The organism is Brevibacterium yomogidense, assembly GCF_016107685.1.
Lineage (GTDB): Bacteria > Actinomycetota > Actinomycetes > Actinomycetales > Brevibacteriaceae > Brevibacterium > Brevibacterium yomogidense.
Window position 1 is genome coordinate 343955 of record NZ_JABASY010000002.1, and the last position, 57379, is coordinate 401333.

Sequence of the window (57379 nt, forward strand, 5' to 3'; positions counted from 1 at the left end):
GACGATCTCATTCACGCGCTTCTCACACACCTCGGGGACCGGGACAAGGAGCTGTTCCGGCAGGCGGAGGAGGTCAGGGTCTCTGCTCCTCACCAGGTCGCTGCCCTGCTGACCCGTGGTGTGCAGCGGATGGTGGCTGCGGACAACGCGGCGCTCACACGTGTCCGTCTTGCGATGATGCCGGCGAATCCGTCGGAGGCGGGGGAGTTCTATCGTGGGTTCCTGCGGAACCTCGAGCGCACACTCACGAGGGCGGGGGCAGACGATGTCGAAGCGCGCTCCCGCGCTGTCATGGACTACTTGGACGGTGTCGTCTTCCATGCGCTCACCATCGACCCGCGCCCGATCGACACGGACATGACCGAACGGGTATTCCTGCTCCTCATCACCGAGTAGGCGCCCACGGAACGATCGATGATATCGACGGGCCTACGGCTCCGAACGATCGACGACACTCAGCAACCGATGCCGAAAGGACGTGTTCCATGGATGCCAACGGCTCCTATCCGCCCGCGCAGACAGTCGACGACTTCGTCGCCAACCTCGCCGCGGTGAGGGCGCGCATCGATGCGGCGGCGGCACGTGCGGGACGCAACGGCTCCGACGTGCGGCTTCTGCCGGTGAGCAAGACCGTGCCGCAGGAGCGGCTCCGTCTGGCGGTGGAGGCCGGCTGCTCCCAGCTGGGGGAGAACAAGGTGCAGGAAGCGGTGCGGAAGCACGGCGAGATGTCCGATGTCGCGGTCGACTGGGTGATCATCGGCCATCTGCAGCGGAACAAGGCCCGTGACGTCGCCGCGTTCGCCACCGAGTTCCAGGCCCTCGACTCGCTGCGCATCGCAGAGGCGTTGGAGCGGCGTCTACAGTCCGCAGGCCGCGGCATAGACGTGTACGTGCAGGTCAACACGTCCGCGGAGGAGCAGAAGTACGGGCTCGACCCGGAAGGCGTCCCGGGCGTGCTGGCGGAACTCGCCCACTTCGACTCCCTGCGTGTCCGAGGACTCATGACCCTCGCTCTCTTCACGGACGACACCGCGCGAGTGCGGGAGTGCTTCCGCGTCCTGCGCGGTGTGCGCGACCGGGCTCGCGAGACCGACCCCGATCTCATCGGCCCCGGGGAGCTGTCGATGGGGATGTCCGGGGACTTCGAGGCCGCAGTCGAAGAAGGCGCAGACGTCGTGCGGGTCGGCCAGGCGATCTTCGGAGCCCGCGCGACTCCGGACTCCGACTACTGGCCCGGGCTCGCCTGAGCGTCCCGCTGCACGTGGGCGACGAACGATACAGGTGGTGACCGTCGCGGACGCGTCAGCTGTCCGCAGGTTCCTCCGGAGACGTTCGGTTTTCCTCCGGTGACGTTCCGACCTGCTGGTCCATCGCACTCTGGAGGAACTCGCCCAGGTCCAGGCCCGTCGTGGATTTCAGCAGATCGATCGTCTCGCGCATCCCGATCGAGACGTTCTTGCTGAGCTTCGCCTCTCCGTCGGAGGACACGACGCTCAGCGAATCGATGTTGGAGTAGGGCGCGGACACCTCGTGCGCGATCTTCGGCAGGGCCTCGAGGATCTGCGACAGGACCGCTGCCTCGTTGAACTGCTTGTATGCCTCTGCGGATGCGAGGACCGCCTCCGCCTCGGCCTTGCCCTTCTCCGAGATGGCGCTGGCCTCCGCGCCGCCCTGCGCCTTCACGGCCTCTGCCTCTGCTCGACCGCGCTCTGCGACGGCGAGTGCCTGCGCCCGCGCGTCGATCTCGAAGGCGCGTGCCTTGTTCTCCGACTCCGCGAGGGCGGCCTGTGCGGCCTGTTCGCGCTTGTAGCGCTCTGCATCCGCTCGGCGCTCCGTCTCGTAGCGCTGCGCATCCGCGGGCTTCCGGACCTCACCGATGAGTTCGCGTTCGCGCAGCTCGTTCTTCTGGTCCGCGATCTTCTGCGTCTCCTCGAGGATCCGCTGCTCCTGCTCGCGCTGGGCCAGCTCCTCGGCCGCTGTCGCAGCCGCACGCTGCACGGCGGTCTCCCGCTGGATCTCCGCGTTGCGCAGGTCGAGGGCCTTCTGCGATTCCGCGACCTGCTGGCGGTCGCGGTTCTCCGCCTCCGTCGATTCGCGCATCGACTCCGATTCCGCGATGCGCGCCCTCTTCGCGACGAGCGCAGCCTCCGGGCGCCCCAGGTCGCGGAGGTAGTCGCTGTCGTCCTCGACGGAGATGATCTGGAACGTGTCGATGACGAGACCCTGGTTGTTCATCGACCCGGCAGCGTCGTCCTGCACCTGCGAGGCGAAGCTCGCCCGATCGCGCAGGACCTGTTCGACGGAGAGCGTGCCGACGACCGCGCGGAGGGTACCGGAGAGGATCTCCTGGCAGTAGGACTCGATGCTGTCCTGCTGGTCGAGGAAGCGCTGCGCGGCCTTGCGGATGTCTCCCATCTCCTCGCCCACCTTGATCTGGGCGACACCTTTGAGGCGGAGGAAGATTCCGTTGAGGGAGTAGCCTTCGACCTCCACCTGGATCTGGCGGGAGCTGAGGGACAGGACGTGTGCGCGGTCGAAGAGGGGCCGGACGATCGCCCTGCCTCCCACGACGATGCGAGCGCCGGCCTCCAGGTCGATGTCGCCCTTCTTCGCGGGTGCACGACCGGTGATGACGAGGGCCTCGTTGGGGGCGGCGACCCGATAGGCGCGGATGAACGTGATGAACGCGATGAGTCCTACGACGAGCAGGACTGCGATGATCGCGCCGATGGTGGCGACGGTTTGCACGGTGGTCCCTTCGGGGGATGGATGGTTTCTCGAGCCTATAGGCCGGGAGCGTGCGGTTCTGACCGCTGGCGGTGCAGAATCGTCACATGGTCCCTTCGTCCGTCAGCTCCGGCCTCCCGGTGGAGTGGGCGGCACCCTGTGCTGTGTGCATCGCGGTGAATCCGCTCCAGTGGGGCGTGCCGTTCTGGGGCGTGTAGGCGTCACGTGTACCGAAGGTCGATGATCGCGGGGACGTCGGAGTCCGGCAGCAGGTCGGTGGCGTCGTCCGCGGTGAGGAAGTCGACTCGCGCACGCTCCTCGTCCGCGAGTGCGTAGGGCTGCGAGGAGACCGTGAGTCCCGTCGTCTGCCGGAGGCGTCGGATCTCACCGCGGACGGTCGTCGCCGCATCAGGATCGTCGTAGAGCGCTTCCGCCAGTGCGCGACCGGTCCACGCCTCGCGCGACGCGAGGAGGGCGAGCAGCTCCGCGCGTCGCGCGGTGAGGGGCACCCGTGATCCGTCCGCCTTCACGACGTGCGGATCGAACCCCTGCAGGCGGATCGCTCGCACGACGCTGTGCTGCCCGGCCGTCGACCCATCACCCGACCCGGGACCCGAGCCAGCAACGGACCCAGCAGTGAGCAGCGCCTCCGCCAGCCGCACTCCGCACCGGACGAGCGCAGCACCCTCCGCTGTCGCGAACCGGACGGGCAGCGACACGTCGAGCACGCCCAGCACAGTGCCGTCCACGCCCCGGATGGGAGCCGCGGTGCATGTCCACCCGTGATGGGCGCGGACGAAGTGCTCGCCTGCCGTCACGTGCGTGAGCCGACCCGTGTCGAGTGCGCGGCTGATCCCGTTCGTCCCGATCCCGGCCTCCGACCAGTCCGCCCCCTCCGCGAACGCGATCGTGTCCGCGCCGCGCATCGCCTGGTGGCTGCCCGCTCGCCACAGGACGACGCCGTCCGCGTCGGTGAGCACGACCAGATGCCGTCCCGCCGCCGAGGTGTCTGCCACCGCCCGCACCACCTCACCGGCGATGTGGTCCAGTGGGGTCCGCGACCGGGCGTCCCACAGGTCGGTCTCCGCGAGGAACCGGGACGGCTCCCTCTGGTCGGGGCTGACTCCCGCAGCACCGCTGCGGCGCCATGCCTCGAGCACCTGAGCGTCGAGAACGGCCGGACCCCGCGGGGGAGGCCCACCGGAGGGGGCGCCTCCGGCCAGCACCACGTCGTGCGCGGCGACGGTGCTGCGGGCGAAGGCGACGGGATCATCGAAGCGAAGTCCCGGATGCAACGACATTGCCACTCCTTCGTGACGACACTGTGGACGACGCCAGCACTGTGACGCACGTCATGAGGCGAAGGCTACAGGATGGACAACCGACCATGGCACGAAGGAGTGGGCATGACGACGCAGACGGATGCGGTGACGAACGCGAGCACAGCGGCTGAGGGCGCTTCCCGGACGGTGACGGCATGGCTTGCCTCATTCGACGAGGCACTCCGGGCGCACGACGCGGATGCGGTCGCGGACCTCTTCGAGGAGGACGGGTTCTGGCGGGACTTCGTCACCTTCACCTGGAACCTGAGGACCCTGGAAGGACGCGCGCAGATCCGGGACATGGTGGCGGCGATGGTGGCCGACATCGCTCCGTCCGCCTGGGCACTCGCCGAACCGGCGACGGAGGCCGACGGCGTCCACGAGGCATGGATCACCTTCGAGACCGGCGCGGCCCGCGGGTGGGGCCACCTGCGGCTGCGGGACGGGAAGGCGTGGACGCTGCTGACGACCATGCAGGAACTCAAGGGCTACGAGGAGCTGAGGGGACCTCGGCGGGAGGCGGGTGTCGAGCACACGATCACGAAGGGCCGGAAGACGTGGTTGGAGACGCGTGAAGAGCACCGTGCGCGGTTCGGGTACGAGGAGCAGCCGTACGTCGTCATCGTGGGCGGAGGGCAGGGCGGCATCGGGCTGGCGGCGCGGCTCAAGCGGCAGGGGGTGCCGACGATCGTCGTGGAGAAGAACGAGCGCGCCGGTGATTCGTGGCGCAACCGCTACAAGTCGCTCCACCTCCACGATCCCGTCTGGTACGACCACATGCCCTACATCCCGTTCCCCGACGACTGGCCCGTCTTCGCGGCGAAGGACCAGATCGGGGACTGGCTGGAGCACTACACCGCGCTCATGGACCTCGACTACTGGTCCGGCACGGAGTGCCTGGGTGCGGAGTTCGACGAGGCGGACGGAACCTGGCGCGTGCGGGTGAAGCGGTGGGGTGAGGACGTGGAGCTGCGGCCCACGCATCTCGTGTTCGCGCTGGGGGTGTCGGGGTACCCGCACATCCCCGAGTTCGAGGGTGCGGACACCTTCGCGGGCGAGCAGTGGCATTCCTCCGCGTTCTCCGGGGAGGGCGACTTCGCGGGGAAGAACGCGGTCGTCATCGGGTCGAACAACTCCGCGCACGACATCGCTGCCGCGCTGTGGGAGCAGGACGCGAACGTCACCATGGTGCAGCGGTCATCGACGCACATCTCCCGCAGTGCCTCGCTCATGGACCTGGCGCTGGGTGACCTCTACTCCGAGCGCGCACTGGAGAACGGGGTGACGACGGAGAAGGCGGACATGCTCTTCGCATCCTGGCCCTACCGCATCCTCCCCGAGGTCCAGATCCCGGTGTACGAGGCGATGGCGGAGCAGGACCGCGAGTTCTACCAGGCGCTCACCGACGCGGGCTTCGACCTGGACTTCGGGGAGGACGGCTCCGGCCTCTTCCTCAAGTATCTGCGCCGAGGCTCCGGCTACTACATCGACGTGGGCGCCTCGCAGCTCCTCATCGACGGCCGGGTGGCGCTCGCCCGGGGGCAGGTGGCACGCATCGAGGAGGACGCCGTCGTCCTCGAGGACGGGACACGCCTGCCGGCCGACCTCATCGTGTACGCGACCGGCTACGGGTCGATGAACGCGTGGCTGGAGGACCTCGTGTCGCCGGAGGTCGCGGACCGGGTGGGCAAGGTGTGGGGCTTCGGTTCGGACACCACGCGCGATCCCGGCCCCTGGGAGGGGGAGCTGCGGAACATGTGGAAGCCCACGAACGTCGACCAGCTGTGGATCCACGGCGGGAACCTCCACCAGTCCCGCCACTACTCCCGGTACCTGGCGCTGCAGCTCAAGGCGCGGATGGAGGGCATCGACACCCCGGTGTACGGACTGCAGGAGACTCACCACACCCGGTGAGTGCAGCGGGGCGCTCCCTGGCCGGCGTGGGGTCCGCCGCGCGGCCCGCGTCAGCCGAGGAGCGCCCCCGCCCACAGTCCCAGCCCCGCCGCGGCGGTGCCTGCGAGGAGGACCCCACCCGCCGAGGCGGCAGCCGCCGCCCAGCGTCCCGCCCGTGCCAGCTGGACCGCGTCGACGGACGCGGTGGAGAACGTCGTGTAGCCGCCCAGGAAGCCCGTGCCCGCGACGAGTGACCAGGCGGCGGGGAGAACGTGGAGGGAGACTCCGACGACCAGCCCCAGGAGGAATGATCCGCTGATGTTGATCGCGATCGTGGGCCACGGGAACGTCGGAGAGGTCGACGTCTCGACGGCGGACGTCGTCCGGGTGAGCTCTGTGCGTCTCGCGCGGGTCTGGAGGAGCCCGTCGAGTACGAACCGGCAGACCGCCCCCAGACCGCCTGCGATCCCGATCGTGAGGAGCAGAAGCGGAGTCATGGTGCAGACCCGTCGGTGCCCGGGGTGACGGAGCCGGCTGCCATCCCTGCAGCCGCCATCCCCGTAGCCGCCGCGACGAGTCCGAGGACGACGGTTCCGACCCCGTAGAGGGCCGCCGTGCCGACTCGTCCTGCGCCGAGCAGTTCGACGGTGTCCGCCGACAGCGCACTGTAGGTCGTGAACCCGCCCAGGAATCCGGTCCCCAGCAGCAGACGGAGGCGGGTGCGGCGAGCCCACGCGACGACTAGCCATCCCAGCAGGAACGAGCCCACCACGTTGATGGCGAGCGTCGTGAGTGGCACACCCTGCAGGAGCACTGCTGTGGCGGTGGGAACCGTCTCCTGCAGCCACGCGCGCAGGACGGTGCCTGCGAATCCACCCGCGAAGACGAGCGCGATCGCCCCGACCTGCAGGTGCGGGGGACGGGCCCGCGGCTCTCCTGTCACCGGATCCGGAGACCGCGGAAGCGGTTGAGGGCTGCCGCGATCTCCTGCGGCCTGGGCCGGGCCAGGTGACCGGGATGCCCGCGGTGCGGGGAGAGACCTTCCAGCCCGTCGGAGTCGAGCCGGGCGTCGAGTGCGGCGACGGCCTCGGCGATGGTGGACGTCGTGCCGTCTCCGAAGGCGTCGGCCAGACGTTCCAGCGCGTGTGCGATCGCCTGTGTCTGCGCAGGGTCGACCAGCTGCAGGACGGCCGACAGGTCGATGTCGTCCCGGCCGTGCTGGATCTGGTCACGACCGCGCGCTCGGGCGAACTTCCGCTTGTCCGCGGGCCGCAGGGCACCGGCGGCGGGCACACGGGGCGCTGCGGCAGCGAAGAACCTCGGTTCTCCGGACTGGTCAGCGGCTGCTCCTCCACCGGCTGCTGGCATGGCGCGCGCGATGTCACGGGCGAGTGCTGTGACGTCCTCGGGGACGTAGGCGTCCAGGGCGATGACGTGGTCCGCGACGTCGAAGAACGCCCCGGACCCTCCGGCGACGAGCACCGTCGACACCCCGCGCTCGCCATGGAGCGCACGGACCCGGTCGACGAACGGGGTGATGGGTTCCCGGTGCGCAGGAATGAGCCTTCGCATCCGGCTGTCGCGGATCATGAAGTTCGTCGCGGACGTGTCCTCGTCGATGAGGAGCGAGGACGCTCCGGCCTCCAACGCTTCGACGAGGTTCGCCGCCTGGGAGGTGGAGCCACTCGCGTTTGCCGTCGTGAATTCGCGGGTGTCCGTTCCCGACGGCAGGTTGCCGATGAACGGGGAGATGTCGACCGACGCGGTGGATCGGCCGTCCTCAGCGCGGATGGCGACGGCATCGGGCCGGGTGAGGACCCACTCGCGGCCGTCTCCGCTGATGTGGGGGTAGACGCCGCGCTCCATCGCCCGCAGCAGCGTCGACTTGCCGTGGTAGCCGCCGCCGATGATGACGGTGATGCCTTCGCGCACACCCATGCCCTCGACGTGCCGCCCGCTGGGCAGATCGAATGCGACCCGCAGGGAGGCGGGCGACCTGAACAGCACGGCTCCCTGGTCGAGTGGGTGGTCCGAGTCGCCCGAGCGGCGAGGGAGGATCGCGCCGTCGCCCACGAAGGCGACGAGGCCGCGGGATGCGAGCTGTTCCTGGAGCGCCAGCTGGTCCCGGTACTGCACGACCTGGGACCGCAGCCGCGCGAGAGGACCGTGGGAACCCGCGCTGCCGTCGTCACCTAGAGCCTCGTCATCTAGAACCGCGTCACGGAGGCCGTCGTCATCTAGGGGCTTGCCATGCAGGGGCTCGTTCACTGGACCGCCCAGATCGAGGAGAGCCTCCTCGACGATCCTCGGCAGGGTGACCGTGAGGATCTCGGCGGCCTGGTGACCACGGATCCGCCGCCCCGACGCCGGGAGGTCCACCGTGATGCGGGCCTCCACCCGGTCGCCGGGGAAGACGACGCTCGTGCGCTCGAGGATCTCCTGGCCGGGTGTTCCGATCGCCACCGGCGGCGGCTGGTCCCGGTCGGCACGCCGCGGGCTCTTGCGGCCGCCGCCCGCGTGAGCACGGGCCGCGGCGGCGAACGCGCGTGCCAGCCAGTCGCCTGCGGCGATGCGTCCGGCACGGTCGGCGACGAGGTCGTCGGGGATCCCGGTGCGCGCCCGGTCGACACTCACCCGCAGCAGTGACGGCGGTGCGAAGGGATCGACCTGCACCCGGTCGACCGTCAGCCGGCACACTCCCAGGTCGTGCGTCCCGACGATCCGCTTGTAGTCGCCGTAGCCGCGTCCGTCGAGCGAGGTCAGCGTGTGTGCGAGATCCATGGCCGCGACGTTACCGCGTCGGCAGCTCCACGTGCACAAGGAACCCGCCGTCCGCACGCGGCCCCGCCTCCACGCTGCCCGCCAGCGCTGCGACCCTCTCCCGGATCCCTGCGAGCCCCAGCCCGGCACCCGGGGCGGAGGGCACACGGGAACCGGAGGCGGCCTCGGCGGCGGGACTCTCCGTCACTCCGGGGTCTTCCGTGGCTGCGGGTCCGGTCGTTGCGGCTGGTCCGTTCGTCACGTGGAGGACGATGCGGTGGTCGGTGACGTCCACGCGGACGTCGATCGCAGCTCCGGGGGAGTGGCGCACCGCGTTGCTGAGCGCTTCCTGCACCACCCGGTAGGCGGTGAGGCCCGTCGCAGCGGGGATTGCTGCCGTGGCGGCCGATGCTGCTGCGCTATCACTGTCGAGGCGCTCCGGGGTGGAGGCAAAGGAGATGTGCGTGCCCGACCGCCGGGTCGCCTCCACGAGTGTCGGGACGTCAGCGAGGGTGGGCTGGGGGACGAGCGGCGCCTTGCCGGAGCCGCGCAGGATCGTGAGCAGCCCGCGCATCTCGTTCAGTGCGCGGCGTGAGGAATCGGCGATGGAGGTGAACTCACGGGCTGTGGCGGCGTCGACGTCGGAAAGGCGGTACTCCGCGGTGGTTGCCTGGACGCTGATGACCGACATGCTGTGGGCGACGACGTCGTGCAGCTCCTGCGCGATGCGGTTGCGCTCCTGCAGCTGGTGGCGCTTGGCGCTCAGCTCCGCGCTCGTGCGGCGCTCCGTCTGCAGCGCCGCACGACTGCGGACCAACTGGCGGACGACGATGCCGAGGGCGGCGACGCCGGCGGAGACCGGTCCGGCGATGATCATGCTGTCGACCGCCCCCGCGAGGCCGTCCGTGCGCAGCAGCAGGATAGCCACGAGCGGGACCGCGCTGCCTGTCGCCCAGGCGACGACGGGGACGGGCCACGGATGGCGCAGCGCCAGCAGGAGCACGACGAAGCAGTGGAGGAGCAGCGTCGTGACGGGCCACGGCCACGGCGGTCCCAAGACCGATCCGCTGAGCAGCGCCGTCCCGAGGACCGCCGCGGCATTGCCGACGATCCCTAGCGCGGACCATCGCACCGCGACGACGAGCGAGGCCGCGTGGACGAGGACGACGACCATCGCGAGGACGACGTGCACCCCGTAGAGGACGCTGAGCACCGGCCATCCGACCGCGACGAGCACCGCGGCGGCGAAGCCCGTGGTGAGCCAGGCCCACCCGTCGGCCGTCGCGGTGGGGCGGGGGCTCGGAGTGGCCTCGGTGACGGGACGAGGGCTCGGGGCGGCCTCGGTGGCGGGGTAGGGATGAGAGGGGGCCGCGGTGGAGAGGCGGACCGGTGTCCCCAGCGCCGCGGTCGTGACGAGAGCATCGAGGTGGGCGAGACCGCGCATGACCCACGGCAGGGTCAGCAGCAGGACGAGACCCGTGACGACGCGGAACGCCGCCTCGACGAGGAACCCCGCCCCCGGTGCGAGCGAGAGCGACCCGTCGGACACCGCGTCCAGGATGAGTTCCAGCAGTCCCACCTCGTCGGAGGGGAGGAAGACTCCCCAGAGCGGGTAGGTGATGCCTCCCAGCGCACCCGCCGACCACGCGACGGCGACGACGAACGTGAGGATGCGGACTGGGAACGCGAGGACGGTCTCGAACGCGAGGTCGAGCCACACGCGCGGGTCGGCGATCGTATTCACCCACCCGAGCATCCCCGGCTGCGCCGACCGGTAGACCGGAGTGGGGACCTGCGCGCCCCAGTGCCGCAGACGGGCGCGCGACAGCTGGGCGAAGGCACGGGCGATGAGGAGGGTGAGCGGCAGCAGCAGCGCACCCACCCAGACGACGAGCGTGCCCACGGACAGCGCGAACAGCGGGACGAGCGCGACGAACGCGAACAGCGAGAGGAAGAACCCCGGAAGGACGTACGCATAGTCGCGACCGAGCTGTGCCGGGATCCGTCTCCCTGCAGGCACCCGACTCGAGGTGTCATGCGGGGTCGGTTGCTGCGGGGCAGGCAACTGTGGGGGCCGTTGCTGCGGGCCTGGTTGCTGTGCGCCTGGCTGCTGCGGGCCTGGCTGCTGTGGGCCTGGGGTGGAGGTCATCGTGATCAGCTTCTCCTATTCGTGAGGGTTGCACCATGGGGTGCGGGTACGGGTGGGGATGCGGGGCGGTGAGGGGGCCTCGGCGGGGGTGTGGGCGGGGGCGTGGGTGAGGGTGGGACGCTGCTCGCGCTCGCCCGTGATCCGCGGGCCACCGCGGGGTGGGCTCGCACCAGGAGGAGGATGCCCACCACGGCGCTCGAGGCCGCGATGACGAGCCCGCCGACGACCGGTGCGGGCATGCGGGAGTACTCCCCGAGCAGCACGGTGCCGATCCCCACGGCGACGAGCGGATCGATGACGGTGAGACCGGCGAGCACGGTCTCAGGCGGGCCGCTGCGATACGCGGTCTGGACGACCCACATCCCAGCGACCGAGCCTGCAAGGATCCCGCCGAGGAGCAGCCACTGCACGCCGCCCACGGCTCGTGCCATGTCGCCGAGGCGGAGGAGACTTTCGAGGCCGGGACCGTTTCCGATGCCGCGACCGTTTCCGATGCCAAGGGCGGCCCGTAGGTCGTGGACGAGGACGTGGGCTCCCGCAGCGACCGCACCGAACACGGCGCCCGCGGCCACGACGCGCACGACGTGACCGACCGTGCTCAGCGCTATCGCGCAGCAGAGTCCGGACAGCGCGAGGAGCAGGAAGGCGAGGTGGAGCAGCCGGGTGGGTGGGGCCTCGGGCGGGGTGCTCCAGGAGGAGGAGAGGCCGACGAACAGCGCGACGGACACGATCGTGAGGGCTATCCCGGCGACGACGCCCGGGGTGAGGTGGTGTGCGCGCCCCTCCCGCAGCCCGAGGACGACGACCGCGACCAGTGACAGGGTGCCGAGCGGTTGGATGAGCGCGACCGGCGCGAGCCCCAGGGCGACGACGTTGAGCACCGTCTCGAGGAGGATGAGCCCCAATCCCACAAGCCACAGCGGGTTGTGGGCCAGGCGGTGGATCCTCGTCGCTCCGCTCGCGACGGCCCGGTGCTGGACGTGGGTGCCGACGGCCAGACAGAGGGCTGCGATGAGCGCGAGGGTGAGGGCTGTGGTGTGCATGGGAGTGAGCGTGCGGTCCGGGTCTACGGGCGCACATCACCCGCAGGAGTGATTCGAGGGGATACTCGCGGGTGAATCCCGGGCGCGGGACGTCGTCCGCACGGCAGCCTGGGCTACGCTCGACGCGTGTCCCCGCATGAGACTCCGCCTGCGCCCCGCGACGAATCCCTGGCTCGTGACGAGTTTTTAGCTCGTGACGAGTCCCTGACCCGCGATGGTGCCACCAGCCGCGATGGTGCCCCGGCTTCGGGTGGTTCCTCGGCCTCGGCGGGATCTCCGACCCGTGTCGCCATCGTCGACGATCAGGCGATGGTGCGGCAGGGGTTCGGTGCCCTGCTGGATGCACAGGGGGACATGCGTGTCGTCGGCAGCGCGGCAGACGGCAGCGAGGTCGTGGACCTGGTCCGCCGCACACATCCGGACGTCATCCTCATGGACATCCGCATGCCGCGCGTCAACGGGCTCGACGCGACGCGCGCCGTGAAGGCCATGCCGGGCCTCGGGCAGCCACGGATCATCATGCTCACGACCTTCGACGCGGACGAGTACGTCTTCTCCGCGCTGCGTGCCGGTGCCAGCGGGTTCCTTCTCAAGGACGCCACCGCCGAGGACCTGGTCGCCGCTGTGCGGATCGTCGCCGCAGGCGAGTCCCTCCTGGCTCCGTCGATCACGAGCAAGCTCATCGCGGACTACGCATCACGTTCGGCGGCACCGCCCGACGCGACTGTGCTGTCCCCGCTCACCGACCGCGAGCTCGACGTCATGAAGCTCGTGGCGACCGCCCGGTCGAACGCCGAGATCGCCGCTGAGCTGTTCCTCTCCGAACAGACGGTCAAGACGCACGTGTCCCGCATCCTCGGGAAGCTGGGCCTGCGCGACCGCACGCAGATCGTCGTCGCCGCGTACGAATCGGGGCTCGTCAACCCGTCCCGGTGAGTGAACCTCGCCGATGAGTGAACCTGCCAGGAGAGTGAGCCCCCTCGTGGAGCGAACCTCGCGTGCTGGTGGCTCATGTTGCCGCTCGTATGGCCGCTGGTGGCTCATGTTGCCGCTCGTATGGCCGCTGGTGGTTCACGTGACCGCTCGCATGCCCTTCACGTAGGGGTGTGAAACCACCCGCCGGGGTGACGCGCCACCGACGACCCGAGACCTAGTTTCCTCGTACCCGAGACGAGGAGACACGATGTCTGCACTGCTGCCCTCCGCACACGCCGCACCACTGGAGGGCTCTGATCGGCTCCCCAGATCGGCACTTCCTGCGGCGTCTGATCAGAGTGCGAAGAGTCTGCCAAGTGAAGGGCCGGCATGTGAAGGGCCGGCATGTGAAGGGCCGGCTCGGCGACTGCCTCCCGGACGGGACGCGACCATCGATATCGTGCGGGCAGTGTGCCTGCTGGTCGTCGTCGCACTCCACAGCATGATGGTGGGCGTCGATGTCGGACTGGACGGCAACCTGCTCACCGGTGTCGCGATCGCCGGGACCACAGGGTTCGTCCCCGTCAGCTGGATCATCCAGGTGATGCCGCTCTTCTTCATCGCGGGCGGTTTCGCCGCGCTCAGCCAGTGGCGCAGAATGCGCAGCCGCGGATCGCACTGGACGGAGTACGTCCGGGGCCGCACCCGGCGCCTCGTGGTTCCGACAGCGGTGATGTTCAGCGTCGTCGGCGTGGTGCTGTGTGCTGCGGAGGGCCTCGGCGCGGATCCGGTGCTCATCGCGGAGGCCCGGTTGCGTATCGGTCAGCCGCTCTGGTTCCTCGCCGCCTATCTGGGGGTGACAGCGCTCGTGCCGGCCATGGCCCGTCTGCATGAACGAAGGCCGGCCGTCACCCTCGCCGTGCTCGGTATGGGAGTGCTGGCGGTCGATGCCGTGAGACTGACGTCTGGTGTGTTCTTCGTCGGGTTCCTCAATCTGGGCCCGGTGTGGCTGCTCATGCAGCAGCTCGGGTTCTTCTACCACGACGGTGCGGGGCAGGCCTGGCCTCGCAGGCGTTTGGCTGTGGCCATGACCGCCGCACTGTCCGTCCTGCTCCTGCTGGTGACGTTGGGACCGTATTCGGCGGACATGCTGGTGAGCCTCAACCCGCCCACAGCGGCGATCGTGCTTCTCGGCACAGCACAGTTCTTCGCTCTGCGGCTGGTGAAGCCCGCGCTCGACTGGATGACCGGCGGAGTGTCTGGTGCGAATTCCGCGCAGGTCGCTCAACAGGTTCGGGGCACGAGATCCGCATGGCGGCTCGGAACGGTCGTCAGCGCACACGCGATGACGGTCTATCTCTGGCACATGCCGGTGGTCCTGACGCTGGTCATGATCCTGTGGGTGTGCGGGTTCCCTCTCCCGGAGCCGCATTCCCCGTCGTGGTGGGCTACACGGTTGCCATGGCTCCTGGCGGTCGGCGTCGCAACCCGCGTGACCGTGGTGGTGATCGGTGCAGTGGCGCGGGGCGTGGCTGACGCGGTCAGATGGATGACGGCGGTGTCGCAGCGATTGGTGTCGCGGGGCTCGGTTCGCTCCTGTGCACCGGGATCATTTCGCGCCCTCCGAGCATCGAGTGCCGTGGTGTGGGGGATCGCCGGGGTCACGCTCATGCTCCTGCAGGTGCTCCCGCTTGTACCCACCACGCTGCTGTCCCTGATGTTCCTGGGCGGAAGTTTCTTGATGGGACGGCAAGACGCCGCGGCGCAAGGTGCCTGAGGAGGCGTTGTCGCAGGTGGGATGCGGCGCCGGGGTTGTGTCCGTGCCTCCTCGTAGAGTGTTTTGTACGAGGTTGGAAGGACGCGTGCCAGGTTGGAAGTATGTGCAGCGCAGCTGCCGAAGGCGTGGGAGGAGTGAACGATGACGACGACACCCGGAAGGATGAGCGGGCCGGGCACGATCGTGTTCAGCACCTCCGATGAGGTGCGGGCTGCGGTCTCGTCCACTCGCGTCCCCAGTGTCGAGGAACTGCTCGAAGCGCTTCCCCTCGACAGCGGAGTTGGAACCGGGCAGATGGTCGATGTGGATATCGATGCGGATCTGCCACTGCCGGCGGATTGCCTGGCCGAATGGACACAGGTGCATGCCCTGGCCGACAGGATGCGCTCTCTCCACATGGTGTGCCACGCACGTGTCGTACTGGCCCGTGTGCTGCGCAGTGAGGACGGGGCAGACAGGATCGACGACGTCCTGCGCCTCGGGACGTCCGAGACTGCCGACGACCAGGGAGAACAGGGTGGGTCAGGGGCGTTCGGCCCTGCAGCCCTTGCAGTGGTCGTCGACGACGACCGCACGATGGAGATGCTCGAGCGGCTGCCTGAGCCGGAAGATCAGCTGACGTACAACGTGACGCTGAAGACTCGGCTGAGCGCCGCGCGCAGGGAGACGGGCCGTGCACTGGCAGCCTTCCTCGGCGCGCCGCGCATTCTCGCTTCCGCGGTCGAAGGCGACGTGCCCTTCAACAAGCTGGACCGCCTGATGCATCGGGTCGTGTCAGCACAGCTCACGGTGAGCCAGATGAATGAGGTCGACGAGTTCGCCTCTGAGCTGAAGGCGAACATCTCGTTGGACCAGTTCGACAAGCGCATCCGCCAATACATCCTGACTTATCTGTCGAGGCCGGCCCCCAGCCCTGAGTCGATCTACGAGCGTCGGGGCGTCGACTTCCAGAAATTCCCCGACGGTTCAGGGGAGTACCGGGCGTACGGGCCGGCTGTGGAACTCGAAGCCTTCTACCAGCGCCACCATGGGACGAGCCGGGCGATCTCGCGCAGTGAACTGGCCGCGTTGGACGTCACTCCTGACGTCGCGGACGCGCTCCGTTTCGGATCGGACGGGCAGGTCCTGTCGGATGTGGCCGGTGCGGATCTGGAGAGTGTGGACGAACGGCGGATCAATCAGCTCATGTTCGACACCCTCGTCTCGTCGGTCCCGCAGACTCGCGTGCGCGTCATCCGGAAGAGTTCCGCGGATGCGCGTGGCACGGACGCGAACGGCACGGAAGCGCGTGATACGAATGCAAGCGACGCAGATGCCAGTGGCGCGGACCCGGGTGAAGTGGGCGCTTCCGGTTCTGCAAGCTGCGGCGAAGACGGATCCGAGGCGACACGCGAAACGTCGGGCTCCGATGATGGGGGAGCCTCCGATGAGGACAGCTTCCTCGTGACGGTGGCCTGCCCGACGACAGGTTCGTGGCTCCGCAAGCAAGCGGCGGTCACGATCACGATGTCGCTTGCCACCTTGGCGGGTTTGGGAGACGATCCCGCGACCCTGGGACTTTCGACTCCGCTTCCTGCGGCACAAGCGCGCCAGGTCGCATCCACGTCCACGGTGTGGAGGAGGATCCTCTACGACCCGGCTGACGGGACGATCACGGATGAAGCGACTCGAACCTATACACCCACTGCGTCGATGCGTCGTGCCGTCGAACAGAAATGGCGGACCTGTATGGCGCCCGGATGTTCTCGAAACGCGGCCAGATGCGAAATCGATCACTGCGAACCGTTCTGCCATGATGACCCGGGCAGGGGTGGGCCCACCCACCCGAACAACCTCATTCCACTGTGCGTCCTTCACCACCAGTTGAAGACGAACGGGGTGATCCGTCTGAGGCGGGTGGGTCCGGACGACGTCGAATGGGTACTGCCTCTGGGAGTCATCACTCGGACGAGTGCGCCCAGCGCCGCGACTGACGGCAGGAAGCACAGCGTGTCCGAAGAGGTGATGGGGCTCCATCTGCGGTCTCCTGCGTTCGAAGGGCCAGCGGTCGGCGAAGTGCTCTACGGACGGCAGAAGTGCACTGATCTCTTCGACGTGAATCGCACGGGCTGTCGTACGAGAGCAGCCGAGCCGGGCATCGCAGTCGGCTGGACCATCCGCCGTCGTCCTCCTGGTCTCGGACAGGCCATGGGACAGGGCATCCGAGAGGGACGGGGTAGCCCAGAGGGACTGGGCATCCGAGAGGGACGGGGCATCCGTGAGGGGCAGGGATCCCGTGAGCGGACGGGAATCGATGAGGGAGCTGGACCCCGTGCGCAGAGGGAGCAGAAACCAGATGACGAATCCCCACCGTTCTGATCAGAGGGCTTCGCACGAGGACCACGTCAGGAGCGGCGCATGCAGGCGAACGTCTGCAACACCCGCACGGAAGGCGAGCATCGGCGGCACGCGCACGACACTCGAATGTCCGCGGCATGTGCCGAAGCACCGGTCATCCGTTCACAGGTGGGACACTACGTGCGGCCGCGGTTGGAAGCGGACCTAGGGTGGAGCTTATGGAGGAACACATCAACACAGAGCAGCGCTTCGACGCACCACGGTCGTTCGGTGGGCCAGCGTATGAGGATCCTCCACGAAACGAGCCGCCTGCTCCATTCGAGCCACCGCACGAACCGCCATACGATCCGCCGCACGAACTGCCGCGCGACGAACCGCCGCACGAACTGCCGTACGACGAACCGCCTCACGACGGCGGGGCCTACTCGGACACGACCTACCCGGACGACCCGTACCACGATGTGCCTTTCGACGACGGTTACGGCGACGAACGCTACGGCGGTGCAACCCATCAACACGGTTCCTCCGCATCGACGGCGCAGGCGGCAACGACGCAGCTGTCCGATCCCACGCCCTTGGGCGTCCTCTCCGAGATCTTCGGCTACGACGAGTTCCGTGGCGAGCAGGCGGAGATCATCGATCAGATCGTGGGCGGGGGAGACGCAGTCGTCCTCATGCCGACCGGTGGCGGCAAATCCCTGTGCTATCAGATCCCCTCCATCCTCCGGGAGGGCACGGGAATCGTCGTGTCCCCGCTCATCGCCCTCATGTCCGACCAGGTGGCGGCACTGGAAGCCGTGGGGATCCGTGCGGCGTACCTGAACTCGACGCTCGAGCCACACGAAGCTCAAGCCGTCGAGCAGAGTCTGCTCGCCGGGGACATCGACCTGCTCTACATGGCGCCGGAACGACTGGTCCTCCCGCGGACACTCGACCTGCTCCGACGGGCCAGGATCGCCCTCATCGCCATCGACGAAGCGCACTGCGTGTCCCAGTGGGGCCACGACTTCCGACCTGACTACATGGGGCTGGCGGTCCTCGCAGACGCTTTCCCTGACGTCCCGCGGATCGCACTCACGGCGACGGCGACACGGGCGACCCATCGCGAGATCACTGAACGTCTACGGATGGACGACGCCAAGCACTTCGTCGCGAGCTTCGATCGTCCGAACATCCAGTACCGCATCGATCCGAAGGTCCGGCCGCGAGACCAGCTTCTGCGTCTCATCACCGCAGAGCACAGCGGTGATGCCGGAATCGTCTACTGCCTGTCCCGTAAGAGCGTGGAGACGACCGCCCAGTGGCTGAGTGATCGCGGCATCACAGCCCTGCCGTACCACGCGGGGCTCGATGCGTCAGTGCGGCATGCGCATCAGGAGCGGTTCCTCCGCGACGAAGGCATCGTCATCGTCGCGACGATCGCGTTCGGGATGGGAATCGACAAGCCAGACGTCCGATTCGTCGCCCACCTCGATCTGCCGAAGAGCATCGAGGGATACTACCAGGAGACGGGGCGGGCGGGCCGCGACGGTCTGCCGTCGACGGCATGGATGGCGTACGGGTTGGGCGACCTCGTGAACCTGCGCCGGTTCATCGACAACGGCGAAGGCAACGAGCAGTTCAAACGGAATGCGCGGTCGCACCTGGACGCGATGCTGGCACTGTGCGAAACGGTCACGTGTCGCAGAGTCCAGCTGCTGAGGTACTTCGGCCAGGAGTCCGAACCGTGCGGCAACTGCGACACCTGTATCACCCCGCCGGTCACCTGGGACGCGACAGTGCCTGCGCAGAAACTGCTGTCCGCCCTCATCCGACTGGATCGGGAACGGGGTCAGAAGTTCGGCTCCGGCCAGGTCTTCGACGTTCTGCTGGGGCGCGAGAACGACCGATCGACCCAGTCGCAGCATGACGAGCTGAGCGTGTGGGGCATCGGCAAGGAGCTCACGGAACGGCAGTGGCGGACTGTGCTGAGGCAGCTGCTTGCCCGTGGGATCGTCGAGGCCGTCGGCGACTACGGGGTGCTCGTACCGGGCTCCGAATCCGGCCCGGTGCTCCGCAGCGAGGTGACCGTCGAACTGGCAGAGGACCGGTCGCCGAGGTCGCAGTCACCCGGCCGTGGACGGCCCGGTGGTGGGGCCTCGGGCTCGGGTGGCTCCGGCGGTTCGCGGTCGCGGGCAGCGGACAGTCTGGAGACTGCGGATCGCGAGGTGTTCGACGCGCTGCGTGCGTGGCGGACTTCGGTGGCGAAGGAGAAGCAGATCCCGCCTTACATGGTGTTCTCGGACGCGACGCTGGTGGGAATCGTGGAATCGAAGCCCACGTCGATCGGGGCGCTGGGCACCGTGAGCGGCGTGGGCGCGAAGAAGCTCGCCGAATACGGGGATGCGGTGCTGGCGACGCTGGCCGACAACCAGTGAGCCGTGTGGCCATCGCCGGCTGAAAAGGCGAGCCGGTGTCGCAGTGATGTCCACGCGAGATGACGAAGCGCGGCACGACCGCCCGGGAAAGAGTCTCAGCTTTCCCAGCGGCGCTGCTCCTCCGCGTGTGTCGGCAGGTAGGCGCCGGGGGTGTACAGCGCGTCGTAGAAGTCGGTGTCGAGGTGCTGGGCCTGCAGGTAGTTCATGATCCAGACCGACGGGACCGTGCCGGGGAACTTCCCGAACGTGTCGTCGATGTAGTCGGCCTGCAGCGTCAGTAGATCGATCATCTCTTCGTCGAAGGGTGCTGCGGCACCGCGTACACCGGAGGAATCCTTCCACGGTCCGTCCGTGTCAGGGTTGAATGGCCCGCCTGCTCCGAACTTGCGTTCTGCAAGAGCTTCGACGACCGCGCGCATCGACCCGAAATGAGGGCGCGTGAAGGATTCGAAGACCCCCGCACGTCCTGTGGGGTTGGGCAGCGACCAGCGTTCGTCCTCGTCGAACCGGAACCCCAGTCCGGGCACGGCAGGATCTCCCGACGCCCCGAGCATGGACAGACGGTCGATCCCGTCGAAGCTCCACCCGCCGAGGCCGATCGCACCGAGCCCCAGATGTCCGGCATATGTAGACGACATGAGCTCGGCGCTTGCTTCGGCGAGTGAGTACTGCTCGACGAAGCTCAGCGGCTGCGGGTCGTCGTGGTGAGCCAGACGCTGAGAGTACCGCTCGAGCCCGGGGATCGGACGATCGTTGACATCGTCGTAGATCCCATACCCGTTCTGAGCGAAGAACGCGATGTTGAGGAGCGTCTGCTGAGCGAGGTCTGCCACGGGGATGACCAGCAACGAGCCGGGGTGATTGCCGATCCACGTGTTGTGTCCCTCGAAGTACGGCTGCTCGCGGGGAAGATGGATGCGGTCCCCACTGATCCGGACTGCGCGGGCGAGCAGGGCGTTGAGCGCGTCCGCGAGTCCGTCGCTGCTCGCAAACGAATCAGCGCTGAGCTGAACGTCCAATTGGTCGTCGCGGGTCGGCAGGTAGTACGTGCCGGAATCGTCCGTGAAGAAGAACTGCGTCGTGTGGAATCCGGCGGCGGAGGGGAACGTCCGGCCGATCGCTGAACCGCTGTAATTCGGGAATTGCGGCGCATACCCGGGGTGGTGGGAGATCGCGTCGTGCCATCCCGTCTGTCCGGTCACGGTGGCGAGCACGAGTGCACGCTGCAGGTCCGTCAGCGGCCGTGCTTCGCGGCGGCTCGTGAACGCGAGCGGACCACTGGGGATCGACCCGCCGACGGGGAATCGCCGTGATCGTCTGCCCGCGATCGCGGAGTACAGGGGGAACTCCGCGAGGTCACGGAGTGCGGTGCGTTCCGCGTCAGTCGGTTCGATTGCGGTGAGGCCATTCGCGAACACAGTCATGGACCAGAGCTATCACGCGGCTGGCGGGGTGGCGGTGGGCCTGTCACATATCGTCAGGCCGATACCTCACCTCACACCACCCCGCCAGCCGCTTCACGTGATGGCAAGGCCAGCCCCTCATCTCGCAGGGACTCGGCACCTCACAGGAACTCGACCCCCTGCGCCAAGGGCAGCTCGCCGGAGAAGTTGACCGTGTTGGTGGCCTGCCGCATGTAGGCCTGCCAGGAGTCCGTGCCGGATTCGCGGCCGCCGCCGGTCTCCTTGTTCCCGCCGAAGGCGCCACCGATCTCCGCGCCGGAGGTCCCGATGTTCACGTTCGCGATGCCGGTGTCGGACCCGGCGAGGAACCGCTCCGCCTCGTTCAGGTCGGAGGTGAAGACGGCGGATGACAGTCCCTGCGGCACCGCGTTGTTCAGTCTGATCGCCTCGTCGAAGTCGTCGTAGTCCACGACGTACAGGATCGGGGCGAAGGTCTCCTCGTGGACGATCTCCGTCTGCCCGGGCATGCGCACGACCGCGGGTTCCACGTAGTAGGCGTCCGGCGCCTCGGCCTCGAGGACGCGGCCACCACCGCACAGGACCTCGCCGCCCTGAGCGACCGCGGCCTCGAGTGCCGACTGCATCGCGTCGTACGCACCCCGGCCGATCAGCGGGCCCACCAGCACGCCGTCACCGGACGGGTCACCGATCGTGAGCGTCCGGTAGGCCGCGACCACCCGCTCCACGAAGCCGTCGGCGATCGAGGAGTGGACGAACAGCCGCCTCAGCGTGGTGCACCGCTGGCCCGCGGTGCCCGCGGCAGCGAAGACCACACCGCGCAGGGCGAGGTCCTCGTCCGCGCTCGGCGCGACGATCGCCGCGTTGTTCCCGCCCAGCTCCAGGAGGGTCCGCCCGAACCGTGCCGCGACACGCGGCCCCACTTCGCGGCCCATCCGCACCGAACCGGTCGCGGACACGAGGTCCACGCGCGGGTCGTCGAGGAGCACCTCGCCCACCTCACGACCGCCGACCAGCACATGGTTCACATCCGTCGACTGCCCACACTCCTCGAACGCGCGCGTGAGCAGCGCGTCGGCTCCCAGCGCGGACAGCAGTGCCAGCTCGGACGGCTTCCAGACGACCGGGTCGCCGCAGACGATCGCAAGAGCCGTGTTCCACGCGTACGGGGCGACGGGGAAGTTGAAGGCGGAGATGATGCCGACGACACCCAGTGGGTGCCAGGTCTCCATGAGCCGGTGATCGGGCCGTTCGCTGGGCAGCGTCTTGCCGAACAGCTGCCGCGACTGACCGACGGCCAGTTCGCAGATGTCGATCATCTCCTGCACCTCACCGGCGGCCTCGGACGGGGTCTTCCCCGCCTCGACCGTCACGAGCGCGGCAAGATCGGTCTTGTGCTCCTCGAGCAGCTGCCCCCACCGCTGGACGACCCTCCCGCGCACCGGTGCCGGGACGGCCCGCCACTCCTGGAACGCGGCCTGCGCCCGCCCGATCTTGTCCTGCGCGGTCTCAGCCGTGTCCGCCGTCGCCCAGCCCAGCTCCTGCCCCGTGATCGGGCTGCGCAGGTGGACCCCCGTCGCCGAGGTCCCGGCCGCGATCGCGTCGAGGTCCAGTCCGCAGCCGGCCAGGCCGGACCGGGTGAGTTCACGGATCTCGTCGTGTGTGGGAAGCGTCTGCGTGGATTGCGTCATTGTGTCTCCTTCTCGTGTGTGAGGCTTCTTGTCTGTGTTACCCGGATGACCCGTGTGCATTCGCGGTCTAGACGATCGTGAGCTCCTTGCGGAGGTCGCCGGCAGCGAACCGATCGAGACTCAGACCGCTCACGTCGACGAACGGGGTGCGGCCAAGGACCAGGTCCCGCATCACCTCGCCCACGGCCGGCCCCTGGAGGAAGCCGTGACCGGAGAACCCGCACGCGTAGTGGAAGCCCTCCACCTCCTGCGAACTGCCGATCAGCGCGTTGTGATCCGGTGTCACCTCGTAGAGGCCCGCCCACCCGGCACGGACCTCGACGTCCGACAGCTGCGGAGCGCGCGTCTCGATGAGATCGCACAGGTGCTCCAGCCAGGCAGGGTCCCTGTGCACGTCGAACTCCCACGTGTCCTCCTTCTCCGGAGCACCCATGAGGAGCCCGTCGCCCTCCGAATGGAAGTAGAAGGACGATGAGAAGTCGATCGTGAACGGAATGGCGCGCGCATCGAAGTCGACCGGCTCCGTGACAGCCACGTGCCGCTTGAGAGGACGGATGGGCAGGTCGACGCCCACCATCCTGCCGACTGACGCAGACCACACACCCGCGGCGCAGATGACATGGCTCGTCTCGACACGCGTCGTCGTACCCCTCACCACCGTCACTGCGGTGACCCGGCCGTCCACGACCTCGATGTCCGTCGCCTCGGCCTTCGTCGCGATGACGGCACCCGCCCGCCGAGCCTCACAGGCGAACGCGGCGACCGCCGCCTCGGGCGTGCAATGCGCATCGTCGGGATTGAAGACCGCGGCGACCAGGCCGTCGGGGGAGACGACTGGCGACAGCTCGCACGCCTCGGCGACGGTGAGCATCCGCGTGCGCAGGCCCAGCGAGTTCTGCAGGGCGACGTCGCGCTCGAAGCGCGTGACGTCCTCCTCCTCGCTCAGAAGGAACAGGTAGCCGGTGCGCAGCAGGTCGAGTGCGTGACCGCGCTCCTCCTGCAGCCACGCGAAGGTCTCGAGGCTGCGCGCTCCCAGACGGATGTTCGCCTCGTCGGAGAACTGGCTGCGCAGTCCGCCGGCGGCCTTCGACGTCGACCCCGATCCCAGGTCGGATCGTTCGACCACGAGGACGCTCTTGCCCTCCTTCGCCAGTTCGTAGGCACTGGCGAGGCCCATGATCCCGCCGCCGATGACGACGGCGTCCGCAGTCCGTGGAATATCCACACGTACCCCCTCACTCGTCAGCCCCATTGCGGAGTGTGAAGTGGATCTCCTGTCCCTCTCAGTCTCGCCGCGCCGCACCCTTCACACAAGCGACAGAACGTGACAGCATCCATTAGTGAAGCTGAACGGCAAAGGAGCCTCATGCAGTGGACTCTCGCGCAGCTGCGCACTTTCTCCGCGGTCGCGGAACTCGGGACGATGACCGCTGCTGCACGCGTGCTGGGCTATACGCCGGGAGCGGTGAGCCAGCACATGACCGCGCTCCAGCGCACCGTCGGCGTGCGACTGCTGGCCCCCACGGGGCGCCGAGTCGCACTCACCGAGGCCGGCATCGCCCTCCTGCCCCGCATCCGCACGCTGCTCGCGGCGGAGGCCCAGGCCGCCGAGGTCGTCGCCGGGGGCCAGCCGACCGGGCGCCTGCCGGTGACGGTCGGGGTGTTCGGCTCGGCATCCGTCGTCGCGATCGCACCCGCGAAGAGGCTGCTCGCCCACTCCGACGTCGAACTGCGTGCGCGCGAGGTCGACGTCGAGCACATGCAGGATGCGGTGGTCTCCGGGCGGATCGACGTGGGGATCGGCATCGACTACCCGTCCTCACCACTGGCACCCCAGCGCGGTGTGCGGATGCGTGTGCTGCGGGAGGAGGCGTTCCACATCGTGCGGGCCTGCGGTGAGGGTGATGCGCCTGGCGCTGGTCAGGTGGCCGACGTCGAGCGGCTGGGGGAAGCATCGTGGATCCTGCCGCCGGGGGAGTCCCGGTTCGGGCGGGCGGTGCGGTTCGCCCTCGCGGAGCGGGGCATCGCTGCGCGGGAGACGCACATCGTCGTCGACAGCGCGGTGACGCTCGCACTCGTCGCCGCGGAGGTCGGGCTCAGCCTCGCGACCGACACGATGCTGGCACTTGCACCGGTACCGGTGGAACGCGTCCCGGCCAGTGCGTGCGGTGCGCGGAGGATCGTCGCGCTCACCCGGTCGGAGCTCGACGAGCAGCCGGGCGTCGTCGCCACGGTCGACGCGCTGGCACGGGTGTTCCAGCGCGACTGAGGGGCAGCGGGAATCCCGCTGCCCCTCAGTGCTCTGGATCTTCGGACTGTGTGTCTCAGGTCTGTGCCGTCTCCGGCAGAGACCGGTCCGTTCTACGCCGCTGCGACGGTCTTCCTACGTCGCCGTGATGGACGGGAACCATGTGGCGATCTCCGGCACGAACACCATGAGGACGACCAGGCCGAACTCGATCGCGAGGTACGGCAGGGCACCTCGGATGATCGAGCCGATGTCCACCTGCGGGACCACCGACTTCATCGCGTACAGGTTCAGCCCGACCGGCGGGGTGATGACCGCGGTCTCCAGCGTCACGACGAGGATGACACCCACCCACAGCGGGTCGTACCCCAGAGCCGTGAGGATCGGCAGGAGGATCGGCGTGATGACCAGCATGAGCGAGGCTGCGTCGATGAGGCAGCCCAGTGCCATGACGATGACCAGCAGGATGATGACGATGACCGACGGCGGGATCGTCAGCTCGCTCACGAAGGAGGTGAGCGCCTCGGCGGCACGCACGACCACCAGCATCTGGGTGAACACGAAAGCGGAGCCCACGATGATGAGCAGCGAACCGGAGATCTGCGTCGTGTGCACGAGGATCTTCTTGATGTTCGCCCAGCTGAGCGCCCGATCGAAGATGCCGACGACCAGGAAGGCGCCGATCGCGCCGATCGCGGCGGCCTCCGTCGCGGTCGCGATGCCGGTGTAGATCGAGCCCAGCACGATGATGATGAGGATGAGCGCGGGCGCCACCTTCACCAGCGCATCGGTGCGGTCCTTCCACGTGATGCCCTCGTCCGCCCGGGGAGCGAGCTCCGGCTTGAGGGATGCCATCGTGATGACGAACAGCGCCATGAGCGTCGCCAGCAGGAGGCCGGGGACGATGCCGCCTGCGAACAGCGCACCGATGCTCACACCGGAGACCGACGAGTACAGGATGAACATGAGGCTGGGCGGGATGAGCATCGCCAGCGCGCCGGACGCCACGACGGCACCGGTCGCGAAGCTCGGACGGTAGCCGCGATCGAGCATCTCCGGCACGGACATGCGGCCCACGACGGTGACGGCGGAGAGGCTCACACCGGACAGCGCCCCGAAGACGGTCGAGGAGCCCACTGCCGTGACACCCAGGCCGCCCGGCAGTCGACCCAGCCATGTGTGTGCGAAGCGGAAGATCGCACGCCCCAGCCCGCCCACTGCGAGGATCTCACCCATGAGGATGTACATGGGGGCTGCGACGAGCGCGTAGCTCTCCAGCTGGCTCACGAACGCGATGGGGATCTGCTCGATGCCGCGCGGGCCCTCGAGCAGGAGGAGCCCCAGCAGTCCGGACGATCCGAGCGCGATGAAGATCGGCGTGCGGAGGTAGACGAGGACCAGCAGCAGCACGATGGCCGTGCTCACGGCGAGGACGTCAAGCATCGTCGCCTCCCTGCCGCTTGAGGATGAAGCGCAGGAGCGTCATGACCGCCGCCAGGAGCAGTCCCAGGGCCACGAGCGCGTACCCGATCCAGATGGGCATGTTGAAGGTCCCCGCTGTCCGCATCCCCGCCGTGAGGAAGTGGACGGAGGTGAGGGCCGCTGCGGTGCCGGACACGCCGCAGAATACGAACGTCGCGACGAGCGTGATGACGTCGGCGATGGCGGTCTGCCGGGGGCCGAATCCGCGGTAGAAGAGGTCCATGCCGATGTGGCCGTCCTCCGCCTCGAGGTCCGGCACGGTGAGCATGACGATCGCGACGAGCCCCACCATGGAGATCGTGATCGACCATTCGAGCGGCTGCGCGAAGACGTATCGCATGAGGACGTCGTAGCCGGTGATGAGCATGACGGCCAGGACGACGAACGCCGATGCCATGCGCAGTGCCTGAGTCACCCTGCGCAGAGTGGTGAAGGTGCTGAGCATCATGCCTCCTTCACGTACTGCAGTGCGCGTTCGGCGAGTTCGGTGTCGCCGACCTTGTCGATCCACCAGTCGACGACCTCGCTGGTGGCCTCACGGAACGCGTCGACCTCGTGGTCGTCGAGGTCGACGATCTCCATGGGGGAGTCCTCGACCAGCGGGAGGTAGTCGTCCTCGTACACCTGGAACTGGATGTCGGTGCCCTCCTGGGCGTAGATGGCGCCGGCGTCGTGGAGCGCCCCCTGGACGGCGGGCGAGGTGTCGTCGAACCACGCCGTGTTCGCGTAGGCGTCGACGCTGTAGGCGCCGAAGTGGGCGCGGGTCCCATACTTCACGACGGTCTCCAGACCGCGGGAGACGATCGTGCCGAGGTAGGACACCATCCCGTCGATGGTGCCGCGCTCCAGCGCCTCGTACAGCTCTGCGGACGACATGGAGACGGGGGCACCGCCCAGGGCCTTCACCATCTCGCCCTCGACGTGGCCGGCCGTGCGGATGCGGAGTCCCCGCAGATCGCCGGGTTCGGTCACCGGGCGGTCGACGGTGAAGAGCCACTGCTCGGTGCACGGCATCGCACCGATGCTCGTCATCCCCTGGGGGCGCAGCCCCTTGTCGATGAGCTCCATGAGTGGGGAGTCGGGCGCGAGTGCGCGGCGCATCTGCTCGAAGCCGTCGTTGACGAACGGAAGCTCCGCGGCGCCCAGGATCGGGAAGCTCGCAGAGACGTAGCTGGACGTCTGGAAGCCCACGTCCGTGACGCCGCGCAGCATGCCGGGGACCAGCTGCTCCGCGTTCAGGAGGGCGCCGGAATCGAAGAAGTCGACGATGTCGTCGCCCAGTTCGGTGTTCAGCACGTCGTTGAATCTCTGGATGCCGGGGTAGAGGTCGGTGTAGCCGGGGGTGATGTAGGTGGCGACGCGCAGGGCTCCGTCGGGGCGGAGCCCGTTCTCGGATGCGCCGGGGGCGCAGCCGCCCGTCGCCAGCAGGGGTGCTGCCGCCGCCAGGGTCAGCAGCGACCGGCGGCTGAGCGGCCCGCGCGCGGGTGCTCCGCCGATGCGGGCCGCTCCCGGCGGGAACGTGATCGGTGTCATGGGACCGGATTCCTCATGGAAGGGGAGTGGTGCGATGTCAGGCTGCGAGGCGTCGAAGCCTCGACGTTCTCCGCGCTCGGAGGGATGGCCCGAGCGAGGGTGCCGTGCGCACGGATGGACCCGGGGATGGGGGCCCACCCGTGCGTGCTGGTGCGAGCACGCCGGTGTCGGAGCACCGGCGCGGGGTGTCGGAGTCCGGTGTCAGAACGACCGGGGCATGCCCAGGACGTGCTGGCCGACGAACGACAGGATGAGGTTCGTGGAGATCGGCGCGATCTGGTAGAGGCGCGTCTCACGGAACTTCCGCTCGATATTGTATTCCTGCGTCATCCCGAAGCCGCCGTGGGTCTGCAGACACGTGTCGGCAGCCTGCCAGGAGGCCTCGGACGCGAGCATCTTCGCCATGTTGGCCTCGGCCCCGCACGGCTTGCCCGCGTCGAAGAGGTCGGCGGCCTTCCAGCGCATGAGGTCGGCCGCCTCGAGCTGGACGTGGGCGCGGGCGATGGGGAACTGGATCCCCTGGTTCGCGCCGATCGGCCGGTTGAAGACGACGCGCTCCTTCGAGTACTCGACCGCGCGGTCGGTGAACCAGTTGCCGTCGCCGATGCATTCGCTCGCGATGAGGATGCGTTCCGCGTTCATGCCGGTGAGTATGTACTTGAAGCCCTTCCCCTCCTCACCGATCAGCGAGGACGCGGGGATGCGCATGTCGTCGAAGAACAGCTCCGTCGTGGAGTGGTTGATCATCGTCTTGATGGGGCGCACCGTGAGGCCGGGCAGGTCGCGGATGTCGATGAGGAACATCGACAGGCCTTCAGACTTCTTCTTCACCTGGTCGAGCGGCGTGGTGCGGGCCAGGAGCAGCATGAGGTCGGACTGCTGGACGCGGGAGATGAAGACCTTCTGGCCGTTGACGACGTACTCGTCGCCGTCGCGGACCGCGGTGGTCGTGAGGCTCGTCGTGTCCGTTCCCGCACCCGGTTCGGTCACGCCGAACGCCTGGAGGCGCAGCTCGCCGGAGGCGATCTTCGGCAGGTACTGCTTCTTCTGCTCGTCGCTGCCGTGGTGCAGGACAGCATTCATCGTGTAGAGCTGCGCGTGGACGGCTCCGGAGTTCGCGCCGTTGTAGTTGATCTGCTCGAGGATCGCCGACCCGTCACCCAGGCCCAGGCCCAGACCGCCGTACTCCTCGGGGATGAGGGCACCCAGTGCGCCGGTGCCGGTGAGCGCCTGGACGAAGGCCTCCGGGTAGGCGTCCTCCGCGTCGACCTGCTGCCAGTAGGTGTCCGGGAAGTCCTTGCAGATCTGGTCGACGAGCCCGCGCAGGTCCTTGCGGGTCTCGGTCTCCTCGTACGTGTTGATGCTCATGGGGGCGGCTCCTTCGCTGTGCGGGATCGGGGTAGGGGTCGGGACGAGAGGGGGCAGTGTGGGGCGAGGTTCGGGATCAGGGTCGGGTCGGGGCGGTGTGACGGCGGAGTGAGGTCCGCGAGTGGTCAGGGGTCGGGGGCGGACTCGTCGAACCACCTGAGGTATCGTCCAGCCAGCTGAGGACCGAGGTGGTGTGCTCGCCCAGCGCGGGCACCGCTCCGAAGTCGTCTCCGGTGCCGGGGACCGTCCACGGGGGTCGGAGGGTCTCTGCGGTGCCGCCCGGGTGAGGGGTGTCGATCCAGCGGTCGCGGGCGCGCAGCTGTTCGTGGTCCCTCAGTGCGCTGATGCTGTTGAGGCGGGCGACTGCGATATCCGCCTGCTCGAGCAGCTCCCGGGCCTCCTCGGTGGTGAAGGCGGACAGGCGGTCCTCGATGAGGGCCTCGAGTGCGTTCGCGTGGGCGACCCGGCTGGGCTGGTCGACGTAGAGCGGGTCGTCCGCGAGTGCGGGATCGCCCAGCACGGTGTCGCACAGCCTGCGCCATTCCCGGTCGTTCTGCACCGCGAAGAGGATCCGCCCGCCGTCTCCGGTCGCGAACGCGCCGTAGGGGGCGATGGTCGCGTGGGAGGTGCCGCGTCGCAGGGGCGCGGCTCCCGAGTGGACGGCGTAGTGGAAGGGGTAGCTCACCCATTCGGCCAGCGCTTCGAGCATCGAGATCTTCACCGGCAGCGCTTCGCAGAACCGCAGGCGGTGGTGCAGGGCGGCGAGGATCGACGAGTACGCGTAGGTACCGGCGGCGATGTCCGCGATGGAGGTGCCGACCTTTGCCTGCACGTCGCCGTCGCCGGTGAGGTCGATGAGGCCGGACTCTCCCTGCACCAGCAGGTCGTAGGCCTTCGCGGTCGCCATCGGCCCGTCCTCGCCGTAGCCGGAGATCCCGCATGCGATGAGGTGGGGGTGCCTCTCCTGCACCGCGTCGGGGTCCAGTCCGGCCCGGCGTGCGGCGGCCGGGGACAGGTTCTGGAGGAAGACGTCCGCCCGCTGCAGCAGCTGCTCCAGCCGGGCTCGCCCTTCGTCGTCCTTGAGGTCGAGCACCACGGACTCCTTGCCGCGCCCCAGCCACAGGAATGCTGACGAGGTGCCGTCGACGTGCTCGTCGTACGCGCGGGCGAAATCGCCGCCACCGGGACGCTCCACCTTGATGACGCGCGCCCCCAGGTCCGCGAGCTGGCGCGACGCGAACGGGGCCGCGACCGCCTGCTCGAGGGCCACGACGACGATGCCGTCGAGGGGACGGCGCAACCCCTCCGCCGCCGAGGTGGTGGTCGGCTGGGGCGACCCCGCTGCGGGGCCGGTGGTCGCCGCTGAGGTCGTGGAGCTCATCGGGTCGCTCCCTCTGGTGTGCCGGTGTTCGGGGTGGCTGTGGCCGGTGTGCGTGTGGCGAGGACGTCGGCGATGAGTGTCGCGACGTCGGTGATCGAGCCCTGATCGGCGATCGACACGAGAGCGTGGAACAGAGCGTCCGACTCACCGGCCGACGGGATCCCCGCTTCGGCCAGGCAGTCGTCGAACTTCGTCCGCAGAGTCGCTTCGTCGACCGGGTGCGTCGCGTGTCCGCGCGGTCGATCGACGCGGCGGTTCACGGTGCGACCGTCGTCGGTGGTCGCGACGACAACGGCGTACCCCGCGTTCCAGGTGGGGGATCCCAGGGGCGGGACCTCGGCCTCGGTCGCGGTGACCCGCGTGAGGAGGTGACGGAGGTCGGGACGGGCGACGGCCTCGGCGGTGAACGCTGACAGGGTGACCTCTCCGTCAGTGAGCATCGCGGCGAGGACGAACTCCATGCTGAACTTCGCCTGCGTGCCGTCGACCGGTCGGGGGTGGATGAGCGGCGCCAGCCCTCCCGGCTGGACCGTGACGTGGACGGATGCGAGCGCGCCGGACGAGAGCGCCGCGGGGTCGACGCCGGCGGTGAGCAGGTCCTCCCGGACCTCGCGGGCGGCGTCCGCGGCGGCGTGCGTGTAGTAGCAGCACGGGTAGAGCTTCACGTTGAGGAACGGCACTGCGAGACCCGCGTCGCCCGCGTCCGGCGGGCCGCCCGCGCCCGTGCTCGGCTGTGAAGCAGCGGGCCCGCGGTGGAGCGCGAGGAAGCCGAGGGGGCCGTCGAGCAGGTCATCGTCCGCTGTGAAGCCCTGCTCCGCGAGGGTCGCCGCGAGCACCGCGCTGTGCGCGGCCTGGCCCGCGTGCAGCGGCTTCGTCATCGATCCGAAGTTCTGGCGGCTGCCCTGCGCCAGGGAGCCCGCGATGCCCAGCGCGGCGCGCATCTGCGGGGCGTCTGCGCCCAGGAGCGATCCGACAGCGGCCGTCGCCGCCACGGTGCCGAGAGTGCTGGTGGTGTGCCAACCGGCCTCGTAATGCGGACGGACACCCAGCTCCGCACCCAGGGTGCGGCCGACCGCGAGCCCACGGTGGAAGGCGGTGACGACCTCGGCGCCGGACGCGCCGCGTGCAGCACCGACCGCCAACAGGGCGGGGACCATCACGGCGGACGGGTGGCTGATCGTCGCGTCGTCGACGTCGTCGTAGTCGAGGGCGTGGGCCGCGAGCCCGGTGGCGCGCGCGGCATCGGCAGGGGGAGAAGAGGTGTCGAAGGGGGCATGGCCAGTCGCACGACTGTACGCGGTCACGGCGGGATCGGGGGTGCCTGCGAGAGCGCAGCCGACGGTGTCGGCGAACGCGATGCCTGCGGCGCGGGCAGCATCGGCCGGTGCGGGAGGGGCCCACCCCGTCGCGATGTCGACGAGTCGTTCGGTCACGGCGGCGCCCGCGGGGAGGGGCTCGTGCGATATCACGTGAGCGACGCTCCTTCGAACGGTGAGGCTCTCGATATGCGAGCGGAACCACTCGTGCGGTCCGCAGAGTGGACCGGCGGTCCATTCCTTAGGTAATCTAGGTCTCGTCGCCGTCCACGTCAAACCGATCGGAGCCCGCCCCTCATGTCCCAGCCGATCCAGAGCGTCCTCAACGCCTTCTCCGTGCTGGAGGCCGTCGCCGGGAACCAGCCCGTCGGACTGTCGGAGACCGCCCGGCTCACCGGGCTGGCGAAGACGACGGTCCTGCGTTGCCTCCTCACGCTGCAGGAGGTCGGATGGCTCCTGCCCAGCTCCGACGGCCGCTCCGAATGGTCGCTCACGAACAAATCGCTGCTCATGGGGATGCGTTCAGCACCCGCCGGTGACCTCGCGACGCTCGTCCAGGGTGAGCTCAACACGATCCGGGAGACGGTGGGGGAGACCGTCCACCTGCTCGTGCGCGACGCGGACGCCCAGGTGGTCGTGTCCCGTGCGGACGGCGTGAACGCGATCCGCACCTATCTGGCGCTCGGCACCCGGGTGCCGTTCCACAGCACCGCCTCCGGACGCGCCATGCTCGCAGCCATGCCGGCCGATCAGCGGGCACGCATCCTCGATGCGGAAGCGGGCCAGTCGGACTTCGACCGGGAGGAGGTGGAGAGGCACGTGACCGCCGCGATCACGCGCGGGTACGCGATCAACTACGGCGAATGGCGCGACGAGGTGGGCGGCGTGGGCATCGTCGTGTTCGGGGGGACGGGCGAACTGCGGGCGGCGATCTCCGTGTCCCTGCCTGCAGCGCGACTCGAGGAGATCGGTGCCGAGTCCGTCGCGGACATCCTGCTCGCCTCCCAGCGGAGACTGTCCCAGATCCTGCGGTGAAGGCCGCCCGGGGTCCTCCGGTGCGGGGTGACAGACTGGTCCCATGAGCGATGACGCACTCCCGCGCCGGGCGGGCACCTACCGCACGTTCTACGCCGAACCGATCCGCGTGGCCTCAGCGCACGGCTGCACGATCACGGACGTCCACGGCGTCGACCACCTGGACGCGTACAACAACGTTCCCGTGCTCGGCCACTCGCACCCCGGCATCGCGGCCGCTGTCCATGCGGAGCTGCTGCGGGTGAACACCCACACCCGCTACGTCGACGAGCACGTCGACGACTACGCCGCGGACCTGCTCGCGCTCCTGCCGCAGCACATCGAGGACGTCGTGTTCACGTGCTCCGGTTCGGAGGCGAACGACCTGGCCCTCCAAGTGGCCGCGTACACGTCGATGGCGACGGGCGTGATCGTGGCGCGGCGGGCCTACCACGGCACGACGAGCGCCACCGCCGCCATCTCGCCCAGCCTCAGCCCCGCACCGCGCGACCACGTCGTCCCCGTCGACATCCCGTCCGCGTCCGCCCCGGACTTCGAAGCGCAGCTGGCAGCCCGTGTCCGTGCCGCGGCGGCGGAACTGGATCGCCGAGGCCACGGGACCGCGGCCCTCGTCCTCGACACGACGATGACGTCCGAGGGGATCGTCGCCGGCGAGCACGTCCGACTCCCCGCCGTCATCGACGCCGTCCACGACGCGGGCGGCCTCTTCATCGCGGACGAGGTCCAGGCCGGCTTCTACCGCACCGGCGCCTGGTGGGGCTTCGAAGCGCTGGGCGTCGCACCCGACCTCGTGACCTTCGGCAAGCCCATGGGTGGCGGGATGCCCGTCGCCGCGGTCGCCGGCCCCCGCGTCGTCTTCAGCGACTTCGGTGCCTCCCAGCGGTACTTCAACACCTTCGCCGGCACCCCCGCACCCCTGGCTGCGGCGCACACCGTGCTGCGGACGCTGCGGGACGGAGGGTTCGGTGAGAGGGTGCCGGAAGCCGGCAGGCGCCTCGGCGGCGGTCTCACCGAGGTCCTCGCCGCCGAGGGCATCGAGGCGGAGGTGCGGCGTGCCGGACTCATGGTGGGCATCGACCTGCGGCCCGCGGTCGGTGGCGACGAGAGGCGGGCAGGGGAGCTGGCGGCCGCGCTCGTCGAGGCGATGCGCGCGCGGCGGGTCCTCGTGAGCCGCACAGGCCCCGGCGACGCGGTCCTCAAGATCCGGCCGCCGCTGGTCATCACGGACGCAGAGATCGACCGACTCGTCGACGCGCTCCGCGGGTCGCTGGGGGACGTAGGCGCCGGTGGATGACACCTCGATGGCCTGCGAGCACGCGCTGCAGGCGACGATCCTCGAGGCCGTCTCACGCGAGTACGGACTGCAGCCCCTCGACGTGCGGATCTTCAAGGGCGAGTACGACCGGAACATCCGCATCACCGACCCCGTGCGCGGGACCTGGCTCATCAAGGTGAGCGACGCGCGCACACCTGCTGTCGCGCTCGACTGGCAGGAGACGGTCCTGGCGGCCGCCGCAGGGTCGGGGGTCGCAGGCGGGCCGGCTGCCGCGGCCGTGCCGGGCGTCGCGACACCGCACCTCCTCCTCACGACGTCGAGTGACCTTCGGATCGAGGTCGTGCACGGCGGCGAGACCTACCGCGTGCGGCTCGTCAGCTGGATCGCGGGCGACCTGCTCTCCGCGCGGACCGACGTGCCGCGGGGCGTCTACGTGGCGCTGGGCGGGGTGTCCGCGCAGCTCACCGCCGCGTTCGCCCCTCTGGAACCGCCGGAGGACCTGCCGGAGCACGCGTGGCTCGCACAGCGCGGCACCCGGGAGATCCGTTCCGCCCTCGCCCGGCTGCCGACGGACGGGCGCACCCGCGCCGTCGCCGAGGTCGCCGCCCACTTCGAGCACCAGCACGCCTCCCGTATGGCTAGGGTCCCCTGGGGCGTCGTCCACCACGACCTCCACGACGACAACGTCGTGGTCGCAGGGAATGACTCGATGGCACTGGTGGGAGTCATCGACTTCAACGATGCGCACTCGGCACCGCTCGTGGCGGATCCTGCGATCGCAGCGGCCTACGCGACGCTTCGGGCGGAGGACCCCCTCGACCGCATCGCTGCGGTCGTCGAAGGATACGAGCAGCACCGGGCGCTGACCGACGACGAGCACGCGCTCATCCGACCACTCGCCCTGCTGCGGCTGTGCACCAACTGGTCCGTATGGTCTGCGCGCGCCGCAACCGCAGCGGACCCCGCGTATGCGCTGCACCGGTCCCGCCACACATGGACCGCGGTGGACGCACTGCTCGGTGAAGGTCGTATTCTCGGACCATGAAGCGCATCCTTCCCGGCCTCGCCATCTGCGCGGCACTGGCCGCCGTCGTCGGCTGCCAGCAGGGCACCGAACTCGACAGCGATCCGACCCCACTGGAGATCGAGGCGCCGGAGATGGATCCGGATGCAGCGGCCTCGGCGTCCGCAACCGCCTCGGCACAGGCAGAGGCCGCAGACCAGAAGGCCGCGGAGAACGCGGTGGGTGTGAGCGGGACGCTCCGCCTGTCCGACACGGAGAGTGCCGTGATCTCGGCAGTGACGAACATGTTCGACGCCCAACCGGCCGACGGCGGGATCACGGTGACCGCACGTTCGACTGTGACGCTGGAGAACCGTTCGCTCACCGGTGACCTGCCCTCCGGTGCGTTCCCGGAGCCGGCGGCGGCCGTCGTCCCCCTCTGGCGGGCGGATTCCCCCGTCTGCGGGATCGCGGGCGGTGACGAGGATCAGCGGGTCGTCGAGGAGATCGGCGACGGCAGCGACGGCGGGGCGGATGCGATCGGCTGTCACGGCGTGGTCCCTGTCCTCGGCGTCACGCAGGACATCGAGAACGAGGAGAGGGGGACCATGGGCGCGGTCGAGAGTGTCCCCGCCGTGACGGGGGAGGAGGCGATCCCGGTCGACGAGGACGTGGACGCGCTCGTCGACGCGATGGCACGGCCCGACGGGTGGGCGCTCGTGACGACCGTCGACGTGGAGAACGCCGTGGGGAGCCACGTGTACCTGAACGCGTCGTGCGACCTCGTGGGATCCGCGCTGGGGGCCAGCGGGAGCGCCACCGTCCTGTCGACGGAGGAGCTGCCCGGCTGCGGGTGAGTCGTCCGACCCGGAGTGCCGACCTCAGTCGATCTTGTCCTCAGTCGATCTTGCCGACCGGCTCCCGCTTCTCCGACTGGAAGCGGTCCTCGTTGCGCCCGTACGCCCAGTAGCCGGAGATGGAGATCTGGTCGCGCGGGACCTCACGCTCCTTGAGCAGGGCCCTCACGCGCTTGATCGACTCGCGCTCACCATGCGCGAAGACGTGCACGCGCCCGTCCGGCCACGTGCGTGACTGCATCGTCGTCGCGAGCAGGTCCGTCGCCGCGCCGCCCTCCGACCCGACGGCCCAGACGATCTCCACGCCCGCCGGTGCCGTGAGGTCGATCCGATCACCGTCCTCGTCGACGACGAGGAACGCGTATCCGCGAGCGTCTGCGGGCAGGGCCTCGAGCGCGGCGCCTACCGCGGGCAGGGCCGAGAGGTCGCCGGCGAGCAGGTGCCAGTCCGCAGTGGGGTCCGGGCTGTACGTTCCGCCCGGGCCCATGAAGACGATCGGGTCGCCGGGCTGGGCGTCGCGCGCCCAGGGCGCGGCGAGCCCCTCGTCCCCGTGGACCACGAAATCGAGGGTGAGTGTCCCGGCGGTCTCATCGACCTCGCGCACGGTGTACGTGCGGGTGACGGGGATGTCCTCGCGGGGAAGGGTCTCGCGCAGGTGCGCGAGGTCGTACGGGGGCTCCAGCCCCAGCTCCGGCTTCGCGAACACGATCTTCACGTACGCATCGATGCTCGGGGGCGTGGGGAACGTCGAGAATCCGGGACCGCCGACCACGAGCCGCACGAGCGAGGGCGAGAGCTGGCTGCGCTCGACGACCTCCATCACGTGCTGGGGGCGAGGGGGACGCGGACGGTCCGTCATAGATGTGTGTCCTTTCAGAACGATAGCGGGTGGGCATCTCCTCCGACCCTATCCCACTGAAGTTAGTGTGCCCTAACCTGGGTGCGCTTCCGTTCCTCCAGAGACGGCCCGGTCCACAGACTGGGCAGTCAGTTGCCGGAGCCCTGGGCATGGGTGAGGATGACGGCATGGCTGATATCGCATTCCGTGGAACCCCCGTCCAGACCAGCGGCGACCTTCCCGCCGTCGGTGACACCGCACCCTCCTTCACGCTCGTAGGGCACGACCTCTCCGACCTCACGTCCGCCGGGCTGTCCGGCCAGCGCGTCGTGCTCAACATCTTCCCGAGCGTCGACACCGGTGTGTGCGCCGCGAGTGTGCGAGCGTTCAACGAGCGCGCGGCGGGCCTGGAGAACACCACGGTGGTCTGCGTGTCGAAGGACCTCCCGTTCGCACAGGCACGCTTCTGCGGTGCCGAAGGCATCGACAAGGTGACGATGGGCTCCGCGTTCCGTTCGGACTTCGGCGCCGACTACGGCCTCCTGCAGACGAACGGGCCGCTTGAAGGACTGCTGGCGCGTGCTGTCGTCGTCCTCGACGCACAGGGTTCGGTCGTGTACACCCAGCTCGTCCCCGAGATCGGCGAGGAGCCGGACTACGACGCAGCGGTCGCAGCTCTGGGATGAAGACCGACGGCTGACGGATCCGAGGGCTGATGCCCATGGGGTGGGGTGTGCATCTCCTATAGGCTGGGAGTGAACGCGCACCCCACTCCACGAGGAGCATTGGTCATGGAAGCAGCACTCGGGTTGGGCGTTGGGGCCATCGTCCTCATCGTCGCCCTCATCATCGTCGCGGCACTTCTCTTCGGCGGTCTTCGCACGTCGATCTTCTTCACCGTGCGGACACAGGAGAACGTGATCGTCGAACGGTTCGGCAAATTCAAGAAGGTGGCGCGGCCGGGCCTCAACACCAAGGCGCCCTTCATCGAGACGACCACCAAGCCGATCTCTCTGCGTGTCCAGCAGCTGGGTGTCGACATCGAATCGAAGACGAAGGACAACGTCTTCGTCAACGTCCCCGTCGCCGTCCAGTACGTGGTGGGCGAGGACAGTGTCGTCGAGGCGTACTACCGTCTGGCGAACCCGGAGGAGCAGATCCGGTCGTACGTGTTCGACACCGTGCGCTCCGCACTGTCGTCGCTCACACTCGACTCCGCCTTCGAATCGAAGGACGACATCGCGTACAACGTCGAGCAGCGTCTGTCCCAGTCGATGGCCGCCTACGGCTTCCGCATCGTCAACACGCTCGTGACGGACATCTCGCCGGACTCCCGTGTCCGCGACTCGATGAACTCGATCAACGCCGCCCAGCGCGACCGCGTCGCGGCGCAGTCGCTCGCAGAGGCAGACAAGATCAAGCGTGTCACCCAGGCGGAAGCGGACGCGGAAGCGATGCGTCTGCACGGTGAAGGTGTCGCCGCACAGCGGAAGGCGATCGCGGACGGCATCGCCGTGCAGTACGAGCGTCTCAGCGAAGTGGGCATCAGCGATTCCGCTGAGCAGCTGCTCATGATGACGCAGTACTTCGATGCGATGCAGGAGGTGTCCCGCAGCGGACGCTCGAACGTCCTCTTCATGCCGTCGAACCCCGGCGGGATGGGCGAGATGATGGGCGAGATCCGCAACACCCTGTTCTCCGCCCAGGCCAACGATCGTGGAATCGAAGGCGCGGAGGAGGATGCTCGCCGCAGCGCGGACGCGGAGACGCGACGCGCACGACAGGCGGCGCAGCAGGAGCAGCGCGCCCAGGAGCGGGTGGCACAGCACGCCTCGCGCAGGCAGGGCACCGCAGAGAACACCGGTGGAGCGATGTCCCAGGCGGACAACCTCGCGAACCGCGCGCAGCAGTGGGTGCAGAATCAGCGCGGCGTCCCACCGCAGCCACCTCACCAGCCGTGATTCACACAGCGTGATGCGCTCGGACCGGTGACGGGTGGGCCGGGTCCTCGTCCGCTCCGGGCCGCCCGCCTGCATCCCGGAGCCGCGCGACGTGCGCGCGGCGATGGAGGGGCGCGGCGATGGAGGGGCGCGCCTCGCCCGAGGCGGTGTGGGAGGCGGTCGAGACGATCGAGGGGTCGTCGGGGTGATCAGCCTCCGGGGGCGACCGGACCGGACGCATCCGCAGCGGCTGTCTCGCCGGGGTCGTCGTCGATCGAGATGCTGTCGATCATGCGACTGAGGAACTGGGCGACGACCGACCGGTCGTCGGCACTCATCGATGTGGCCACCTCGTACATGCGATCGTGCATGTGCCTGAGCGTCTGCTTCACCTCACGGTCGCCGTCCTCCGTGGCTTCGACGGCGACCGACCGCCGGTCCTCCGGGTGCGAGGTCCGCCGCGCGTAGCCTTCTCGCACCAGGCGATCTACCAGGTTGCTCACCGACGCGTTCGTGATGTCGAGGGCGAGGGCGATGTCCTTCTGCCGGACGACGACCCCCTTGGCGCGCGCCTCGAGCAGATACCTCAGGGTGAGGATCTCCTTCTCGGACATGCCCATCTCGTCGCGCACGCGCGACCGCATGGCGCCTTCAGCCTCCCGATAGCGGCGCAGGAGGTTCAGCACGTCCACGGCGGAGGTGTCGACGTCGTCGCCGGCGAACCAGTACTCGGACGTTTCGTTGTCGTCGGCTGCGGTGCTCACGCAGAAGGCCTCTCTCTCGCAGGGAAGGTTGCCCCTGGAGCCCTTAACTGTTAGTTTACGTAACTGTTATACCACTGAAACAGACGAGCACCACGGCCCTCACGCGACTACCTCTCAAGGCGATCATGCTGCGCTCCTCTCTCCACACACGCACCTGCCAGACCGCCGCCGCCCGTGTGATCGAGGAGTACTCCACCAGCTTCTCGCTGGCGACCAGGCTGCTCCCGCCGGAGATCCGCACCCATGTCGCGAGCATCTACTCACTGGTGCGCGTCGCCGACGAAGTGGTGGACGGGGCCTTCCCCGCATCGGAACCGGAAGACCGGGTCCGCGAACTCGACGACCTCGAGGCACGTGTCCGTGACGCCCATAGTCGTGGCTTCTCCACCGATGCCTACGTGCATGCATTCGCTTGGTCCGCGCGCAGCACCGGCATCGGGCCCGCGCAGTGGGAGCCGTTCTTCGATTCGATGCGCGCCGACGCCCACCCGTGCGTCCACGACGAGGTGAGCCTCCGCACATACGTCCACGGCTCAGCGGAAGTGGTCGGTGAGATGTGTGTGCTCGCCTTCCTCGACGGCGCACCGGTCGGTCCCGCACGCCGCGAGGCGCTGTTCCGCGGCGCCCGCGCCCTCGGTTCTGCGTTCCAGAAGGTGAACTTCCTCCGTGATCTCGCGGAAGACCGCGACGACCTCGACCGCGCCTACCTGCCCGGTATCGGCCGTTCCGCCCCCACCGACACGCAGAAGGCCGCGATCGTCGCAGACATTCGTGACGAACTCGACACCGCGTGCGGCTCGATCGGCCTGCTGCCGAAGCAGGTGCGGCCCGCCGTCCGGCTGGCCCACGACCTCTTCGAGGAACTGGCCCGCGCCCTCGACGCGGCGCCCGCCCACCGCCTCACCCACACCCGGATCCGGGTGCCGACCCGACGCAAGGCCGTCCTCGCCGTCTCAGCGCTCGTGGGTCGACGGCGTGCACCCGGCGGGGGCACGACGATCGGCCGGGGGAGAGCATGACGACCGACTGGGAGAACGCATGACGGTGAGAACGGAACCCGTCGTGGTCGCACGCATCGAGGCGGCGCTCGACCGGTTCTTCGCGGAACGGGCGTCGGCGGTCGCGTCCCTGAACGCCGGTTTCGCCGATCTGTGGGACCTCGCGGCCACGCATGCGCGGGGAGGGAAGCTCGTGCGTCCCCGCCTCTTCATCGACGCCGTCGAAGCCTTCTGCACCGCCGAGGAGTCGGGTGACACTCGGGGGTCAGAGGGCGTCCGGAAGTCGGGTCGCATCGGGGAGGAGTCGGTGGACCGCCTCGCCGCCGTGCTCGAGGTCCTCCACTACGCGTTCCTCCTCCACGACGACGTGATCGACGGCGACCTCGTCCGCCGTCACGGGCCGAACCTCATCGGCACGGTCCGGGGCCAGCACCCGGATGCGCCGGACGGAGACTCGCTGCACTGGGGAACCAGTGCGGCGATCCTCATGGGCGACGTACTCCTGTCCGCCGCCGTCCTGGACTGCGCGCGGCTGCCCCTTCCCTCCGGCCCGCGTGCCCGCGTCCTCGACCTCGTCGACGAGGCGATCACGGAAACCGTCGCGGGGGAGTACCTCGACGTGGGACTCAGCGACGGCGTCGTCGCGGCGGAGCTCGACACCGTCATGACGATGACGGCGCTCAAGACGGCGTCGTATTCGTTCTCTCTTCCTCTGCGACTGGCTGCCGCGCTGTCCGACGCCGCGCCCGAGGTCGATGAGACGCTCGTGCGGGTCGGGAACCACCTGGGGGTCGCCTTCCAAGTGCAGGACGACCTCCTCACGATGTTCGGTCGCCATGTCGCCCATGGGAAGGACGCCCTCTCCGATCTGCGGGAGGGGAAGCAGACCGTCCTCGTCGCGCACCTCCGCAGCTCGGTTCGCTGGCACGAGATCGCCGGAGTCCTGGGAGAGCCCGACGTGGACGAGTCCGGTGCCGCGCGGATCCGCAGAGCATTCGACGAATCAGGGTCACGGACGTTCGCGGTGGGCCTCGTGACACATCACTTGGCTGAGGCCGCCCGCGTCATCGGGAGCTCCACCGTCCCGCTGGAGGTGCGTCGCGTGGTCGAGGACTGTGTCGAGAGTCTGAAGAGCAGGTCGATCTAGCAGGTCCACCCGGTAGGCCCGCCTGAGCCCCGCGTTCCCTGCACCTCACCTGCCGGTGGTGCCGGCTTCGCGCGCTTCCCGGGCGGAGGCGACGTCGTCGACGACGCGGGCGATGTGCCTCATGCTCGTGATGAGCGAGCCGTAGAGCGGCCACGTGTGCTGGGGCAGGTCCCGGTCCTCGGACAGGTCGGTCGAGAGCTGCACCAGGCGGTCGTCGATGGGTTCGACGGTGCTGTCCGGATTCGCGATCGCGTGCCCTGCGTCCCGGACGATGCCCACCCACCTCTCCCGGAACCAGGTGTCCCACTCGCCCTCCGCATACGTGGCGTCTCGGAGCGTGCGGACCAGATGGCGGAGGTGGGAGATCCCCTCGTCCACTCGGCCGAGGATCTCACCGTAGTCCACCTCCCGAGCGCTGTCCCTCGACCGTGCACGCCTGTTGCCCGTCACATGCAGCCGAGGGTTCGCCCGCCGGCTCTCACGCGCGGTGCGGACTGACTGCCACGCGGTGCCGAGGTCGTCCTTCATCGACTGGATCTCGGTCGCCCACGTATCCGCGTCGTCGGTGTTCCACGACTCCTGGAGTTCGTCGGCCATGTCGACGAGGACCCTGCCCATGCGCAGATTGATGTGGTCGACGTAGCGGGCGGCCTGCCTGTCGCGCAGCGGTGGGATGAGGAGGAGGTTGATGAGGAGGCCGACCGCGGCGCCCACCGCCACCTCGACGATCCGGTCGAGCAGCATGGGCTGCTGCTCGGAGAAGCCGTCGCCCAGGACGAAGACCCCCGTCGTGGCGATCGCGACGCCCTCGTCACGGATCCACGGGATCCGGGAGGCGGCCATGCCGACGAAGATGGCCAGGGCGAAGGTCCACAGCCCGACCCCCAGGAAATGTCCGATCACGAAGGAGACGCCCACCCCCGCCCACGAGGCGACCGTCGTCTGGGCGCCGCGCCGCAGGGACTGGTAGACCGTCGGGTACACGGTCAGCAGGGCGACCCACGGCGCGAGGAACGGCATCTCCGAATCGAGGACGTTCACCGCGAGCCACCAGGCCAGTGTGGCGGCGGCCACCGTCTTGAGGATCTGCAGCACGTCGGTCGTGACCTCCGGGCTCCTCACGACCTCCCCGAAGCGACCGCGCAGATGGTCGACGGTGTTGTTCCGCGGCGTGTCATTCGCTCCTGCGTTCACGTATTTCCTCACGTCGTCCATGGTGAGAGCCAGGATCTCACGACCCAGAGCCGGATGTGAATGACAGGATGGCCTGACGGAATCTTTCTTCTGGGAGCAGGACGGCGGGGGTGCGGGGATGATCTATCTCAGTGTGCTGATCGGGCTGCTGCTGTGCATGGTCGCACTGGACGCGCGCTTCCGGCTGTTCGTCTTCCACCGGCCGCTCCCCGCACTCCTCGTCCTGCTGCTGGGGACTGGATTCTTCCTCACGTGGGACCTCGCCGCGATCGGACAGGGCATCTTCCTGCACATCGACTCGCCGCTCATGACCGGTGTGATGATCGCTCCGCACCTGCCTCTCGAGGAGATCCTCTTCCTGCTCTTCCTCTGCTACCAGACCATGGTCCTCGCCACGGGGTTCGCTGCGTGGCGGGCGAGGAGGCGCAGCGCATGAGCTATCTCACGCTGAACGTGCCGTTCGTCGCCACCGCACTCGTGGTCCTGATCGCGGCCGTCGCCCTCCGCAGGATTCCCGTGGGACGTGCATGCTGCGAAGTCGTCTTCACCGCCGTCGTCCTGTGCACGCTCACTGCGGTGTTCGACAGCCTCATGATCCATGCCGGTCTGTTCGAGTACGCGGAGCACACGCTCATCGGCATGAGGGTAGGGCTGGCACCCCTCGAGGACTTCGCGTACCCCCTGGTCGCCGCACTGCTGCTGCCGGGGCTGCGGTGGCTGCTCGTGCCGGCCCCTGCGGAGCAGTAGCGGCCGACCGAGCAGTCAACGTGGGCAGGTGGAGCGTCAGTCCAGCTTCTGCCTCTTCGACGAGATCACGCCGGTGTTGAACCCGGCCAGATTCAGCCCGCCGTGGAAGCGGGCGTGCTCGATCTTGATGCAGCGGTCCATGACGACGTTCAGCCCGGCGTCCTCGGCGATCTTCGCGGCGTCCTCGTTCCACAGCCCCAGCTGGATCCAGAGGGTCTTCGCCCCGATCGCCACGGCCTCGCGGGCCACATCGGGAAGGTCCTCGTTGCGGCGGAACACGTCGACGATGTCGGGCACCTCCGGCAGATCCTCGAGTGAGGCGTACACCGGGTGGCCCAGGATCTCCTTCTCTCGCGGGTTGATGAAGTACACGCGGAGGGAGGAGGACGACAGGAGGTACGTGCCGACGAAGTTCGATGCGCGCGCGGGCTTCGCAGACGCCCCGACGATCGCGATCGACCGCGCGTCGCTCAGCATCTGCAGGCGTTGGCCCGCAGACGGGCCCTCCCAGGTGCGCCGTCCGGCGGCAGGGGCTTGTGTGTTCTTCTCAGCCATGGTCACTCCACTCCTTCCGCGGCGGCGGCCAGCGCCTGATCGAGGTCCCACAGGATGTCGTCGAGGTCTTCGAGCCCCACGGAGATCCGGATGAGGTCGGGCTTCACGCCGCCCGCCTCCAGCTGTGCCTCGGTGAGCTGCTGGTGGGTCGTCGACGCGGGGTGCAGCACCAGGGTGCGCGCGTCGCCGATGTTCGCCAGGTGCGAGGCGAGCTGCAGCTTCTCGATGAAGGCGGCACCGACCTCACGGCCGTCCTTGTCGCCGCTTCCTGCGACACCGAACGAGAACACCGACCCCGCAGAGGTGAGGTACCTCTTCGCCCGTTCGTGGTGTGGGTGGGACGGCAGCCCGGAGTACTGGACGTAGCTGATGCGGGGGTCCGCCTCCAGCCATTCCGCGACGCGCTGGGCGTTCTCGACGTGGTTGTCCATCCGCTGGGCGAGCGTCTCGACGCCCTGCAGCAGCTGCCACGCGGACTGCGGGGACAGGGCGGGGCCGATGTCGCGCAGCTGCTCCGAGCGCAGGCGGGTGAGGAACCCGAACTCGCCGAAGTTGTCCCACCAGGACAGCCCGTTGTAGGTGGGCACGGGCTCCGTCATGAGGGGGAAGTTCCCGTTGCCCCAGTCGAACGTCCCGGACTCCACGATGACGCCGCCCAGTGTCGTGCCGTGCCCGCCCAGGAACTTCGTCGCGGAGTGGATGACGATGTCCGCGCCGTGCTCGATCGGCCGGCACAGGTAGGGGGTGTTGAGCGTCGCGTCGACGACGAGGGGTATGCCCGCCCCGTGGGCCACGTCCGCCAGACCGGCGAGGTCTGCGATCTCCGACGACGGGTTCGCGATGAGCTCCGTGTAGACCGCCTTCGTCTCCGGCCGGAGCGCCGCCTGGAAATCTGCCGGGTCCGTGCCGTCGACGAAGGTCGTGTCGATGCCGAAGCGGCGCAGGGTCACGTCGAGCTGGGTGATGGTGCCGCCGTACAGCTGCGAGGAGGCGACGATGTGGTCGCCGGACTGGGCGAGCGCCGCGAACACGAGGAACTCCGCGGACATGCCCGACGCGGTGGCGACCGCCCCGATGCCGCCCTCCAGGCTGGCGACGCGCTCTTCGAACGCCGAGACGGTCGGGTTGCCGATCCGCGAGTAGATGTTCCCGTACTTCTGCAGTGCGAAGAGGTTCGCGGCGTCGTCCGCGTCCTTGAACACGAACGACGTGGTCTGGTGGATCGGCACGGCGCGCGATCCGTGGACCGCGTCGGGCACCCCGCCGGCGTGCAGCGCACGCGTGCGGAAGCCGAACTGGTGATCGGACAAAGGGGGTCCTCGCTCTCTGGGACAGGCGATTGGGTCAGGCGACTGGTTCAGAAGGTGGTCTGCGGCGCGTCCACGGCAGCCGGGTGGCCGACGATCCGGGCGATGTCGTCCACGGCGTGCGCGTTGGTGAGCGACGTCGTGTCTCCGAGCGTAGTGTGCTCGAACAGCTGGGTGAGCAGGCGTCTCATGATCTTGCCGGACCGGGTCTTGGGGACCTCGGGCACGGCGATGACGTGGGCGGGTTTCGCGATGGGGCCGATCCGGCGGCTCACGTGGTCGCGCAGCGTGTCCCGCAGCCTGTCTGCGGAGACGTCCGCGGCGTCGTGTGCGAGGACGACGAACGACAGCACGGCGTGCCCGGAGAGGGGGTCGACGATGGGTGCTGCACCTGCCTCGACGACCCACGGGTGGGACACGAGCGCGGATTCGATCTCGATGGTCGACAGCCGGTGACCGGACACGTTGATGACGTCGTCGACCCGCCCCAGCACGGTGATGTCACCGTCGTCGTCGATGCGGGCACCGTCGCCGGAGAAGAACCAGCCGCGCTCCCCGAAGTGCGCCCAGTAGGAGTCGAGGAACCGCTGGGGTTCGTGCCACACGGTGCGGGCGGCCGATGGCCCGATGCCGTCGACGACGAGCAGACCCTGCTCGCCCGTGGCGGTTTCGGCGCCGTCTGCGTCGACGACGCGAGTGGTGAGGCCGGGCAGTGCCCGGGTCGCGCAGCCGGGCTTGGGGGAGGGGAAGCCCACGCCCGAGGTCCCGGCTGAGTCAGAGGTGTCGGCTGGGTCAGAGGTGGCCGGCACCTCGGCGGTGGGGGACTCCCAGCAGGGGTCCTGGGGGCGGGGAGACATGACGCAGGACCCGGTCTCCGACTGCCACCACGTGTCGATGACGGGGGCGGTGCCCGCACCCACCTCGCGGCGCAGCCACGTCCAGGCCTCCGGATTCACGGATTCGCCCACCGTGCCGACCAGACGGATCGAGGACAGGTCCCAGCGGTCGGCGGGACGCTCACCCGGCGCGGGGTTCGACCCGAACGCGCCCATGTGGGAGCGGACGAGGGTGGGCGCCGTGTAGTACGTGGTGACGCCGTAGCGCTCGATGATCTCGAAGTGTCGTCCAGGGTGGGGCTCCTGCGGGGTGCCCTCGTAGATCACCTGGGTGACGCCGTTGAGCAGGGGGCCGTAGATCTCGTACGTGTGGGCCGTCACCCACGCGAGGTCCGCCGTGCACCAGTGGACGGTGTCCGCGACCTTCTGCGGGTCGTTCACCGCATCCAGCTCGTGCTCGACCAGGTCGAACAGCAGCGCGTGCGTGTACGCCGTCTGCGTGAGGTAGCCACCAGTCGTGTGGACGAGCCCCTTGGGGCGGCCGGTGGTGCCGGAGGTGTAGATGAGGAAGAGGGGGTGCTCCGCGTCGAACGACTGCGGCTCGTGGTGGGGCGAGGCCGCTGCCAGTGCGTCGTGCCACCACACGTCGCGGTCTTCGGTCCACGCGATGTCGTCACCCGTGCGGCGGACGACCAGGACGTGGTCGATCGCGTTGTCGCCGCTCACCGCTTCATCCGCGGCGTCCTTGACGGGAACGGACTTCCCCCGTCGGAACTGGCCGTCGGAGGTGACGAGCACCTTCGCGCCCGTGTCCTCGACCCGGAACCGCAGCGCGTCAGCGCTGAAGCCACCGAACACCAGGGAGTGGACCGCGCCGATCCGTGCGCAGGCGAGCGTGATGACGACCGTCTCCGGGATGACCGGCAGGTAGACGACGACCCGGTCGCCGGGTTCGACGCCCAGCTCGAGGAGGGCGTTCGCCGCGCGGGACACCTCGTCCTGAAGATCCGCGTACGTGAGCGTGCGTCGGTCGCCCGGCTCGCCCTCGAACAGGAGCGCCGGTCGCTCGCCGAAGCCCGCGTCGACGTGCCGGTCGACGCAGTTGTGGGCCGCGTTGAGGCGGCCGCCAGCGAACCACTCGATGCGGGGGACCGTGTACTCGGGGGATCCGTCCTCCCTCGTGCCGGTCTGCCGGGGCCGGTCGAGTGTGTGCGTCGTGTGCCACCGCCGGTCCCAGTCCAGGCGAGCCGCCTGCCGCTCCCAGAACGCGATGCGACCGGCCTCGGTCTGGAAGTCCTCTTCAGGGCGGCGGGGGACGTTGAGGGGCAGGGTCGTGGAGGTGGGAACGGCGGAAGTCATGCCCACCATGAAACCGTCGAGCAGGCGGTGGGCCGACGCCGAACGTCACACAGACGGCCCATGACGCGGAAGGGCGTCATGGGCCGTCATGATTCGTCACGAGGGAGGGTGAGCGCTGCCTCCCCGCGCCGATGTGTCAGTCGTCTTCGGTCACGTCACCGGACTTCGCGTCGACGTAGAGGTCACGGGTCCTGTCGGAGCCGTCCACGTAGATCTCGACCTCCCAGTGCAGTACCCCGTCGTCCTCATCGAGTTCCGCGTCATCGATCGTGCCCGCAGTGTGATCGAGGGCGATCTCGAGCGCCTCGACGAGGGAGACCTCTGCCTCCTCGAGCTCGCGGCGGTCGTCGTCATCGAGATCGTCCTCTTCGGTCTTCTCGATCGTCGTGCCGTCGGCGCTCACGTGGTACTCCCATTCGCGGTCGCTGCCGATGACGTCGATCTCCCAGTGATCGTCGTCGTCGAAGTCGATCTCATGGGCGGTTCCGCCGTTCTCCGCCTCCGCCGTGTCGATCGCCGTGCGGGCGTCCTCGAGTGACCCGCCCCGATGCATGGTGGCAGCGGCCGAGGACTCGGCGCCCTCGGTCGACTCCTCGGTGGGGACAGTGTCGTCGGTGGCGGACTGCGTCTGCTCGATCCCGTCGGTCTCTGCCGGCGCATCGGAGCCGGAGCCGCAGGCGGACAGCGTCAGGGCGGCCGCTGCGACGGCTGCGATGGAGAGAGAGCGGACGGGGCGAAGACCATGTGTTGTCGTCATGCTTCTCAGCCTACTGACGCTGTGTGAAGACCTGATGAGACGTCGATGAGTGAGTTCTTACCTATCGGTAGTCGACGACTCACGTCCCCGTCTCCTGTGGTGGCAGGGCGGCGACGATCGGGTGGTCGAACGAGTAGACCCCGGTGCCGGCCGCACCGCCGGGCGAACCGATGGTGTCGAAGAATTCGACGTTCGCGGTGTAGTACTCCGCCCACTCCTCGGGGACGTCGTCCTCGTAGTAGATCGCCTCGACGGGGCACACCGGTTCGCACGCACCGCAGTCGATGCACTCGTCCGGGTGGATGTAGAGCATCCGCTCGCCCTCGTAGATGCAGTCGACCGGGCACTCGTCGACGCAGGACCTGTCCTTCAGGTCGACGCAGGGCTGGGCAATCACATAAGTCATGTGGTCGACCCTACGGCCTCCCCCGAGGGTGAGCTCAACCCCTCGACGGTCCCCGCGAGACCCGTCATCCCACCGCGGCGACAACGACGTCCACACCCGCGGCATCGAAATCCGCGAGCATGTCCTCATCGTGCGCGTCCGTCACCAGCGTCCAACCAGCAGGCAGACTTGCCCACGCGCTGATGCCCGCCACCCCGAACTTCGACCGGTCCGCCAGCACCGCGGTGCGATCGCTGCGGGTCGCCGCGAACTCCTTGACGTACGCCTCGTCGAGAGTCGGCTCACCCACGCCCCGTGTCGCGGACACGGCATCGCATCCCAGGATCGCGAGGTCGAAAGCGAACCTGCCGAGCGCCTCGATCGCCAGCGGGCCCGTCGTCCCGTGGGACGCCGGGGTGAGCCGTCCACCCACGACGTGCACCTCGATGCCGTCGCCGCCTGCGAGCAGCACCGCGTTCTCGAGTCCGCGGGTCACCACCGTCACGTCGCGCACCGACCGCTGCCGCAGTGCGTCGACGAACGCGATCGTCGTCGTCCCGGCGTCCACGAAAACGGTGGCGCCGTCGTGCACGAGGTCGACCGCCGCCCGCCCGATCCCGGCCTTGCCCTGCGGGTTGAGGGCCAGCCGCTCGTTCAGGGCTCGATCGCGGAAGGGTGCCGCCGTGATCGCCCCGCCGTACGTCCGCGACACCAACCCGTCGGCCTCGAGTGCTGCGAGATCCCGGCGGACGGTCGACGCGGAGACCGACAGGCGGTGGGCGAGATCCTCCACGCGGACCGTCCCCGCGTGGACGAGGGACACCAGGGCGTCGCGTCGCGTGCGTGTGGCCCGGTGCGGCCGAGAGGCGGTCTGCCCGTCCATCAGCGGGGCAGGTACTCCGCGCGGATACCGTCGACGAACGGCGCGTAGTCGATCGCCGCGCGGAACGCCGACCGCATGGTGCCCGGATCCGCCTTGCCCTGTCCGGCGATGTCGAACGCCGTGCCGTGGTCCACGCTGGTGCGCAGGATCGGCAGGCCGACGGTCACGGAGATCGTCCCGTCGAAGTCGAACGTCTTCGCCGCGATGTGCCCCTGGTCGTGGTACTGGGACAGGATCCCGTCGTAGCGACCGGAGAGCCCCTGGTGGAACACGGAATCCGCCGGGATGGGTCCCGCGACGGACAGCCCGTCGGCGTTCACCCGTTCCAGAGCGGGCCTGAGGATCTCGATCTCCTCATCGCCGAACGCGCCGTTCTCCCCGCCGTGCGGGTTGATCGCCGCGGTCGCGAGGCGCGGGTTCTCGATCCCGTAGACCTCGAGCGCGCGGTGGGCGCGGCGGATGGAGTCGACCTGCGTGTCGATCGTGATCGCGTCGAGCGCCTTCCGCAGTGACATGTGGCGGGTCGCGAAGAACACGTGCATGTGGTGGCCGGGCACGTGGGAGCGCTCGACGACGAACATCGTGTCCTGCTTCGTCACGCCCGTGAGTGCGCCCAGCATCTCCGTGTGCCCCAGATGCTCGGAGCCCGCCTGCCAGATGGCCTCCTTGTTGATGGGGCCAGTGACGATGCCCGCGATCTCCCGGTCCATCGCTGCGGTGGTGGCGACCTCGATCGCGCGGACGGCGGCACGGCCGGCGCGGGCGTCGACGACGCCCCACTCCAGCTGAGTCTCACCCAGCATGTCGATGTCGTAGACGTCGATGACGCCGGCGCCGGCGGACGGGACGTCCCACGAGGAGACGGCCCGCACCTCGGCGTCGAGGCCAAGCACCTCGACCGCGCGACGCATGACGGACACGTCCGCGACCGCGATGCCGTGGACCGATTCGTCACCGGCGTACTCGTGGAGGACGGCCGCGGTGATCTCCGGGCCGATGCCCACGGGGTCGCCGGGGGTGAGGGCGAGGACGGGTGCGGTCATGAGGGTTCCTTCCCAGAGGTGGAGCGGGGCGTGGTCGGGGTGGTGGAGGCGAGGTCTGCGAGCGCGTCGAGGCAGACGCACGCGGTGTCCGCGCCGCCCACCAGTCCGCCCTTCGTGACGATGGGCAGACCCGCGTGCGGCCCGCCCACGACGGTGCCGGCGGTGGCGAGGGGGACGACCTCGTCGCGGATCTCGATGCCGACGCCGCCGAGGCCGTGGAGGACCTCCGCGGTCACGTCACCGCCGGTCGTGTAGAGGCCGCCGACCGGCCGGGCCGCAGCGCCGTCCGCGTCTGCGTCGTCCAGCACGGCTTTCGTGATCCGACCCAGTGCGGCGGGGATGTCGTCGGCCTCGGCCTCCGTGAGGTCGATGATGTCCGTTGCGTCGAGGACGGTCGCGAGCAGGACGATCGCGGGGCCTGCCGGGCCGGCAGCACCCCCGGAGGAGGCCGCGCGGAGGTGCGTGAGGACGTCCGCGGCGGTGGCCTCCACGTCGATGCGGCGGGTGCCGGAGAGGAACACGGGCCGCACGACGGAGACGCCCCGCGACGAGGAGAGCGTCGTGAGCTGGGTGCGCGTGAGCTCTGTGGCGGACCCGGACACCGCCAGCAGCGGCGGCGTGGCAGCCGAACCGGTCAGCCCCATCCGTTCCGCGATCGCCCAGCTGCCGGGCCCCGGATCGATGCCGACCCACATGGCGTCCGGGCGGACGGCGAGGGCCGCGCGCGCGAGTGCGTCGAGGTGCCCCTCCGTGAAGGCGTCGCCGATGAGGATGTCGGGGGAGTCTGCCAGCAGACTCTCGATCCGCCCCTCGAGATCGCTGCCGCCCGCAGTGATGGTCTCCAGCCCGATCTCCGCGCACGTGAGGGTCGACTCGCGGGTGAGCGCGGCAGCGACGGAGGACGTCGTCATCGGGGTGCGCACGTCGTGGGCGAGCTCCGTCAGTTCGAGCCGTGCGCCTCCCATGAGCTGGAGACCGCCCACGGTCTGCCGGTCCGCGGACGGGAACGCGGGCATGCACAGACCGATGACCTCACGGTCGGTGAGCGTGCGGATCGTGTCGATGACGGCCTGCGCCTGCGCCCCGACGTTGCCGCGCAGGGTCGAATCGCAGCGCGACGACACGAACGACGCCGGCCACCCCGCGCGGACGGCGGCAGCGGTGAGCCGGGCGGCCTCGGCGGCGGGGAGGTGACGGGAGTCGGTCGTGACGACGACGGCGTCGTAGGCGTCCCGCTGGGCGGTGATCTCCTCGTGGTGCTCGCCCACGCGCAGGGTGACGGTGCGCAGGCCGCGCCGAGCCATGCCAGTGGCCGCACCGTTCGACCCGGTGAGGTCGTCGCCGACGATGAGGACGGATGCCATGGGGCCCGCCTCAGCCGACGATGAAGTTGAGGACGACGAGCAGCGGGATCGACCCGGCCCACACGGCAGTCGTGATGCCGGACCAGCCCTTGAGCGCCTCGAGCCCGTCCAGGCCCGTGAAGCGGGTGACGACCCAGAAGTACGAGTCGTTGAAGTAGCTGAACACCATCGACCCGGCGGTGCACGCCATGACCGCGACCAGGGGGTCCAGTCCGGACTCCGTGATGACGGAGGCGGACACGGATGCGGCGGTGATCATGGCGACGGTGCCGGACCCCTGCGCGATCCGCACGACGGTCGCGATGATGAAGGGGACGAAGAACGCGGGCAGGGGAGTGGCGGCGACGGCTGAGGCGAGGGCATCGCCCACACCCGATTCGCGCAGGACCATACCGAGTCCGCCGCCGGCGCCGGTGATGAGGAGGATGAGGCCGGCGGATCCGGCGGCCTCGGCGAGCCAGGCGTGCACCTTGGTGCGCGCCGTCCAGCGGGGGAGCAGCACGTAGACGGCCAGGACGACGCCGATCGTCAGCGCGACGACGGGGTTGCCGAGGAATACCAGCGGCTGTGCCCACGCGGACGGCTCGTACGCCGCATCCTGATCGCCGATGATGCCCTGGTTGCCCTGGTCCACTGCAGCGGCCACGGTGTTGCAGACGATGAGCAGCAGCGGGATGACCAGCGGCAGAGCGCCCAGGATCGCGTTCGTGCGGTGCGGCTTGCGGCCCGCGGGAGTGGCGCCCAGGAAGTCCTCGGAGCGGTAGGTGACGACGTGCGCGACTTCTGCGGCGTCGGACGAGCCGCCGCGGGTGGCGAGCGCGACATCATGCCGCGGCCCGTAGACCTCTTCCGCGATGACGGGGTTGAGGCGCGCCTCCAGACGGGGGCCCATCCACTTCGCGTACACGACGACGACCGGCAGGAGGATGACGGTGAAGATGAGGCCGGTGAGGATCACGGCACCCATGTCTGCCCCGAGGATGCCGGTGACGGCCAGCGGCCCGGGGGTGGGCGGCACCATGTGGTGGGTGAGCGTCATGCCGCAGCCCAGCGCCAGTGCCAGCGTGATGTAGGCACCCTTCTTCACGCGCGCGATCGACCGGGCGAGCGGGTTCATGATGACGTAGCCGGAATCGCAGAAGACGGGGATCGACACGAGCGAGCCCACGGACGCCATCGCCCACGGCTCACGGCCCTTGCCGAACATGCGGAGGAATGCGCGGGCGAGCGCGTCTGCGGCGCCGGAGACCTCGAGGATCTTGCCGATGAAGACGCCCAGGCCGATGACGATGCCGACGCTCGCGAGCGTGCTGCCGAAGCCCTCGGTGATCCAGTCGATCGTCTCGACGAAGCCGGATCCCGCCACCACCCCGGTGATGACGCCGGCGATGAGGAGGGCGACGAACGCGTCCAGCCGGGTGGCGAGCACGAGGACGACGATGGTCGTGATGCCGAGGACCAGCGCGAAGAGCAGCTGCACGTCCATGAGAGGACTCCTAGGTGGAGGGTGGCGGTGCCGCAGATGACACGTGGTCGGCACACGAATTTCTGAGAGTATACGCGCAGAACCCTCAGGAACGGAAGGCGAAGATGCGCAGACTGCGCAGAAAAGGCGGAGAGCGTAAGGAATCCTTCCGTGCCGTCCCGTGTTGAGGTGTGTAGGACGACACATGACATGAAAGAGGGAGCGCGATGACAGCGAGTGAAGCGACAACCGCTGAGGGTGCGACCAGGACGGTGCGGATCGACGTGTGGACGGACCTCGTGTGCCCCTTCTGCTACGTGGGCCAGGCACGCCTGGACCGCGCCATCCGGGACGAAGGGGTCGACGTGGACCTGGTCGTCCATGCGTTCGAACTCGACCCCACCTCGCCTCCGGTGCATGGTGTCCACGGTGTCCACGGTGATGGAGCCTCGCTGCTGGGTGGGGCGCCCACGAACATCGACCACCTGGTGCAGGCCAAGGGGATGTCCCGTGATCAGGTGATGGCGATGGAAGCGCGGATCGGCGACATGGCCGCGGAGGTCGACATGCCGTACGTGCCCGAACGCCCCGTGGGGAACACGCGCGGCCTGCACCGCGTGGTGCAGACGGTCGCGTCGACGCTGGGTGCGCGCGTCGCCGCGGATCTATTCACCTGCATCCAGAATGGCTACTTCGCCGGCACCTTCGACCCCTACGACACGGAGGCCGTCGTGCGTGCCGCGATCGAAGCCGGCGCCGCCGAGCAGGTGGTGCGCGCCGCGATGACGGGGGTGTCTGCCGAGGCCGAGGCGGCGGTGGAGGCCGACATCATCCGCGCCCGTGAGCTGGGCGTGCAGGGCGTGCCGTTCATGGTCTTCGACAACCGCATGGCCGCGCCGGGTGCGATGGACGTCGACACGTACCGCAGGGCGCTGCGGCAGCTCGCCGACGCGAAGGAGGCGTGATGGGGGAGACGAAGAAGTGGGAGAAGGCGTCACCGGAGAAGAAGGGGCCGGACACGGACGTGGAGGCGGGCCGGTCCGGAGCAGCGGCCGCCGGCAAGAACGGCGACGCTGCGGAGGCCAGTGTGGAGTCCGAATCCCGTGAAGCGGACGAAGCCCGTCGAGAGTCGGAGGCTGGGGAGGAAGCCGAGTCCCGTGAGGAGTCGGATCTGCTGTCGCTCGACGATCTGTTCGCCGGGGCGCAGGGGGGCTCATGCTCGATCGATGGGACCTGCGACTGATCGCTGACAACGCAGCCTGTGCCGCAAGTCACCTTTCTGTAGAATCGTCCTATGAACGACGAACGCCCGGGCGACGACTCCACATCGGAACACGTGACCCCTGGGACCGGTGCCTCCGCGGCCCCAGCCGGTGGGAAGCCGAAATGGAAGATCCTGGGCCCCGGGCTGGTCGTCGCGGCGACCGGCATCGGTGCCGGAGACCTCGTCGCGACCCTCGTGGCTGGATCCATGTACGGCTACGCGCTGCTGTGGGCGGCGATCGTCGGTGCCGTCATCAAGGTGTTCCTCGTCGAAGGTGCCGGCCGTTGGTCGCTCGCGACAGGACACTCGATCTTCGAGGGCTGGCGGCGACTGGGGAGATGGACGTCGGTCTATTTCGGTCCCTACATCCTCATCTGGGGCTTCGTCTACGGAGCCACAGCAATGTCGGCCTCAGCGTTGCCCATCTACGCGGTGTTCCCGCAGATACCGTTCATCGCATATGCGATCTTCTCCGGGCTGGTGGGCTTGGTCCTCGTGTGGTGGGGGAAATACCACGCGCTGGAGAAGATCGTCGCGGCGTTCGTCGGACTCATGTTCATCACCGTCGTGGGATCCGCTGTGTTCGCCGCACCCAACTTCCTCGACGCCGTGAAAGGGCTCGTCCCTCTCATTCCTGAAGGCGGCCTGGTCTACACACTCAGCATCATCGGCGGTGTGGGCGGCACGATCACGCTGGCTGCGTACGGGTACTGGTTGAAGGAGAAGGGCTGGTACAGCCCCAAGTGGATGCGCGTCATGCGGATCGACAACTCCTTCGCCTACCTCATCTCCGGCGTCTTCGTCATCTCGATGCTCATCATCGGCGCGGAACTGCTTCACTCCGCGAACATCGCGATCCAGTCGGGTGACGAAGGACTCGTCGAACTGTCGGGCGTGCTCGACGCCGAGTACGGTCCGTTCGTCGGGAAGCTCTTCCTCGTCGGCTTCTGGGCCGCGTCCTTCTCCTCCGTTCTAGGCGTGTGGAACGGCGTGTCGATCATGTTCGCGGATTTCTGGGGACGGGTGCGGAACAAGCCGGAAGACCACCCGGACCGTCGATCCGGGGGCAAGTACTACAAGTTCTACGTCCTCTGGCTGACCTTCCCGCCCATGCTTCTGCTGCTCATCGGCAAGCCCGTCGCCATCATCATCGCGTACGGCGTCCTGGGGTCGTTCTTCATGCCGTTCCTCGCGATCACACTGCTGTTCCTCCTGAACAGCGGACGCATGCCGCAGGAATGGCGGAACGGCTGGCTGCTCAACACCGTGCTCGGCGTCATCACCCTGCTGTTCGTGGTGCTCGGCGTCAACGAGCTGGTCGGAGTGTTCCAGTAGGGCTGGGTGTCTTCGTCGGACTGCGTGTGCCCTTCAGTCCGGGCCCGGCTACTGGTGCAGTCGTCAGCGGAACACGTCGATGACCGCCTGCTCGACACGGTCGAACAGCTGGGACGACGTGTCCGCACGGCGACTGATCCACGACTCCGCAGTCAGGGGCGAATCGACGACGTGGGCGATCCTCACCCGTGGGTCGGACTCCGCTCGGGCTTCCGCGATGGGCAGGGGCGCCACGGACACGCAGAGTCCCGCCGCCACCGCGTCCAGCGCGGAGCGCCAGGTCCGTGACAGGTAGGTGAACTGCGGGTCGAAGCCGGCTTCGGTGCACAGTGCGCGCACCGTGTCGTGGAACCGCGGGGACGCCGACCTGCGGAACACTGCGAAAGGAACACCCGCGCAGTGGGCGAGGGTGTCCGGGGCACCATCTCGCAGTGCCGCCGAGGCGCCGGTCGGCACCACCAGCGCGAACGGCGCGGCTGTGAGCCGGGTCGAGGTGACATCCGGCCCGTCCGCCGCCGCGTTCCCACACGCAAGGTCCACGCCACCCGACCGGAGTGCCGCCACCGCCTCGGCGCTGGACATCTCCTCGACGAGGATCCGGAGTTCCCGTGCTTCTCCTGCCAGACGCGCGACGGCTTCGAGGAGACCGTGCTCCAGCACGGAGGCGGTTGCCCCGATCGTCACGACTCCGGCCTGACCGGTCGACAGGGCGGCGGATGCGGCGGCGAACCTGTCCGCGCCGGCGAGGACCGCCTCGGCTTCGGCCAGCAGTGCTTCCCCCTCATGCGTGAGGGTGGTGCGGGGAGTCCTGCTGAAGAGAGTGACACCCAGCTGCTTCTCGAGCCGGCGGATCTCCGCGCTGAGGCCGGGCTGCGAGATGTGGAGCAGCTGTGCGGCCCGGCCGAAGTGCAGGGTCTCCGCCAGCACCGTGAAATAGCGGAGGCGCCGCAGATCGATGTCAGTCATAACCCAGGATTATCGCACCTTCAGGTGTAGCTGTTGGACGGTTATCGGCTGGGTTCGTACTCTGAACGCAGGACCATCCGCGCACGCAGCGATGCACCCGCTCGACGACGCCCCTCGACGAGGCCCCTGCCCGAAGGAGAACCGCATGACCGCCACACCCGTCGCCCAGGTGAGTGACACCTCCGCCGGTCAGGCCGCGTCCGCCCGCACCCCTTCGTGGCCGGTCCCGGACAGCTTCGGCATCGACCGGTTCGCCGACGACCGCAGTCTCCGGGCGCTGC

Annotated in this window: 51 protein-coding genes (2 of these 51 cut by a window edge); 22 read left to right on the plus strand and 29 right to left on the minus strand. The window is 68.9% G+C overall.

Annotated elements, in window-relative coordinates:
* A protein-coding gene (locus JFC09_RS05910) for a TetR/AcrR family transcriptional regulator (RefSeq protein WP_198393073.1) crosses the window boundary here: on the plus strand, nucleotides 1-396 show its 3' portion. It extends 138 nt beyond the left edge of the window; the window shows 396 of its 534 coding nt (coding positions 139-534); the start codon falls outside the window, past its left edge; the stop codon is at nucleotides 394-396.
* 89 nt (nucleotides 397-485) lie between these two features.
* Nucleotides 486-1247, plus strand: coding sequence for a YggS family pyridoxal phosphate-dependent enzyme (locus JFC09_RS05915; RefSeq protein ID WP_198393074.1), 762 nt, complete (start codon nucleotides 486-488; stop codon nucleotides 1245-1247).
* Between the two features lie 55 nt (nucleotides 1248-1302).
* On the opposite strand, the gene JFC09_RS05920 is transcribed toward JFC09_RS05915, so the two are convergent.
* The gene (locus JFC09_RS05920; RefSeq protein ID WP_332839668.1) at nucleotides 1303-2748 is read right to left on the minus strand and encodes a flotillin family protein; all 1446 of its coding nucleotides are present in this window, start codon (nucleotides 2746-2748) and stop codon (nucleotides 1303-1305) included.
* A gap of 200 nt (nucleotides 2749-2948) precedes the next feature.
* Entirely contained in the window at nucleotides 2949-4028 is a 1080-nt protein-coding gene (locus tag JFC09_RS05925) for a helix-turn-helix domain-containing protein (protein ID WP_198393075.1), read from the minus strand.
* Nucleotides 4029-4133: 105 nt separating this feature from the next.
* On the opposite strand from JFC09_RS05925, the gene JFC09_RS05930 reads away from it, so the two are divergent.
* A complete protein-coding gene (locus tag JFC09_RS05930) occupies nucleotides 4134-5963 on the plus strand; it encodes an NAD(P)/FAD-dependent oxidoreductase (RefSeq protein WP_198393076.1) in 1830 nt (609 codons plus the stop codon).
* Between the two features lie 50 nt (nucleotides 5964-6013).
* Here the strand turns inward: JFC09_RS05930 and JFC09_RS05935 are convergent, their stop codons facing one another.
* From JFC09_RS05935 to JFC09_RS05955, 5 genes are all read right to left on the minus strand, one after another.
* Entirely contained in the window at nucleotides 6014-6439 is a 426-nt protein-coding gene (locus tag JFC09_RS05935) for a fluoride efflux transporter FluC (protein ID WP_198393077.1), read from the minus strand.
* The gene (locus JFC09_RS05940; protein ID WP_198393078.1) at nucleotides 6436-6885 is read right to left on the minus strand and encodes a fluoride efflux transporter FluC; all 450 of its coding nucleotides are present in this window, start codon (nucleotides 6883-6885) and stop codon (nucleotides 6436-6438) included. The genes JFC09_RS05935 and JFC09_RS05940 overlap by 4 nt, the downstream gene beginning before the upstream one ends.
* Entirely contained in the window at nucleotides 6882-8723 is a 1842-nt protein-coding gene (locus JFC09_RS05945) for an ABC-ATPase domain-containing protein (protein WP_198393079.1), read from the minus strand. Before JFC09_RS05945 ends, JFC09_RS05940 begins: the two co-directional genes overlap by 4 nt.
* 10 nt (nucleotides 8724-8733) lie before the next feature.
* On the minus strand, nucleotides 8734-10722 hold the full coding sequence (locus JFC09_RS05950; RefSeq protein WP_198393080.1) for a sensor histidine kinase: 1989 nt from the start codon (nucleotides 10720-10722) through the stop codon (nucleotides 8734-8736).
* A 134-nt stretch (nucleotides 10723-10856) separates the two neighbouring features.
* Complete coding sequence (locus JFC09_RS05955; RefSeq protein WP_198393081.1) at nucleotides 10857-11894, minus strand: hypothetical protein; 1038 nt, start codon at nucleotides 11892-11894, stop codon at nucleotides 10857-10859.
* Nucleotides 11895-12185: 291 nt separating this feature from the next.
* Between JFC09_RS05955 and JFC09_RS05960 the strand changes: the two genes are divergently transcribed.
* From JFC09_RS05960 to recQ, 4 genes are all read left to right on the plus strand, one after another.
* On the plus strand, nucleotides 12186-12830 hold the full coding sequence (locus JFC09_RS05960) for a response regulator transcription factor (protein WP_332839705.1): 645 nt from the start codon (nucleotides 12186-12188) through the stop codon (nucleotides 12828-12830).
* A 439-nt stretch (nucleotides 12831-13269) separates the two neighbouring features.
* Nucleotides 13270-14586 carry an acyltransferase family protein gene (locus JFC09_RS05965; RefSeq protein WP_198393082.1) on the plus strand — a complete coding sequence of 439 codons (1317 nt, stop codon included), beginning with the start codon at nucleotides 13270-13272 and terminating at the stop codon, nucleotides 14584-14586.
* A 141-nt stretch (nucleotides 14587-14727) separates the two neighbouring features.
* Nucleotides 14728-16944: an HNH endonuclease signature motif containing protein gene (locus tag JFC09_RS05970; protein ID WP_198393083.1), complete on the plus strand. Its 2217-nt coding sequence runs from the start codon at nucleotides 14728-14730 to the stop codon at nucleotides 16942-16944.
* Between the two features lie 197 nt (nucleotides 16945-17141).
* A complete protein-coding gene (recQ, locus tag JFC09_RS05975) occupies nucleotides 17142-19340 on the plus strand; it encodes a DNA helicase RecQ (RefSeq protein ID WP_232483209.1) in 2199 nt (732 codons plus the stop codon).
* Nucleotides 19341-19435: 95 nt separating this feature from the next.
* On the opposite strand, the gene JFC09_RS05980 is transcribed toward recQ, so the two are convergent.
* The 3 genes from JFC09_RS05980 to JFC09_RS05990 form a co-directional block, all read right to left on the minus strand.
* Entirely contained in the window at nucleotides 19436-20764 is a 1329-nt protein-coding gene (locus tag JFC09_RS05980) for a hypothetical protein (RefSeq protein WP_198393084.1), read from the minus strand.
* Between the two features lie 140 nt (nucleotides 20765-20904).
* On the minus strand, nucleotides 20905-22452 hold the full coding sequence (gene amaB, locus JFC09_RS05985; protein WP_198393085.1) for an L-piperidine-6-carboxylate dehydrogenase: 1548 nt from the start codon (nucleotides 22450-22452) through the stop codon (nucleotides 20905-20907).
* A 67-nt stretch (nucleotides 22453-22519) separates the two neighbouring features.
* Nucleotides 22520-23677: an NAD(P)/FAD-dependent oxidoreductase gene (locus tag JFC09_RS05990; protein ID WP_332839669.1), complete on the minus strand. Its 1158-nt coding sequence runs from the start codon at nucleotides 23675-23677 to the stop codon at nucleotides 22520-22522.
* Between the two features lie 141 nt (nucleotides 23678-23818).
* Here JFC09_RS05990 and JFC09_RS05995 point away from each other — a divergent pair, with 141 nt between their 5' ends.
* Entirely contained in the window at nucleotides 23819-24721 is a 903-nt protein-coding gene (locus tag JFC09_RS05995; RefSeq protein ID WP_198393087.1) for a LysR family transcriptional regulator, read from the plus strand.
* Between the two features lie 114 nt (nucleotides 24722-24835).
* On the opposite strand, the gene JFC09_RS06000 is transcribed toward JFC09_RS05995, so the two are convergent.
* The 6 genes from JFC09_RS06000 to JFC09_RS06025 form a co-directional block, all read right to left on the minus strand.
* Nucleotides 24836-26143, minus strand: a complete 1308-nt coding sequence (locus JFC09_RS06000) for a TRAP transporter large permease (protein WP_198393088.1) — start codon at nucleotides 26141-26143, stop codon at nucleotides 24836-24838.
* Entirely contained in the window at nucleotides 26136-26630 is a 495-nt protein-coding gene (locus JFC09_RS06005) for a TRAP transporter small permease subunit (RefSeq protein WP_232483210.1), read from the minus strand. Before JFC09_RS06005 ends, JFC09_RS06000 begins: the two co-directional genes overlap by 8 nt.
* Nucleotides 26627-27715 carry a TRAP transporter substrate-binding protein gene (locus JFC09_RS06010; RefSeq protein ID WP_232483211.1) on the minus strand — a complete coding sequence of 363 codons (1089 nt, stop codon included), beginning with the start codon at nucleotides 27713-27715 and terminating at the stop codon, nucleotides 26627-26629. The genes JFC09_RS06005 and JFC09_RS06010 overlap by 4 nt, the downstream gene beginning before the upstream one ends.
* Before the next feature lie 201 nt (nucleotides 27716-27916).
* Nucleotides 27917-29083 (minus strand): acyl-CoA dehydrogenase family protein, encoded by a 1167-nt coding sequence (locus JFC09_RS06015; protein ID WP_198393089.1) that lies wholly within the window; start codon nucleotides 29081-29083, stop codon nucleotides 27917-27919.
* Nucleotides 29084-29159: 76 nt separating this feature from the next.
* Nucleotides 29160-30464 (minus strand): CaiB/BaiF CoA transferase family protein, encoded by a 1305-nt coding sequence (locus JFC09_RS06020; RefSeq protein ID WP_198393090.1) that lies wholly within the window; start codon nucleotides 30462-30464, stop codon nucleotides 29160-29162.
* Complete coding sequence (locus tag JFC09_RS06025; RefSeq protein ID WP_198393091.1) at nucleotides 30461-31933, minus strand: MmgE/PrpD family protein; 1473 nt, start codon at nucleotides 31931-31933, stop codon at nucleotides 30461-30463. The genes JFC09_RS06020 and JFC09_RS06025 overlap by 4 nt, the downstream gene beginning before the upstream one ends.
* Nucleotides 31934-32077: 144 nt before the next feature.
* Between JFC09_RS06025 and JFC09_RS06030 the strand changes: the two genes are divergently transcribed.
* Genes JFC09_RS06030 through JFC09_RS06045 form a run of 4 tightly spaced genes read left to right on the plus strand, consistent with a single transcriptional unit; the run spans nucleotide 32078 to nucleotide 35951 of the window.
* Nucleotides 32078-32815 (plus strand): IclR family transcriptional regulator, encoded by a 738-nt coding sequence (locus tag JFC09_RS06030; protein ID WP_198393092.1) that lies wholly within the window; start codon nucleotides 32078-32080, stop codon nucleotides 32813-32815.
* Between the two features lie 43 nt (nucleotides 32816-32858).
* Complete coding sequence (locus JFC09_RS06035) at nucleotides 32859-34109, plus strand: aspartate aminotransferase family protein (RefSeq protein WP_198393093.1); 1251 nt, start codon at nucleotides 32859-32861, stop codon at nucleotides 34107-34109.
* Entirely contained in the window at nucleotides 34102-35136 is a 1035-nt protein-coding gene (locus tag JFC09_RS06040; protein WP_198393094.1) for a phosphotransferase, read from the plus strand. Before JFC09_RS06035 ends, JFC09_RS06040 begins: the two co-directional genes overlap by 8 nt.
* Nucleotides 35133-35951: a hypothetical protein gene (locus tag JFC09_RS06045; protein WP_198393095.1), complete on the plus strand. Its 819-nt coding sequence runs from the start codon at nucleotides 35133-35135 to the stop codon at nucleotides 35949-35951. The genes JFC09_RS06040 and JFC09_RS06045 overlap by 4 nt, the downstream gene beginning before the upstream one ends.
* Before the next feature lie 40 nt (nucleotides 35952-35991).
* Here the strand turns inward: JFC09_RS06045 and JFC09_RS06050 are convergent, their stop codons facing one another.
* Nucleotides 35992-36810 (minus strand): siderophore-interacting protein, encoded by an 819-nt coding sequence (locus JFC09_RS06050; protein ID WP_198393096.1) that lies wholly within the window; start codon nucleotides 36808-36810, stop codon nucleotides 35992-35994.
* 167 nt (nucleotides 36811-36977) lie between these two features.
* Between JFC09_RS06050 and tpx the strand changes: the two genes are divergently transcribed.
* Nucleotides 36978-37475 (plus strand): thiol peroxidase, encoded by a 498-nt coding sequence (gene tpx, locus JFC09_RS06055; protein ID WP_198393097.1) that lies wholly within the window; start codon nucleotides 36978-36980, stop codon nucleotides 37473-37475.
* A 105-nt stretch (nucleotides 37476-37580) separates the two neighbouring features.
* Complete coding sequence (locus JFC09_RS06060; protein ID WP_198393098.1) at nucleotides 37581-38750, plus strand: SPFH domain-containing protein; 1170 nt, start codon at nucleotides 37581-37583, stop codon at nucleotides 38748-38750.
* Between the two features lie 188 nt (nucleotides 38751-38938).
* On the opposite strand, the gene JFC09_RS06065 is transcribed toward JFC09_RS06060, so the two are convergent.
* Nucleotides 38939-39493 carry a MarR family winged helix-turn-helix transcriptional regulator gene (locus JFC09_RS06065; protein WP_332839670.1) on the minus strand — a complete coding sequence of 185 codons (555 nt, stop codon included), beginning with the start codon at nucleotides 39491-39493 and terminating at the stop codon, nucleotides 38939-38941.
* A 125-nt stretch (nucleotides 39494-39618) separates the two neighbouring features.
* Here JFC09_RS06065 and JFC09_RS06070 point away from each other — a divergent pair, with 125 nt between their 5' ends.
* Nucleotides 39619-40512 carry a phytoene/squalene synthase family protein gene (locus tag JFC09_RS06070; protein WP_198393099.1) on the plus strand — a complete coding sequence of 298 codons (894 nt, stop codon included), beginning with the start codon at nucleotides 39619-39621 and terminating at the stop codon, nucleotides 40510-40512.
* A 19-nt stretch (nucleotides 40513-40531) separates the two neighbouring features.
* Nucleotides 40532-41638, plus strand: a complete 1107-nt coding sequence (locus JFC09_RS06075) for a polyprenyl synthetase family protein (protein WP_198393100.1) — start codon at nucleotides 40532-40534, stop codon at nucleotides 41636-41638.
* Nucleotides 41639-41683: 45 nt separating this feature from the next.
* Here the strand turns inward: JFC09_RS06075 and JFC09_RS06080 are convergent, their stop codons facing one another.
* The gene (locus JFC09_RS06080; protein WP_332839671.1) at nucleotides 41684-42844 is read right to left on the minus strand and encodes an FUSC family protein; all 1161 of its coding nucleotides are present in this window, start codon (nucleotides 42842-42844) and stop codon (nucleotides 41684-41686) included.
* A gap of 106 nt (nucleotides 42845-42950) precedes the next feature.
* Here JFC09_RS06080 and JFC09_RS06085 point away from each other — a divergent pair, with 106 nt between their 5' ends.
* Together JFC09_RS06085 and JFC09_RS06090 are read left to right on the plus strand one after the other, a co-directional pair.
* On the plus strand, nucleotides 42951-43268 hold the full coding sequence (locus JFC09_RS06085; protein ID WP_198393102.1) for a lycopene cyclase domain-containing protein: 318 nt from the start codon (nucleotides 42951-42953) through the stop codon (nucleotides 43266-43268).
* Nucleotides 43265-43579, plus strand: a complete 315-nt coding sequence (locus JFC09_RS06090) for a lycopene cyclase domain-containing protein (RefSeq protein WP_198393103.1) — start codon at nucleotides 43265-43267, stop codon at nucleotides 43577-43579. The genes JFC09_RS06085 and JFC09_RS06090 overlap by 4 nt, the downstream gene beginning before the upstream one ends.
* A 36-nt stretch (nucleotides 43580-43615) precedes the next feature.
* Here the strand turns inward: JFC09_RS06090 and JFC09_RS06095 are convergent, their stop codons facing one another.
* The 9 genes from JFC09_RS06095 to JFC09_RS06135 all read right to left on the minus strand — a co-directional run bounded on the left by JFC09_RS06095 (nucleotide 43616) and on the right by JFC09_RS06135 (nucleotide 53554).
* Complete coding sequence (locus JFC09_RS06095; RefSeq protein WP_198393104.1) at nucleotides 43616-44134, minus strand: CoA-binding protein; 519 nt, start codon at nucleotides 44132-44134, stop codon at nucleotides 43616-43618.
* A gap of 2 nt (nucleotides 44135-44136) precedes the next feature.
* Nucleotides 44137-45444, minus strand: a complete 1308-nt coding sequence (locus tag JFC09_RS06100) for an O-acetylhomoserine aminocarboxypropyltransferase/cysteine synthase family protein (protein WP_198393105.1) — start codon at nucleotides 45442-45444, stop codon at nucleotides 44137-44139.
* A 47-nt stretch (nucleotides 45445-45491) separates the two neighbouring features.
* Nucleotides 45492-47636, minus strand: a complete 2145-nt coding sequence (locus JFC09_RS06105) for an AMP-binding protein (protein ID WP_198393106.1) — start codon at nucleotides 47634-47636, stop codon at nucleotides 45492-45494.
* A 136-nt stretch (nucleotides 47637-47772) separates the two neighbouring features.
* A complete protein-coding gene (locus JFC09_RS06110; protein WP_198393107.1) occupies nucleotides 47773-48393 on the minus strand; it encodes a PepSY domain-containing protein in 621 nt (206 codons plus the stop codon).
* Nucleotides 48394-48472: 79 nt separating this feature from the next.
* The gene (gene fdxA / locus JFC09_RS06115) at nucleotides 48473-48799 is read right to left on the minus strand and encodes a ferredoxin (RefSeq protein WP_198393108.1); all 327 of its coding nucleotides are present in this window, start codon (nucleotides 48797-48799) and stop codon (nucleotides 48473-48475) included.
* Between the two features lie 64 nt (nucleotides 48800-48863).
* The gene (locus JFC09_RS06120) at nucleotides 48864-49661 is read right to left on the minus strand and encodes a DeoR/GlpR family DNA-binding transcription regulator (protein WP_198393109.1); all 798 of its coding nucleotides are present in this window, start codon (nucleotides 49659-49661) and stop codon (nucleotides 48864-48866) included.
* On the minus strand, nucleotides 49661-50704 hold the full coding sequence (gene pdxA, locus JFC09_RS06125) for a 4-hydroxythreonine-4-phosphate dehydrogenase PdxA (protein WP_198393110.1): 1044 nt from the start codon (nucleotides 50702-50704) through the stop codon (nucleotides 49661-49663). The genes JFC09_RS06120 and pdxA overlap by 1 nt, the downstream gene beginning before the upstream one ends.
* The gene (locus tag JFC09_RS06130) at nucleotides 50701-52068 is read right to left on the minus strand and encodes a four-carbon acid sugar kinase family protein (protein ID WP_198393111.1); all 1368 of its coding nucleotides are present in this window, start codon (nucleotides 52066-52068) and stop codon (nucleotides 50701-50703) included. Before JFC09_RS06130 ends, pdxA begins: the two co-directional genes overlap by 4 nt.
* Nucleotides 52069-52078: 10 nt before the next feature.
* Entirely contained in the window at nucleotides 52079-53554 is a 1476-nt protein-coding gene (locus JFC09_RS06135; RefSeq protein ID WP_198393112.1) for a GntP family permease, read from the minus strand.
* Between the two features lie 206 nt (nucleotides 53555-53760).
* Here JFC09_RS06135 and JFC09_RS06140 point away from each other — a divergent pair, with 206 nt between their 5' ends.
* The 3 genes from JFC09_RS06140 to JFC09_RS06150 are packed head-to-tail and all read left to right on the plus strand — an operon-like array spanning nucleotide 53761 to nucleotide 56132.
* Nucleotides 53761-54498, plus strand: coding sequence for a DsbA family oxidoreductase (locus JFC09_RS06140; protein WP_198393113.1), 738 nt, complete (start codon nucleotides 53761-53763; stop codon nucleotides 54496-54498).
* Complete coding sequence (locus JFC09_RS06145; RefSeq protein ID WP_198393114.1) at nucleotides 54498-54776, plus strand: hypothetical protein; 279 nt, start codon at nucleotides 54498-54500, stop codon at nucleotides 54774-54776. The genes JFC09_RS06140 and JFC09_RS06145 overlap by 1 nt, the downstream gene beginning before the upstream one ends.
* A gap of 51 nt (nucleotides 54777-54827) precedes the next feature.
* Nucleotides 54828-56132: an Nramp family divalent metal transporter gene (locus JFC09_RS06150; RefSeq protein ID WP_198393115.1), complete on the plus strand. Its 1305-nt coding sequence runs from the start codon at nucleotides 54828-54830 to the stop codon at nucleotides 56130-56132.
* A 63-nt stretch (nucleotides 56133-56195) separates the two neighbouring features.
* Here JFC09_RS06150 and JFC09_RS06155 read toward each other — a convergent pair whose 3' ends face one another.
* Nucleotides 56196-57098 carry a LysR family transcriptional regulator gene (locus JFC09_RS06155; protein ID WP_198393116.1) on the minus strand — a complete coding sequence of 301 codons (903 nt, stop codon included), beginning with the start codon at nucleotides 57096-57098 and terminating at the stop codon, nucleotides 56196-56198.
* A 145-nt stretch (nucleotides 57099-57243) separates the two neighbouring features.
* Here JFC09_RS06155 and JFC09_RS06160 point away from each other — a divergent pair, with 145 nt between their 5' ends.
* A protein-coding gene (locus tag JFC09_RS06160; RefSeq protein WP_198393117.1) for an acyl-CoA dehydrogenase family protein crosses the window boundary here: on the plus strand, nucleotides 57244-57379 show its start. 1703 nt of this gene lie beyond the right edge of the window; the window shows 136 of its 1839 coding nt (coding positions 1-136); the start codon lies at nucleotides 57244-57246; its stop codon lies beyond the right edge, outside the window.

Coding starts and splice junctions, on each gene's coding strand:
- JFC09_RS05915 (WP_198393074.1), top strand. CDS start 486: ATGGATGCCAACGGCTCCTATCCGCCCGCGCAGACAGTCGACGACTTC.
- JFC09_RS05925 (WP_198393075.1), bottom strand. CDS start 4,028: ATGTCGTTGCATCCGGGACTTCGCTTCGATGATCCCGTCGCCTTCGCC.
- JFC09_RS05930 (WP_198393076.1), top strand. CDS start 4,134: ATGACGACGCAGACGGATGCGGTGACGAACGCGAGCACAGCGGCTGAG.
- JFC09_RS05935 (WP_198393077.1), bottom strand. CDS start 6,439: ATGACTCCGCTTCTGCTCCTCACGATCGGGATCGCAGGCGGTCTGGGG.
- JFC09_RS05945 (WP_198393079.1), bottom strand. CDS start 8,723: ATGGATCTCGCACACACGCTGACCTCGCTCGACGGACGCGGCTACGGC.
- JFC09_RS05955 (WP_198393081.1), bottom strand. CDS start 11,894: ATGCACACCACAGCCCTCACCCTCGCGCTCATCGCAGCCCTCTGTCTG.
- JFC09_RS05970 (WP_198393083.1), top strand. CDS start 14,728: ATGACGACGACACCCGGAAGGATGAGCGGGCCGGGCACGATCGTGTTC.
- recQ (WP_232483209.1), top strand. CDS start 17,142: ATGGAGGAACACATCAACACAGAGCAGCGCTTCGACGCACCACGGTCG.
- JFC09_RS05980 (WP_198393084.1), bottom strand. CDS start 20,764: ATGACTGTGTTCGCGAATGGCCTCACCGCAATCGAACCGACTGACGCG.
- amaB (WP_198393085.1), bottom strand. CDS start 22,452: ATGACGCAATCCACGCAGACGCTTCCCACACACGACGAGATCCGTGAA.
- JFC09_RS05995 (WP_198393087.1), top strand. CDS start 23,819: ATGCAGTGGACTCTCGCGCAGCTGCGCACTTTCTCCGCGGTCGCGGAA.
- JFC09_RS06000 (WP_198393088.1), bottom strand. CDS start 26,143: ATGCTTGACGTCCTCGCCGTGAGCACGGCCATCGTGCTGCTGCTGGTC.
- JFC09_RS06005 (WP_232483210.1), bottom strand. CDS start 26,630: ATGATGCTCAGCACCTTCACCACTCTGCGCAGGGTGACTCAGGCACTG.
- JFC09_RS06010 (WP_232483211.1), bottom strand. CDS start 27,715: ATGACACCGATCACGTTCCCGCCGGGAGCGGCCCGCATCGGCGGAGCA.
- JFC09_RS06015 (WP_198393089.1), bottom strand. CDS start 29,083: ATGAGCATCAACACGTACGAGGAGACCGAGACCCGCAAGGACCTGCGC.
- JFC09_RS06020 (WP_198393090.1), bottom strand. CDS start 30,464: ATGAGCTCCACGACCTCAGCGGCGACCACCGGCCCCGCAGCGGGGTCG.
- JFC09_RS06030 (WP_198393092.1), top strand. CDS start 32,078: ATGTCCCAGCCGATCCAGAGCGTCCTCAACGCCTTCTCCGTGCTGGAG.
- JFC09_RS06035 (WP_198393093.1), top strand. CDS start 32,859: ATGAGCGATGACGCACTCCCGCGCCGGGCGGGCACCTACCGCACGTTC.
- JFC09_RS06045 (WP_198393095.1), top strand. CDS start 35,133: ATGAAGCGCATCCTTCCCGGCCTCGCCATCTGCGCGGCACTGGCCGCC.
- JFC09_RS06050 (WP_198393096.1), bottom strand. CDS start 36,810: ATGACGGACCGTCCGCGTCCCCCTCGCCCCCAGCACGTGATGGAGGTC.
- tpx (WP_198393097.1), top strand. CDS start 36,978: ATGGCTGATATCGCATTCCGTGGAACCCCCGTCCAGACCAGCGGCGAC.
- JFC09_RS06060 (WP_198393098.1), top strand. CDS start 37,581: ATGGAAGCAGCACTCGGGTTGGGCGTTGGGGCCATCGTCCTCATCGTC.
- JFC09_RS06070 (WP_198393099.1), top strand. CDS start 39,619: ATGCTGCGCTCCTCTCTCCACACACGCACCTGCCAGACCGCCGCCGCC.
- JFC09_RS06075 (WP_198393100.1), top strand. CDS start 40,532: ATGACGGTGAGAACGGAACCCGTCGTGGTCGCACGCATCGAGGCGGCG.
- JFC09_RS06085 (WP_198393102.1), top strand. CDS start 42,951: ATGATCTATCTCAGTGTGCTGATCGGGCTGCTGCTGTGCATGGTCGCA.
- JFC09_RS06090 (WP_198393103.1), top strand. CDS start 43,265: ATGAGCTATCTCACGCTGAACGTGCCGTTCGTCGCCACCGCACTCGTG.
- JFC09_RS06095 (WP_198393104.1), bottom strand. CDS start 44,134: ATGGCTGAGAAGAACACACAAGCCCCTGCCGCCGGACGGCGCACCTGG.
- JFC09_RS06105 (WP_198393106.1), bottom strand. CDS start 47,636: ATGACTTCCGCCGTTCCCACCTCCACGACCCTGCCCCTCAACGTCCCC.
- JFC09_RS06110 (WP_198393107.1), bottom strand. CDS start 48,393: ATGACGACAACACATGGTCTTCGCCCCGTCCGCTCTCTCTCCATCGCA.
- fdxA (WP_198393108.1), bottom strand. CDS start 48,799: ATGACTTATGTGATTGCCCAGCCCTGCGTCGACCTGAAGGACAGGTCC.
- JFC09_RS06120 (WP_198393109.1), bottom strand. CDS start 49,661: ATGGACGGGCAGACCGCCTCTCGGCCGCACCGGGCCACACGCACGCGA.
- pdxA (WP_198393110.1), bottom strand. CDS start 50,704: ATGACCGCACCCGTCCTCGCCCTCACCCCCGGCGACCCCGTGGGCATC.
- JFC09_RS06130 (WP_198393111.1), bottom strand. CDS start 52,068: ATGGCATCCGTCCTCATCGTCGGCGACGACCTCACCGGGTCGAACGGT.
- JFC09_RS06135 (WP_198393112.1), bottom strand. CDS start 53,554: ATGGACGTGCAGCTGCTCTTCGCGCTGGTCCTCGGCATCACGACCATC.
- JFC09_RS06140 (WP_198393113.1), top strand. CDS start 53,761: ATGACAGCGAGTGAAGCGACAACCGCTGAGGGTGCGACCAGGACGGTG.
- JFC09_RS06145 (WP_198393114.1), top strand. CDS start 54,498: ATGGGGGAGACGAAGAAGTGGGAGAAGGCGTCACCGGAGAAGAAGGGG.
- JFC09_RS06150 (WP_198393115.1), top strand. CDS start 54,828: ATGAACGACGAACGCCCGGGCGACGACTCCACATCGGAACACGTGACC.
- JFC09_RS06155 (WP_198393116.1), bottom strand. CDS start 57,098: ATGACTGACATCGATCTGCGGCGCCTCCGCTATTTCACGGTGCTGGCG.